Source organism: Patescibacteria group bacterium, assembly GCA_041645165.1.
In the GTDB taxonomy this organism is placed as follows: Bacteria; Patescibacteriota; Patescibacteriia; order 2-02-FULL-49-11; family 2-02-FULL-49-11; genus 2-02-FULL-49-11.
Window position 1 is genome coordinate 1 of the sequence record JBAZQN010000007.1, and the last position, 57671, is coordinate 57671.

Consider the following 57671-nt stretch of genomic DNA (forward strand, 5'->3'; position numbering starts at 1 on the left):
GATATCGATGCCCACATCAAGAGCAGCAAGCGGCGATTCCAGCGGCATCCTAATCTCCTCACCGGATTCCTTAAAGAATCAACCTTATTTGAGAAAGAGCTGTCAACTTAATTGGAAATATTCAATAGAATGAACCGCAATCGAATCCGGAGCTGCACGAGAGCGCAGTTCCAGATTTTGTGCCATCAGGTCGCTAATGGTTCTTTCTCGAGCGACCGCAATCATCAAATCCATCGAATTTTTCGCTGTTGAACCGGCTTGGTTCGTCCCGATGGTTTGATCGTCTTGAGCCATGTTCGCATTGGATGTCGCGATCGGCTCTGCAGTCAGGTTGAAATTCCCATTCAGGGATTCGGGCGGACCGACGCAATCGGCCGCCAGGTTCATGTTGACTCCAATCATCGCACTATTCGAATTCTGATCCCCAAAGGATGGCGGGGACAGTACCAGAATGAACATTACGACGACTAGGAGGGTTATGAAGCGTAACATATTACCTCCATGGATTAGTGTGAGAAACAAAGAGCTCTATTTATTTTTACCCACGTATATCATTCGTTGCTTCCGAAGCAAATGTCTATGCCTTTCTCAAGGGCTGGGGAATTTTGCTTTTTGTTTTTTAGTATATCATGGGCAAGTTAAACGTAGCACAAATTCAGCTTAAATCAAGGGGTTTTATCCACATTTGCTTGCCGCTGACTTACGCTGACTAAACGCGGACAGACGCAGACATGCACGCGGACTCACGCGGAATAATAAAATCAGGCAACAATACAAACCTCTACGAACCTCCCGTCATTCCGGGCTCGACCCGGAATCCAGACAAAAAAACCAATAGAATTGTGTATTTACTGTTTGTTTTATTCTGGATTTCCGACTCCGCCTGCTGGCGGATCGGGAATGACAATAGGGCAATATGAATAAAAATCAAAACAAAAAACCGCCTTTGTGGGCAGTTATAGGGTTTCCGCGTTCTTCTGCGTGATATTCCGCGTGTTTCTGCGGAAAACCTCAGGGTTTTATATACCTCTCCTTCGCGGCGGCGTGTTCGTCGAGGGTTTTAGAAAATACCGTAGTCCCGTCCTCGCGGGACAGGAAAAACCAGTAGTCAGATTCCTGCGGCGAAAGCGCGGCTTTGATGGCTGAAACGCCGGGATTCCCGATCGGCCCGGGCGGAAGGTCCGGATAGAGATACGTGTTATACGGAGAATTGAATTTAAGGTCTGTCAGAGACGCCGCGCGTGCGCTTTTCCCTGTCGCGTAATTCACGGTCGAGTCCGCCTGCAGTGGAACCCCCGCATCAATACGTTTCCAGAAAATACCAGATACAATCGCGCGATCCGCGTCTAAAGGCACTTCCGCCTCGATAATGGATGCCATAGTGATGATTTCATGGCGCGTATGGTTTGAAGTTTCAAAACTGCGCGCAAGCATCTGATCACCTGTCTTCTCGAGAAAATTTTTAAGCATTTTCTCAATTAGATCTTCTGGCTTCGCGTCGAAGTACAGCCGGTACGTGTCGGGAAACAAATATCCCTCAAGTGCGTTTAATTTTTTGGGAATGCTTACGACAAGCGAGCAGACGTTTTCAGAAAACGGGCATGAGGCCGGTATCTTTTTTACCGCCGCCAAAAATATACCCTTGGCAAATACTTTTTCCTTTGCCAAATATGCTTCAATCTCCTCTGCGGTCCACCCTTCGATAATCGTTACCGTGCGCTCCGGTTTCCCCTCTCCTTGCGCGAACAGGCGCGCGATCGCGGCAACGCCGGCATTCTCCGGTATGACATAGGTGCCAGCCTGAAATTTGGATCGCAAACCAGAAATAAAAGAATAAAAAGAAAATGCAAACGAGTTCCTCACCGCGCCTGCCTTCTCCAGTGCCTTTCCCAATTCAATGAAATTCTGCCCCGGCGCCACGGTGAACGTGAGCGGCGCATCTCTCCCCTTAAGCGGCCGCATTCCCTGAAACATAAAAAAAGAACCAACGATAAAAACTGCCAGAATTAGGTAAAGCAACCACCGTGGTTTATTTCGCCTTAATTTCATAAAAGACTTGGTAATTTTCAATTTTCATTTATCAATTTTCAAATAATTTTCAATGAATCAATGTTTCAATGTTTGAAAATTGTGACATTGAGTCATTGATTGAAAATTGTAAATTGAGCATTGAAAATTTGAGACTCGATTCGGTCATAGTTCACTGTTCATTGTTCACTGATATTTACAAATATTTAGTCAATCCTTTCTTCTTCAACATTTCCACGATCTTCTTCACTTCCTGCGAACGCTCCTTATGGCACAGGAGTAGTGCATCTTGCGTCTCCACCATGACAAGATTTTTCACGCCTATCAAGGCCACGAGCTTATCCTTTTCAGGCAGGATCAGGTTGTTCTCCGCATCAATGCTGATCATCTTTCCCCGCGCCACGTTTTTCCGCGTGCGGCCGGACAATATCTCGTGCACCGTGCGATAGCTCCCCACGTCCGCCCAGCCGAATTCGGCAGGGATGACCAAGACGTTCTTTTTCAGTTTCTCGGCAATCCCATAATCAAACGAAATCGAAGGGAGCGTCTGAAACGCGCGCTTCACTGCGGCTGCGGCATTCCTCGTATGCCGCGCGCGGACAATGCGGTCAAGGCCGTGCGAGACCTGTGGCAGATGGGTCCTATAGAGGGACAGTAGATGATCGGCGCGCACGGTGATGACGGTGGGATTCCAAAGATAGCGCCAGCTTGAGAGGTACTGTTTGGCGCGAGCGAGAGACGGTTTTTCCGTGAATGATGTCACGGTGAACGCCTCGAGATTCCCGTATTTCATGACCGGCAAGCCCATTTCTATATAGCCGTAGCCTGTTTCCGGATATGTAGGGTTAATACCCACCAGCACGGCATGGTCCTTGCGTTCTTTAATAATGCGCGCCGCAAACTCAATCGCTTTTAAGAATGCATCCGGATTCCCGATCCACGCATCAGAGTTCACGGTCACGAGCATCGCATCCGGATCGCGGTCAAGTAGCACGGTCGCGGCATACCCCAATGCGGCCGCCGTATTGCGGCGCACCGGCTCGACGATGAGATTGCGCGCGGGCAGCCGGGGAAGCAGTGCGCGGACTGCAGCGGCGGAAGAGATATTCGTGGACACATGCACCGCGCGCCGCGGGAATCCTCGCGCCAAATTTTTATACGCTTGCTCAAGCAAGGTAAAGGAACCGAAAAAAGAATGAAGCTGCTTTGGGCTCTGGGTGCGGGAAAGGGGCCACAGCCGGGTGCCCACGCCGCCCGCGAGGATGACGGGGTAGAGATGTTCCTTTGAATACTCCATAAGGTAGATTAATTTTCAATTTCTCCCGCTTAGGCGGGATCCCACTGACATTTAAAGAAAATGATCAAAGAGCGGGACAATGTTCAATTTTCAAATAATTTTCAATGAACCAATGATACAATGTTTGAATATTGAATAATTGAATCATTGACTGAAAATTGTCTCCCTTCGGGAGATCCCCCGTAGGGGGAGAAATTGAGCATTGCAAATTTATTATTTTATTGTCTTCTGTATTACTTTAATAATTTCCCTTGCGACTATGGCGGCCCCATACCCAAGGATCATGCCCGCGGCCACATCCGCGGGATAGTGCGCGCCGATGTAAATGCGGCCTAATCCTACTAGTAATGCGCTGAACAGGAAAAGCACGCCGTATTTAGGATAATAGAAAAGGAGAGAAAACGCGAGAGCAAATGCCACGGTCGTATGGCCGGAAGGAAACGCATAATCCGCAACGCCGGTGGTGAATAAATTTTTTACTCCCTCGTACAGATACGGTCTCGTCCTACCGAAAATTTGAGCAAGAATCATCCTCACTCCCCCGCCTAACCCGACGCTGAGCGCCGTGGCGGCTATTGCCCACACACCACGCAATACTTTTTTCCCATCTATTATAAAAATAGTACGCGGCGCGCGCGGCGTGCCCGAAGGGAAAAACCATGTCCTGCGGGGAGGCGCTATGATTGCCTCTTCAGGTGCGCGCGAACCGGGAAACAGCAGCAACAGCACTGCCGCGAATCCCATGACCCAAATGAGCGCCTTTGCCGCAAAAATCCCGGCCATATCAAGAAGCGCCGATGTCCCCGCAAGGCCGTTGATGGAGAAGAAGAGAAGGTGGTCGAGGCTTTTTAGTGCGTCAATGAAATCCATATAAAGTGAGAAATCCTAAATCCTAAATTCGAAACCCTAAACAAATCTAAAGTCCAAAATCCCCATACATAAAATATGTTTTGAATTTCGATTGTTTGAAATTTTGTATTTATTTAGGATTTTGTGCTTAGAGTTTAGAATTTTTCAACTGATCGCTCTCCCAATCATCTCCACGGGCTGGGGAAGCTCGAGTAAACTCAATATGGTCGGCGCAACGTCCGCGAGCACCCCTGCAGGTTTCAGCGTGGCAAGATCAGCGAGATTCTTCAATCCCCCATGCTCATGCCCCTTTCCCGCTATAATGCAAGGGACGGGCTCGCTCGAATGCTCTTTGTCTATCTCGCCGGTTTGTGGTTTCAAGAGCCCTTCCGCGTTCCCATGGTCGGCAGTGATCACAGCAACACCGCCGTCTTTCACGATCACATCCACCAGTTCCCCGAGCATGAGGTCTAGAATTTCCACCGACTCGATGGTCGCATTGAGATTGCCGGTGTGCGCCACCATGTCTGCATTTGCGAAATTGAGCATGATGACGTCATAGACGCGCTCGGTGATGGAAGAGATCACCTTGTCCTTGATTTCCGCGGCAGACATGCCCGGCTGCATGTCATAAGAAGGGACTGCGGGTGAGGGGATGAGGATATTCTGCTCCCCCGGATAGGGGTCTTCCTTGCCGCCATTTAAAAAATAAGTGACATGGGCGTATTTTTCTGTCTCGGCAATGTGCAGCTGAGTGAGCCCTTTTTGGGAAATAACCTCTGCCAGGCAATGGGTAATCTCCTGCAGGGGAAATGCGACGAGCACCGGAAGGTGGGCATCATACTGGGTCATGGTGGCGACAAGGAGATTGCGGGGATGCGTGGGGCGTTCGAATTTGGTAAACGCGGGAAGAAAGAGCGCCTGGGTGATTTGACGCGCGCGGTCCGCGCGGAAATTCGTAATGATGACGCCATCGCCTTCTTTGATGGGAGCAACCGGCTTCCCCTCTTTCAGAATCACCGTGGGCGGGAATTCTTCATCAAAAACATGCAACTCGTAAGATTGCTTTATCGCTTCAGCCGCATCGGTTGCCGTATGCGATGACTCGCCCCGCACCATGGCTCGATATACTTCTTCCGTGCGGTCCCAATGGTTGTCGCGGTCCATCGCCCACCACCGCCCCGACACGCTCGCAATCTCCCCTGACCCGCCTTCGCGCAGGCTGCGAGCAAGCGCCTCCACGCTCCCCTTACCGCTCGCGTACGGCGCGTCCCTCCCGTCCAAAAAAACATGGCAGGCGATGCGGTCCACCCCCCCGCGGCGCGCGCACTCCACCACTGCCGTGAAATGCTCTATCGAGGCGTGCACATGGCCGGTGGAGACCAATCCGGCAATATGGAGCGTGCCTTTTTTTTCTTTCACCTCTTCAATCACTTTTCCGAACGCAGGATTGCTGAAAAAAGAGCCGTCCCGTATGGCATTATTAATCCTCTGGATTTCTTGATATACGATGCGGCCTGAACCGATATTCAAATGGCCAATCTCCGAATTTCCCATTTCGCCCCAGAGCGCGCCCACCGCATCGCCTGCGGCCTGCAGCGTCACGCTGCGGTAAGTGCGGACATAGCGGTCAAGGTTGGGAGTTTTTGCAAGCGCAATGGCATTGCCGCGGCTGGGAGGCGCTACCCCCCATCCGTCTAAAATAATGAGCGCGACTGGCCGTGGACGAGACATAATAACATGATACTAATCAACGAATGTATGCGAATGATACTAATACCTGCAAATGTGAGTGATCAATCGAATTAGTATTTATTTGTATCATTAGTATGAATTAGTATATTGGTATCATTTTTTCACGATAAGGCTCTTGCCTGTCATGGCCTCCGGCTGATGAATGGCGAAAAGCTCCAAGATGGTCGGCGCCACATCCGCGAGCTTTCCCCCTTCGCGCAACGCAGGGCGCGCATGGGCAGGAACACGAAAATCGCATAGGACAAATGGCACGGGATTCACCGAATGTTCCGTATCTGGCTGGCCGCTTGATTCGTCGATCACTTCCTCCACATTGCCGTGGTCTGCGGTCACGACCAGCACCCCTTTCTTTTTCTTCACCGTTTTCACAAGCCTTGCGAGGCAACTATCAACCGCCTCAACTGCCTTAATAGAGGCCTGGAGATTCCCGGTATGCGCTACCATGTCGGGGTTCGCGTAATTTATCACAATGACATCGTACACATTATTAATAATGTTCTGCTCCACCACGGTGGTGATTTCGTCAGATGACATTTCCGGAGACTGGTCATACGAGCTTACTTCGGGTGAGCGCACGAGGATCCTGTGCTCCCCCCCCACCGGGCTGGAATAGCCGCCGTTGAAAAAATAGGTAAGGTGCGCGTATTTGTCGGTTTCCGCGATATAGAGCTGGCGCCACTCTTTCAATACCATCGGCAGGGTATCCTGCAAATCGGGCGACGGATATGCGGTGAGTATCCGCCCAAGGTCAGGCCCGAAATCGGTGAGCGCGATAAATTTCAGATTTTTATACACGCGGCATCGCACAAACGCGCCTGGATTCGCATTATTGAACGCCGGCTGCACAAACGCTTTGGTGAGCTGCCGCGCGCGATCTGACCGCGCATTGAAAAATACGACGGCATCATTGTCTTCCACCACTCCAATGGGACGATTATGCGCCACGATGACCGTGGGTTGGATAAACTCATCAGATTCGCCGCGCGCGTACGCGCTGGTCACGGCAGTCGCCGCATCGGGAGACGTGAGTCCGGTGCCGCATGCAATGGCGCTGAATGCGCGCTCGGTCCGCGACCAATCCTTCTTTCTGTCCATGCCCCAGAAACGCCCCATAATGGTGGCCACCTTCTCATGAGGCTCAAGCTCCAGCTGCAGGTCTTTCAAAAACGTGATGCCGGCAAACTGGGGCGTATCGCGGCCGTCGGTAAAAAGGTGCAAGAATACCGGCCCTACCTGGTGAGACCTGAAGAAATGAAGAAGTGCCCTGATATGTTCAGGGTTAGAATGAGCGCTCTGGTCGCTCGAGAGGAGCCCCACCAAGTGGAGGCGGCCTCGCCGCGCTTTGAGGTGCTGGGCCGCTTCTTCAAACGCGGGATTCTTCATGAACGTGCCGTCGCGGATCGCCTGCGTCACGATGACAAGGTCCTGGGGCACCACTCTGCCCGCGCCGATGTTCAAATGTCCGGCTTCAGAATTTCCCTCTTGATGCGGCAAGAGCCCTACCGCCTCGCCGCTCGCCGCGAGCTCGGTGTGGGGAAAATCCTGCCATAAATGCTTCCAGGTCGGGATTTTTGCAAGCGTCACAGCATTTCCCGGCCCGGGGTACCCAACGCCAAAACCATCAATGATGACGAGGACCAAGGGCGAATAAGATTTATCCATTGCCATATTCTATATTCTAGATTCTATCTTCCAGATTCTAATACTTCTTCAATCTCCATCAACCTATTATACTTCGCCACGCGCTCTCCCCGCGAGGGCGCGCCCGCTTTCAAGTATTCAGCGCCAATGGCGACCGCAAAATCCACCAGCGCGTCATCGTTAGTTTCACCGGAACGATGGGATGCGATGCGGGGAAAACCATACCCTTCTGCTTTGCGCGCAAAGGCGAACGATTCGGTGAGCGTGCCGATCTGGTTCGGCTTGACGATCACGGCTGTGCACGAACCCATGACCGCCGCCCGCTCAAGCCTCGTCACATTGGTGGTGAGCAGGTCATCGCCGACCACAAGCGGCCGGAACGCGGGCAGGAACGTTCGATGGCGTAGCACCTTTCCGGATACGCTCCGTTCGGTGAACGCGGCGCATTCATGCGTGAGGCGCGCCCATCCTTCAAAATCGTCTTCCGCAAGCGGGTCCTCAAGAGATATGATAGGGTATTTCCGTATCCATTCATGGTACAGTGAAATCATTTGATCAGCAGTAAAATAGTTCTCATCAATTTTGAAACGATAATGATGATGGCGCTCATCAAAGAATGACATTGAGGCAAGATCAAGGGCAAGCGCCACGTCTTTCCCCGGCCGAAAACGAGCGCGCGCGATCCCCGCCACCACGAGGTCAAATGCCTCCATCACTGAATTTACGTTCGGCGCGTATCCTCCTTCATTCCCCACATCAGTGTCATATCCGCGCTCTTTGAGCACCACCCCGAGCGCATGGAATACTGCAACGCCTACCCGCACTTTCTCCCGCGCGCCTTTTCCGCACAAGGGCACTACCATGATTTCCTGCACATCAAGATTATTGTCCGCATGCGCGCCGCCGTTGAATATATTGAACATCGGCGTCGGCAGCCTGCTGATATTTCGATCATTCTTCACCGGATGCTTCAGGTATAATGCGTGTAAATATGCAAAGAGCTCCATTCCCTGCGCTTGCGCCGCCGCGCGCGCGCAGGCAAAGGACACGCCAATGGTGGCATTGCCTCCTAGGCGCGCCTTTTGGGGCGTGCCGTCAAACACGAGCATAGTCGCGTCAATGCGCTCCTGATCGCGCACATCCATGCCTTTGAGGCGCGCGCCGATCTTTGCGACATTGGCGGATGCACGCAGCACTCCCTTACCCCGGTAGCGCTTCGCATCCCCGTCCCTCAATTCTACCGCCTCGTGCGAGCCTGTGGACGCGCCTGAAGGCACCCCTGCCTTGGCCACAATCCCGCTCTCGAGCGCGACGGAAACCTCAAGAGTCGGGTTGCCGCGGGAATCAAGTATTTCCCGGGCGCATATATTCTTTATAGAAAACTTTTTATGAATCATATCAAATTCTTAATTCTAAATTCTATATTCTTTATTCTCTCAATGGTTTTAGTCCCGGCAATTCCTGTCCTGACAAAAATGCGAGCATCGCTCCTCCGCCCGTTGATACGAACCCAAACTGATCTCTCACTCCCGCCTGATCCACCAGATCCAGCGTGTCTCCACCGCCGATAACGGTAAAAGAAGGCGTTTTGACCAGATTTTTGGCAAGATCGATACTTGAACGGGCGAATAATGGCACTTCAAAATAACCAAGAGGCCCGTTCCATACCGTAAGCTTAGAGCGCGAGGCTGAAGCTACCATCGCTTTCACGGTCTGAGGCCCGATATCGTAAATAAATTCATCATCTCTTACCTCATCAACCGCACAATGGCGCAGTCCTCTTCCTTTGGCATCCTGCGCAACCGTGACATCAACCGGAAGCTGCACTTTTTCCCAACCAGGAAAAGAAAGCACCTCTTCAAATCCCTTCATGGTCATCGAAAGCCCAACGGGTTTTCCTTGGTAGGAGAGGATGGTATTGGCGGCCGCGCCACCGATAAAGAGCGCATCCACGCGCGGCAGCATGTTTTTAATAATCGGCAGTTTCGTTTCAAGTTTCACGCCGCCTAAGATCAAGGTAAAGGGATGCGCGGGATTATCCACGAGCGTACTTAAATGCGCGACCTCGTCTATGAGAAGCGCTCCTGCAAAACTCGGTACCAGTTCGGTGATGGCGGCAACAGATGCGTGCTTCCTGTGGGAAGCGGAAAACTGGTCATTCACAAAATAATCCGCGTGGTGCGTAAGAGAGCGCGCGAACTCCGGATCATTCGCTTCCTCTTCGGGGTGGAAACGCACATTTTCAAGCAGCACGAGGTCGCCCGGCCGCGCGTGGTCTATTACTTCTTCCGTAGCAATACCTGTGCAGTCCGGTGCGCATAAAATGAGCGCCGTGCGCTTACCCTGCACGCGAGAAGGCGGCACGGCGCCACGTTCAAAATTCGTCCATACCACTTCATTGGGAATACCCTGCTGGATAAGCAAGCCGCTCAAACAATGCGCTATGGGGCGCACACGCAGCTCTTCGCGCACCATCCCCTTTGGCCTTCCTACGTGGGTCAAGAGCACCACGACCGCGCCCTGTTCCATGAGGTAGGTAATGGTGGGCAAAGAACGTTTGATCCGCCAGCCGCCGTGCGGATCAACTTCATAACCGCCACTCAAAGGGCGCAACGGCACGTTGAAATCCACGCGGACAAGGACGCGCTTTCCCGCGAGATCTTTGACCGAACGTATGTCACGGAGTTGCATGAATATACTATACCAAAAAAAACCTTTAAGTTCTAGGATGGACTAAATTATAATTCCCATCTTACAATAAATTATGGAAACCGCCCCTCAAAGTCCCCTCCTTACTAAGGAGGGGATGGGGAGGTCTCCTTAGTGAGAGGGATTGAAATTCCGTTACAATCAATTATCACCATTCTTTTCACTTTTACTGCGAGGTTCGTGAGGTAATCACTATTATCTTCTTCTCCCCTTCTTCTATTTTCTCCTTCTCCCCGGGAAAATCGTGAATAGCGTTCCAGATAACCTCATAAGGATAGCGATATCCTTCGCCGCGGCGCGTACCGACGTCATTAGTGATGAATTCCTGTTTCTCATCGTCAAATCCGCGGACCACTATCATATGGTACCAAGGTCCGGGCTGGCGGAAATATGGATTTTTTAAAAGCCGGCCTGCCATTGGCGCGATGACTAAATTCCCTCCTTTCAAAATCTCTTTCACCTCTTCCACCCCCTTAACCTCTTTAACCTCAACTCCGATCCCATACACCTGACGCCCGATCTCCGCGGTGCGTTCGGCATCACTGTCGCGGTAATCGCCATACTGTTCCTTTTGGTACGACACAAGCTTTAAAATTTCATCTCGCATTTCTTCTTGGGTAAGCGTTTCCATATGGTGCGCGAAACGGTTCGCAAGCGCCAAGGCCGCCTCTTCGCACGCTTCTCCCCACGGCTCCCGCCAATCGCCAAACGGCGCCTGAGGCTGAAAAGGAACCGGCAGTACGACGTTATCCGACCTATCCTCCCTCTCAGTCTTATCTATCATATCCGCCGTATCCGACTTATTCGTTCCATCAGCCTTATCCGAATTAATATTTGCCTTATACGACCTATCGGTCTTATCCGTCCTCTTAGTCTCACCTATGATATCTAACCTATCCACTGTATGTGACTTATCCGTCCTATCAATCCTATAAAAAGAATCCTCCGGAATAGGAAGGCTTAATCGATACGCAACCACTATCCCTAATAGAATGCTAAGAGCAATGACCGCGGTCCATTTCATATTCGCAGCACTGACGTATAGATATCATCCCGCGGATGAATCTTCAATTTACCTCTTTCGCCTCTGGTAATAAACGTAACCGGCGCATCCTCGATGACTGCGATTGGCGTGCGCTCGTCTCCCTCGCCCATCGCAAGGACTGCCGCGCTCGCGAGGCAATCCGCGGCTGACACTTTGGTCATCCGCAAGCGCCTCCCCATTAAATCTTTTTTTCCCACGTAATTCTTTTGTCCTTCAAATCCAAAATACCCTAATGCAATGCCTATGACACCGTGCCGCAAAGGCATAGTCCATGAATCAGTAATAAGCACGCCGAGCCGTTTCACTTTGTAACGCTGTTTAAACGCATCGTGCAAACGCTTTGCGCTTTCAAAGGCATTCTTAGGCCAAAGAATAAATCCGCCAAACGCATTGGACTCGTCGATGCCTGCATTGGGAATGAGCATCCCATTCTTTAATGCAAGCCAGCAATGCTCGCTCGGCCACACCTTGTCCGCTTCCTTCCGTACTAATATCTCTAGCTGCTTTTCTCTTTCTCTATCTGCGTGAATCTGCGTTTTAGGCAAGCGTGACGATCTGCGTATATCCGCGTCTTTGGGTATGAATCTCCCTTCGCTTAAACTTACCACTTTTGAAGTAATCGCAATCACACTGCCTTCTTTCACACGGAGAAGCGCGCGATGAATTATCTTAGTGATATCATCACCCGTTTTCACTAACGGTGTTTTTATGGGGGTTATATGCATATCAGCCTGCGTCCTGCATTTTTAAAATCTTTTCAATCACCTGGACTGCGCCATCCTCCTCCACAGGTGGCGCAATATAATCAGCAATTTCTTTCAGAGAGGAAACTGCATTGCCCATCGCTACCTTGTAACCGCATGCCATGAGCAGAGGGAAATCATTCTCATCATTCCCTACTCCCACTATATTCTGCAGCGGCACCCCAGTTACTTTGGAGAGCTCGAACACACCGTGCTGTTTGGTTGCTTGGCTATGGGTAATGTAAATACCGACCATCCCCGCGTTCCTTATTTCTTTATGCGTAGAACGTACGACCGCATACGCAATATCAGAGAATTGATGGAGTATGCGCCGCGCCTCATCAAGCGCCCCTGGCTTCAGATACCATACCAGATAGGTGAACTTCGTATAGTCGAGTGATGAATGTACTGCCGGCGTCAACACTTTTAAAGGAGTGCGCATCCGTGGTATTCGTCCTTGTTCTAATGGCTCTTTCACTAGATTAGCGTATAGCTGCGCATACGCGGAAGAATCAAACATTATCCTGCCTGTATGGGCATAAAAGGCTGCATTCTGCCCGAGCAAGAGAGAGATGAGTTCCTTTGCTTCCGGTGCGTTAAGATAGCAGGTCCACAAATCCTTCCTTTTTTGGGGATCATACAAACGTGCGCCTCCCGCTAATACCACGGGCGCGGTGATGCTAAGCCATTCATTGACGGATTCAAATGCGTGAATCTCCCTTCCGGTTACCACGCTTATAAATATTCCTTTCTCCTGCGCATGTTGCACGGCGTCCCGTACGCATTGCGTAGGAGGAGTACGCGCCCCTGCGATGAGAGTGCCATCAATATCAAATAAAATTGCCTGAATACTTTTTAAACTTTTATGAGAATACATACACGAGCGCTAACGCGCTATGGGTATTATAAACGCCCGATTCGCCCGATACGATCCCTTTCCATATTCTGCAGCGCCGTATTCGAGGGAAAAGGCAAGTTCATAATCGCCGCATGCATCGGTGCACTCTTCCGGCAACGCGCGGAATTGGTATGAATAGTTTTGATTAATATCCGCGGGTATGGGATTTAAAAAAACAGCTGCTCCCTCGCCGCAACTCTCGTCTGATCCGAGAAACCCTTTTTGTGCAGATCCTGCACAGAGCTGCCCGCCGCCATCCTTTCCTAAGGTGACCTGATCACCCGCGGGAAAGGATCCCTGCTGTTTGAAATATTCCTGCAATGCCACGCGAATATCTTTTATATCATCCAATCTTCCCCTATCGCGCGCTTCCGCCTGCTTCGACCTCACCCCCATCACCACCACCGCGCCAATAAAACAAAAAATAAGGACAAGACCAAGGTATTCCAAGAGTCTTTTTCGAGGAAGAATGATTGGCATATTAGACACTTCTTACCAATATCATGATATTTAAACCAAAAATCCAAAATTCAAATGCCAAATGAAGCTCAAAGCACAAATATATAAATTTTGACATTTGGATTTTGATATTCCTTTGAACTTTTGATTTTGAACTTTGACTTTACTCACTGCCTCGCTCTTCCCCCAGCCTTTTCGCGAGCATCCTCTGCTCTTCGAGCGTGTCAATAATGTCGCCTTCGAATCGCCAATGGGTGATCGAGTTTTTGCCGAAAGGGTTTGCATGGATATGCTCGGTCACCGCGGGGATATTGAGTTCCGCACCGCGCAGCAGCTCATGCACGACCGGCTCGCCATCGTTCCCAAACACGGTCACCATGGATTCCCCCTCGATCTGCTTAAGCCGCTCCTCGACCGGGCGATGGTGCCTCTGCATTTCCTTTCCCGGCGGCAGTTCTAAATATCCCTCGCTCTTCGCATGGGTAGCGCTCGCGATATAGACGGTATAACCGCCGAGGTCTAACCGCTCGGCATCTTGCAATTGGGGAATGGGGGTGGACATAATATTTAAAATAATTTTCAATTCTCAATTTTCAATTTCTCCCTCTTCGCGGGATCCCGCGTAGCGGGACAATCAATGTCGCAATGAATCAATTTTCAAACATTGCATCATTGATTCATTGAAAATTAATTGAAAATTGGTATTTGAAAATTGGAAATTACTCACTGGGTTCTCCTACAATCTCCTTCCTCACCTCCTCCAAATACCCCACCACCATTTGTCGGCATAATTCCTGTTCCTCAACGCTTTCAATCGCCGCGCACTCCTCTACATTGCCCGTCACCAAGGCGCGGCAAAGCGCTTGCTGGCGTATGCTTTCAAATGCATTGCATGACTCTGGCTGGCGCGCGTACGCGATGCAGAGGAATTTCAGCTGCGAGCTCTCAGGACTTACAGAATCACAAAAATCTGGGGGCAGCGTGTCACCCGCACTCGCCGCGGCTATTGCCACTTGCGTAAAGCATGAATCGCGCTTGACCCCTTCTTCCTGCGTCTCGCAATAGGCAAGCGATTGGGTAAGCGCTGCGGAGATATTCTCCTCCCCTCCCGCACCCGCAGGCGCGGACGAGTAAGTCACGTCAAGCGCCCCCCACGCCGCGATCCGCACGGCAACCAATACGCACACCGCAACGATGAGCAATCTGCCGCTGCCTTTGTGAAAATCCTCATCTTCCTCTTGCGAAAAAAACCACTTGATTTGGAATAGCCCTATAAGCAGCACCACCAACGCCGTGATGCAGAGCAAAATGCCTGCGACAAACCCTGCGACCCACCACCTCCCCAGTTGTGAAGGCCATGAGGCCGCCGCAAAGCTCGTTCCCACTACGCTGGCCATCATGGCAACAACGACCTGCAGCACCATCAGCCCCCACCCCCACTTCTTGCGCTTCCACAGGCCCACTGCAGTAACAAGCACGAATACGCCTGCCAGAAATAATAACACCTTCAACTGCGGCGCAAGCGCCACGCTCGTGCGAACTCGCGCAAGGCTTATCACTGCCGCAGGCGCGAACGCAACCGCCAGCAGCGCTAATCCCGTCGCCGCGCGCTCGAGTGCCACTACCTTCACGCCCCATGCAATATTTAATTGTTTATGCATATCAGCGTAACACATTAACCATCCAATTCTGCCACCATTTTACCATCCTTCACCCATCCGCGCCACTAAATTAATCAGCCATATCCGTCTTATCCCATCCTATCCGACTTATCCGTTCCTATCCGATCCATTCCGCTTATCCGTCTTATCCCAATATCTCCGACTTATCCGTTCCTATCCGATCCATTCCGCTTATCCGTCTTATCCCACCTATCCGTCTTATCCCAACCTCTCAAATCTAATCAACCTATCAGACCTATTCTGACTTATCCGTCTTATAATCCTATCCGCCACCTCTCGCCCACCTTTCAACTTCCAGCTTCTAACTTCTCCCACTTTCTCCTTGACACAGAGAGATAATACATGGTAAACCAGACTAATTAAATCCATCTTAATAATTCACTAAAATCGTTTCATTAACAAGAAAGGAGGTACGCCATGCGTACCCAAACAATCGTACTAGGGGTCCTGGGGATTTTTATATTCTCAATTTTTTTCATCAGCTGTGGCAAGACTCCCCCACCCCCCGGTTCTGTCCTTGCGTTCTGGGACGGCGTTAGCGGTGGGCTGGAGGATATCCTAAAAGGAGACGTCCAGGTTCTGCTCCCCCAGTCACCAGGCGATTGGGTCCTCCAGGAATCAGAAAAATCCCCGACTGACAAAGGGCTGACCGGCCTTAAGGGGGTCTATTTCTCCGGAGAAGGGGTATCACCGGCAGAATGGGGTCTTTACCTTTGGGATGGGAAAAATTGGCAATGTTCTAATTTAATTATTATGCCATCCCCGCAACTATGGAATACCACGGGGGTCATGGCTCTGGAAACGGGCCATGCCGAATTTAAAGGTTGGTGGTGGAGACTCGTAATGAGGATCCATAGTAAGGAATTGATTTTCCTACCAGAACAGGATCACACCTTCAAGGAGGTGCTGGATTTCCATCCAACATTTTATCGAGTAACAATAAAAGGATTTACACTCGATAAAAAAGGAAATTTTTCTAGGCAAACATTCACATCTGACCTAGAGCCTGGATGGGGTACCGAGTATAATCCTCGCCTATGGCCGGTATCGCTGGCTAATAAAAGCGCCTACGAAGATGTTTTCAGCTTTCTCGAAGCGTTATTCAAAAACCTGGGAGGAGTTTCTCTCCAGAAAGGAGGCGCGCCCCTCGAGCCTTAAGGCTCAACACATGGCTTTATCGCAACGCTGCAAAAATCAAAGCCGCCTTGAATTTATCGGGCGGCTTTTACGTCGTCCAGATTCAATGCGAGAATCCAACCACCGACTTACCCGTTCCTATTTCAACTTATCTCATCCCATCCGATCAATCCAACTTATCCGTTCCTATCCGACCTATTCCACTTATCCAGATCTATTCCAGTCTTTGCAATCCAACCACCAACATATCCATTCCTATCCGTCCTATCCCATCCTATCCGACCTATCCACTCTTATCCGCCTTATAATCCTATCCGCCACCCCCATTCCATCCTCCAACTTCCAGCTTCTATATTCTAACTTCTCCTCTCGCTCCCTTTGACAAATCTCTTCCCACCCTGTATCTTATCAACTCAACACTAAAAATTCCAAAATCGAAAAACAAAAAAGAAAGGAATTTATGCTAGTAAAAATTAATCTTCACGGGCGACTGACAATTAAAGATGCCGTCGCCCAACTCCTTCCACATCGGCATATCTATAAATTAACCTCCCTTGATGAATCAGTCCTAATAATAAGCAGAGGTACTGATGCCGACATAGACACGCTTCGAGCGAAAGGACTGGAAGCGGAAAAAGTGGAAGGAAAATAACCTTAAAAAAGCCGCGACTCTTGTCCGGCTTTTGCTTTTATAAAGCTTCAATTCAAAATCAATTACTCACTTCAATCTTCTAACTCCTATCTTCCATCTTCCAGCTTCTAAATTCTATCTTCAAGATTCCAACTTCCATCTTCCAACTTCCCTTTCCTCCACAACTCATCAACTCAAAAACTCACAAACTAACTAATTGACTGATCAACTGATAAACCGACCAACTGACAAACTGAAAACTACTCCCTCACTCTCGGCACGAGCACGTTCCTCCGCCAGAGCTTGATGCCGCCCCAGCCGAACGCAAACCCGCCGATGTGGGCAAAAAATGCCACGCCGCCGCCCACGATGCCGAGGCTGCCGATGCCGGAGATAAATTGGAAAAAAATCCAGTACAGGAGCATCATGCGCGCGGGCACGGTTTCCCGCGACAGCATGAATCCCCATGTCCAGAGCACGTCAATCCGCTCATGGGGAAATAACACAAGATAGCCTCCCATCACGCCCGCGATCGCGCCCGAGGCGCCGAGCATTGGAATCGTGGAAGCAGGGCCCATGACGATTTGGAGCGCGCTCCCCGCAACACCTGCGGCCAAATAAAATATCAGGTACTTTACATGCCCCAACCGGTCTTCGAGGTTGTCCCCGAAAATGTTTAAAAACAGCATATTGCCGATGATGTGAGCAAATCCTCCGTGGAGAAACAGGGATGTGAAAAGGCTCACTAAATTCACGCCGCGGATAATGTCATAAGGCGTCACCGCATACCTTCCCACAAACGCCTCAAGCCCGCTGCCCAATGAGAGCATATACGCAAACACGGCCACATTCGCGCCGATGATGCCGTAAGTCACGTAAGGGAATTTGCCCGAAGGGGTATGATCGCGGATAGGAATCATACATCAGCAATAAATCCTAAACAGGATTTAGAATTTTTTCACTCACCTTTCTCCAACGAGCGCAATATTCATTTACCGGAATATAGGTGATGCCCAGCTTCGGGTACACATCTTCCGCATCCTGCACACGGTCGTCAATGGCGAAAGAGATACCTTCAGGCAATTTCGCTTTGTATCCCCCTACCACAAGTTCGCCTTCCGGAAACCCGTGCTTTTGAAGCCACTCCTGATACACGCCGCGCTGGTCTTCACCGCGGTGTCCGAGATAGACGAGGCTGAACCGCTCATGCATGACCTTGCAGAATTCAACCGCGCCCTCAACCGGCAAAGATTCTATTAAACGCCGCAGGTAGCCTGAATCGTGTTTGGTGACCTTAAGATAAAGAATGGCCCGATCGTCCAGAATCGTGCCTTCGAGATAAATAAGAAGTTTTGGTTTAATTATCATAATTATGACATGAAGATTCTAGATTATTACCAATCTGTCTTTGCTCTCCCCCTTAAGATAAGGGGGACTTAAAAGGGAGTTATGAAAACTTGCTAAAATTTCTATTACCTCTATCCTACCACATTCCCCGCCACTTAAGCAAAAACACCCTTTGAGGATTTTCGCGATCAATCAACCGCATTGTCATTCCCGCGAAGGCGGGAATCCAGAAATCACCATACTCACGTAATCACTCAACCTACAAGCTTCCTCACCCTCACCTTTGTACTACCATCACTAGGTCTCAAATCTTTCATCTACCTCTCTGTCCTATTCAAAATGACCAAATATCAATTATCAATAATAAAACTTATGCTGGATACAAGGACAATTAATCTCACGATCGTGAAAATAATTGTTCTCTCTTCTCTAAAATAACTGCTTATTGAGTACTACTCTTGCGCAACCCTCTGCACTCAACTCCTTCAGTGAGGTTGCCTGCAAAAAAGTGTCTCGGAGGATTTGCGGGCACGGTCTCCGACCTCACGTCGGAGGAGCAAATCCGAGAGTCAAGTGGCCAACTCCTCGCAGGGGAATTGGACCGCGTCTTTTTCTGCAGGCAATCCGAACGCTAGCCCCCATTGCTCCATTGCCAATTATGAATCGGGACGCACTCCAAAATCCTCCCCCTATGGCTTCGCCATATCTTGATGATAAAAAGAGGGAGGTTAGGTGAGGGTGTCTGTCGCAAATAAGTATATGCCACTTTTCCCATTGCCCACACCATAATTTTCTGTTAAGGTAACTTAATCCAAAAACTTAATAAACAGTGAACTTTTAAAATTTATCCAAAGAAAGGACGGTGTGTGATGACAAGGGTATATGTCGTTAAAAGCGACCACTCATTGGCTCAACTTGTCTTCCCTCCAAGACAAGGGAGAAATAATACCCTGCGGAAACGTGTCAGTGGTATAGTCAAGACCGCAGAGTTCCGCGGGATATTTTCAGGAGGGGAATATGGAGTTTTTCGTCAAAATGATGGGCAGTACATCGGACGGGCTCAACATGACTACGTAAAATTAATCGAATTCTGTACCAAACACAATGGAGGTAAGGCACCGAAAAGTATTTATGTAGTGTAGTAAAACAAATAACCTTTTTAAAAGAAAGGAGGGATCAAATGATCCCACGTTATACGCGGCCAGAAATGGGGGCGATCTGGGACGACATATATAGATTCCGCACATGGCTCAAAGTGGAGCTTGCGGCCTGTGAAGCATGGGCCGAACTTGGCCACATACCCGAAGATGACTTGGAGGAAATCAGGACCAAGGCTCGGTTTGATGTGGAGCGGATTGCGAAAATCGAGAATGAAGTCAAACACGACGTCATCGCTTTCTTGACTAATGTGGCGGAGTATGTCGGCCCTTCGTCCCGATTCATCCATCTTGGTATGACCTCTTCCGATCTGCTGGATACCGCTCTGGCTTTGCAGATGAAAGAGGCTGGAGAAATAATTGAGCAAGACATTCTCACTCTACGGAAGGTGTTGCGTGCGCAAGCGATTGCGCATAAAAACACAATCTGCATCGGGCGCTCTCACGGCATTCATGCAGAACCTACTTCTTTCGGCCTCAAGTTCGTTCTATGGCATGATGAGATGGATCGTAACCTTGATAGGTTACAACGTGCCATCGAAACCATATCCGTTGGGATGATGTCGGGAGCGGTCGGCACGTATGCTTTTTTGGATCCCCGGGTGGAGGAAATAGTCTGCCAGAAGCTTGGACTGAAGCCTGCCCGTATTTCCACCCAAATTATTCAACGTGACGTGCACGCCGAGTTCATGACGACGTTAGCCTTACTCGGCTGCAGCGTAGAAAAGATCGCGGTTGAGATACGCCACCTGCAAAGAACAGAAGTTTTGGAAGCCGAAGAGCCTTTTGCGAAGGGTCAGAAAGGGTCTTCGGCCATGCCGCATAAGCGCAATCCCATTGGCTGCGAAAATATTTCCGGTTTAGCCAGATTGCTGAGAACCAATGCTTTGGCAGCCATGGAAAACGTCGCGCTCTGGCACGAACGGGACATCAGCCATTCTTCGGTGGAGCGAGTCATTCTGCCAGATAGTTGTATTCTGGCAGATTACATGCTGGCACGGATGACCAAGATTCTCGAGAATCTGGTCGTCTACCCGGATAATATGCTGGCAAACTTAAGATTGACGCGAGGCTTGATTTTTTCACAACCTGTTCTCTTGGCTTTGACACAAGCAGGAATGAGTCGTGAGGAGGCGTATCAAATCGTGCAGACACACACAATGGCCTGCTGGCAAGAACGGAGCGATTTCAAGGCGGTCATTTTGGCCGATCGACGCATTACAAAATTGCTAAAGCACGATACAATTGAAGCCTGCTTTGATGAGACCATTGGTCTCAAGCATGTCGATTACATCTATAAAAAGGTCGGCCTTTTATAGGCGCGACTGCATTTAGGGAGGTGATAAGAAAAATAAAAACTCAAAACCCGGGGGATTTTCAAGTCATGACAAGTAACTGGGAGATAGTAAAATGAACCCATTCGAAAAAGATACAATGATAATCGAGGGTAAGACTAAGAAGGTTTATTACGTCAAAGGCAACGAACACCTTGCCATTTTTGAAAATAAACCAGACGTCACAGCCTTCGATGATCCCAAATTCACTAAACAATTCGAAGCAAAGGCCACATACGCCACGACCACAACCTGCCGCGTATTCGAGCTATTGAAAGATGCTGGCATCCCTGTAGCATACAAGCAACGACTATCTGCTTCTGAGTTTCTTGCCTTACGTTGTAATATGATCCCATTAGAAGTGGTTGGCCGTCGACTTGCAGTGGGTAGTTATCTTAAGAGACATCCAGAGCTGGCACTTGATGGCGCCTTACCACCTCATCGTTTCCACCGTCTTGTTGCAGAATTCTTTTTAAAAACTACTGGCGGCAAGTTAATTGGACGAGATGGCGAAATTCTTATTGAAGGATTGGATCCGTCAAAAGGGGAAGAGGATCCGTTTATACCCAATCCGTTCGAACCGGTATGGCAACTCTTCCACTCCAAAAAGCCAACTTGGGACAATTCTGCCAACCTTGAGCGTACCCTAAGATGCGATTCCGTTGCAGGGACGAGCATGATGCAAGAGATGGAAAAAATTCTCCGCCGGGTTTTTTTCGTCCTTGAAGGAGCATGGAATACACTTGGTTATCGTTTAGTTGATCTGAAAATTGAATTCGGTATCACAACTGACGGAAATTGCCTCGTTGTTGCCGATGTAATTGACAACGATAGCTGGCGTCTTCGCGATGCAACCTGGCAAGAGTTAAGCAAACAGCTCTTTAGGGAAGGAGCAGCCTTGGACGAAGTTGAAGAAAAGTATGGCTTTGTAGCGAGCCTGGTTGAACGATTTCGAATTCCTAAACAAGTCATGGTTTTATGGCGTGCCTCAACGAAAGATGATTTCCCAATAACTGGAATCCTACCAGGAGTCGAAGTTCAACAGATAACTTTGTCTGGACACAAATACCCGCAAGTATGCTTAGACAAGTTAGAGGAAATAATGCGTAATTACCCAGACGGTGGAGCTATCGTAGTAAAAGTGGGAATGAGTAATGGACTGGGACCAATGTTGGCCGCACGTACAACCTGGCCAGTTATTACCATTCCCGCATCCACAAAGGATGCCCCAAGCGATGTGTGGAGCTCTTTGCATCTGCCATCACTTGTTCCGATGGCAACCATCCTATCTGATAAAAATGCGTTTGATTTTGCTCTTAATGTACTGTCTGCTAAAAATCCTGCGGTGTATATGCATCGTCAATTCGCAAATGAACAACTCGATAAATAGAAGAAAAAAGGCGGACACGGAGTGAGGAACCTTGTCCGCTTTGCCATTTTTAAGCCCCCATTTCACCCTCTCCAATATCTTCTTTCTTCCCCTCTACCGCTTTCGTCCGCTTTCGTCCGTCTCAACCAGCACTAAAATCTAAACCAACACTAAAAACGAAAGACAATTAATCTCACGATCGTGAGGATAATGTCCCTTCCTGTACATTACCTCTCTCGACAATATCACATTTCCATAAAATTTTCTGTCCATATTCATATGAAGCTCCGCGGGCTTACACCCGCGGTGTCTTCCTCAACAGGAGATCCGGCGGAATCCGCTTTAAGCTGCCTGCCGCCTTCGTCCCGACATGTTGGGACTTCGGCGGGTCCGCAATCCCGCATTCATCCGCGTATCTTACGCCCGCGGTTTTTTGCGGAGGCGGATAAAGTGAAAACATCAATGATTATAAGTATTCAGAAATGAATTTCAATGAATGCCGACGACAATTAAAAATACGATCGTGACAATAATGTCCCCTTGTCTTTCCCCACTTCCCGAATATGCCATCTTCCTACTTCTATTATTGCCTTTTTCAAGAGAGCAATTAATTCTACGATTCAGCCGACTGAAGCCACAAGGCCACTATGGCGAAATTGGCTCACCCGCCTGCCAACGCCTGTCAGCAATGAACGGTGACATTCATCACGTTGTTATTATCCCTGACCAACATAACGTTCCCCGGGAAAGGCAGATGGCGGGCAGGTGACAATAATGTCCCTCCTATTTCCCCTTCATCGCCAGTTCTTTCCATTTCTCGTATCTCACCTCTTCCCTCCACGCCCAATATTCTATACTATAAAGAGCGCAATTATTTTCACGATCGTGAAAATAATGTCCCTTCACCTTTTTCTATTTTCCTTGCGTCGCATTATTACAGCCCAAACATCTTTTCCGCCTGCGCCATACCGTCAAAGTAGTCTGCCCGAATGTAACGGACATACTTCCCCACCTTGTAGTACGCCGTGGTCGCATTAATCTCGTCCTGACATTCATACGGATAAGCCCACACGCTTAAATTCACGTAACGGAATCCGAGATCACGGAGTTTTTTCCGGAATGCATCGCGCGCGCGGCGAAAATCTTCAGGAATATCAAACACGACTATACGCCATTTCCCGTCCCAGTGGGGAGGTTTCATTATGGTAATCGAATCGATCGCTCTTCCTTTCAATACCTCCTTCCCCCTCTGGGTGAGCCGATACTCCCATGCGGTACGTTTACTGCTCACCCGCTCCACATACCCTTGTCGCTCGAATCTCCGCAGCGTGCGGCGCAGCGGTTTGCGCGGAATCGAATAGCGATTCGCACCCATGCCGAAGAGCTGCACTGCATTGGGCGCCATAACAGCCACGGTGAGCATTCCAATGCCCTCAAGAATTTTCCAAATGGTATCAGCGTACGCTTTTCCTTTCTTGGGTCTCATAAAAGTTGTAAATAAGTTACATTTTCATTCCCTAAAAAGAAGCGGCAAGAATAAGAGCGATATGGTAATATTACTACGATATTATTTAAAAGACAATTAATGTCACGAGCCAACTTCGCCATAGTAGCCGATGGCTACGTCGGCTGAATCGTGAAAATAATTGTCTTCTTGCCAGTCTCTCTTTTATGGTATTTATGGTATAGTGAAATCCCAGATTGTAATGATTCTAGCCTTTTTTCGACTACTGATAACGTAAAAAAACATGCCTCCCGAACCAATACCAACTCGCGACAAGGAACTTGAGGAGCGTTTTTTGGCTGCGTATGACGCCCAGGTGAAATCCATTTTCCGCTACATCTACTACCGCACTGGCCAGGAAAAAGAGGAAACGCAAGAGCTCACGCAGGAAGTATTCATGCGCACATGGGCGTACCTGCAAGAAAATAAGCGCCCCATCGACGACATCCGCGCTTTCCTCTTTCAAGTGGCCCGCCATGTCATCGCGGACCGGTGGCGCAAACACAAACCTGCGCTTTCCCTCGAAGAGTTATCTCCTCAAGAAGAGCCTGCCACCCCGCCGCTCCCGCACGCATCCCTCGACCTTCTCATCCTTGAACAGCACCTTTTGAAGCTCCCCGTACGCCACAGGGAAATATTAACGCTGCGCTTTATCAGCGACCTCTCGACTGAAGAAACAGGGCGCGTTCTCGGCATTAGCGCGAATAATGTGGCAGTACTCACCAATAGGGCGATTAAAAAATTAAGAAAATTACTTCCCACTACCATGCATGATGTATTGGATGCATAATTTACCGCATTAAATTATAACAAATTTTCAATTTTCAAATACCAATTTTCCCGCCTGCCAACGCCTGTCAAGGGGGACGGTAACATTCTTAAGGTAAAAATTCTCCCTCATATACGGCACGTTCCCGGGGGAAGGCTGTGGCGGGCAGGCAATTAATTTTCAATATCACAATGTTTGAACATTAGGTCATTGGGATTTATTTGAAAATTGAGAATTGAAAATTGAGAATTGAAAATTACACATTATGGATCCTCTCGAACAACAACTTAAATCCCTGAATTCCTCGCCTGCGAGCGAGCCTGATCCGCAGTGGGTGGCGAGCGCGCGCACGAAACTTGCGTGGACGATGGAATATCCAGTACAAGGAGCGCTACCGCGCGCCACTCCCCTGCCGCGCCTGCGCTTCGGGCTGCGCAGAATATGGATGACGGTTTCAATATCGCTCCTCGTGGTGCTCCTCCTAGGGTCAGGCATCACGTACGCGGCGCAGGGCGTCATGCCGGATAACATCCTCTATCCGGTAAAAATTGCAAGCGAAGAAGTTCTCCTTGGCGTCACCAAAGATCCCGTACAACGCACCAACCTTGAACTGCGGCTTGCCAACCGCCGCGTTGACGAACTCCAAGCACTCTCGCAATCGGAAACATTAGACGCAGACATTGCAGCAGAACTGCACGCGCGTTACCAAAAGCATATCACTGAAGTCCTGCAGGCACTTCCCACCATACCCCAAGACAAAGTGCAAACGGTCACGGAAACGCTTTCCCAAGATACAGAAGAGCACGCGCGCATTACGCAAGAGCTGGATGTGCGCGCCTCATCCGAGATCAAAGGAGAAATCAAAGCATCGGTAAAGGCATCACTTGAGCAGATGCGGCAATTCACCGAAGAAACCTCGCGCGCCGCTCACTACTTGAAAGAAAAGAGCAACCGGCCTACGAAATGGAAGGTGAAGGTTGAGACGAACACGACAGGCGAAGCCCATGTAAAAGTTGAGACCGAAATGGGGAATAATGAAAAAAAGGAAAAACGCGAAATAGAGTTTCGTGCCACGCCGGGAGTGCCGCTCACCGTGACCTCAACCTGGCCCATGATAAAGGAGCGGCGCGAGAAAAAAAATGACGAGGAAACTGAAGATCAAGAGCCCTCACGCGTGCGCGCCACCACAACGATAATATTTGACCTTGACCAAGCGACCACCACCGTGCCTTCAAACACCATTGAACAGCTTGAAAAGATGAAACGTATCCTCAATAAAGGATCCTTCTTCCAGTTCCAGTCCGATATGAGCGCGGAGGGCGGCAGCGTCGAACAGCGCGTGGAAACCGATATTAAAGGACAATCACACATCCGCGTTGATTCACAGGAGGATTCTCAAGAGGACGATGATTGAATTAAAAACCGTTATCATTAATCCAGGTTCAGCACTGTAGCGTGGCAGTTTATCTGCCACAGAGGTGGTCGGAGACAAGCTCCGACGCTACAAAATGATCCAATACAATATAACAACAGCACCCCGCATTTGCGGGGTGCTGCCTGTTTACCGCGGTACCGCGGCTTTCTTTCTTTTCTCACACGGATTCCTCTACTTTCTAGGAATCCCTTGTGGTTAAAGGATATGTTCGCTTCACGCATTGTCCTACTCTCCGAGGATGGAATCTTTTGCCGCTTTCGCGACCCGGAACTTCACCACGGTCTTTGCTTTGATCTGGATCTGCTCGCCGGTCGCGGGATTCCTTCCCATGCGCGCGGGGCGGAATTTCTTCATGAGCTTGCCGACTCCCGGCAGGGTGACCTCTCCGGCCTTCTTCACCTCACCATACATGAGGCCCACGAGCGCGTCTACCACATTAGCTGCCTCTTTCTTGGTGTGCCCTGTCTTCTCCGCGAGCGCTTGAAGAAACTGAGTCTTCGTCATTGATTTACCCATAGTAGTATATGTTAACGATTGGTAATCCCAATCCTATTTTAAGAAGACCTTTGAGGTGCCTTCCGCCTATAACCCCGCAGAAGGGTGGGGATAAAATTATCTCGTACGTGGTTGAGTATAGCCCAAATGACAAATAATGTGAATATAACACAAGACAATTACCCGCTTTCGTGCGTGATAAAGGTCGCGTTTCGTAGCCAATTCCGCTAATATTTTAGTGTACAAAAGCTCCATTTTCTGTTAAAATATACCCCGTTACATCCAATATCCAGGCTTTTAATAGTATACCTAATATGCCGCTTTCTACCCTTTATTATAGAATATTAATAAATTTTAGGTAACGGGGTAAATAAGATTATTTCTCTTAAACAAGCCTAATTTATGCCCAGCTATACAACATCCAAGAGGGAGGAAGATATCTTTGGCTAAAGAATTACTATGATATATAAGAGAACCTATGGAGAACGTTAAGAAACGCTTATTGCCTCCCTCACCGACCGCCACACCAGCACTTAACCTTATTATAAACATTCCATAATAATCGCATTCATTAACCACAAACATGCAACGTCATCCGTGTGTGGCGTTGGATGTTGATATACTGGGTATGAAAAGAAAGGCTAAAATTATAACCACGATAATCATAATTGCGGCAGTCGGAAGCGCGGTAGGCATCTCTCTTGCAAGGCGCAAGAGCGCAGTCCCCTATCTCACCGAAAAGGCATCAAGGGACAGCCTTGCGCAAACCGTATCCGCATCGGGAAAGGTGAAATCATCCACCGATGTGCTGCTTTCATTTTCGCAAAGCGGACGCGTGGCGTCGATCAAAGTAAAAGAGGGAGACAGGGTGGAGGAAGGGCAGCTGCTCCTGGCCTTAGACCCTTCAGAGGCTGAAGCGCGGGTAGACGAGTCCTTAGCGTCAGTGGCCGCCGCACGCGCTGACTATGACAAATTAATGGCAGGCGCATCACTCACCGAACGGTACCTTGCATCTGTCGCCGAAAAAAACACGCGCAACAACCTCGCGCAGGCGCGCATCCGCACGGAGGCGGATATCGCAAAAGCGGCTCAAGCGCTTGAAGAGGCGCGTACTGCCGTGAGCGCGTCAGAGACAAACCTTCAGGAAGACCTTGCGGCGAAACTCACCGATGCGAAAACCGCGGCCGATACTGCGGAAAAAAAGACGCAGGGAGCCATGAACACCCTCGAGGAAATATATGACTCCGGAAATGATTTTAATTCTTACTTCACCATAAATAATACGGAAGCAAAAGAGAACGCGAAAAGCGCGAAAAGCGCTGCAGACAGCGCATGGAGCCGATTCTCCTCTTCCCTTTCTTTGTTCCGCAACGCGCCCACGGAAGTGGCGGTCCACCAGTGGTTCCCCCGCTTAATTGAAGACCTCTCAATAATGCGGATCTCCGTCTCCAAAACAAGTCTGGCGCTCAACGACGCCACGGTGAGCTCAAGCGCGCCAAAAACACTCACCACCTACCGCGCGGATATTGCGAGCGCCTGGACTGACCTCAACGCCTCCATCGCGGACCTCAATGACGCGGACATCGACCTTACCACCGCGCGCTTGAACGGCGAAGCTGCTTTAAAACTCAAAAAAGCGGCAGCCTCCACCGCGGAAGAAACACTTCAAGTGACCAAGGCGCAGGCGCAAACCACCCTTACCCAGGCAGAGGGAGATTTAAGAACTGCGGAAGCACAAAACCAGAAAACCATTGCGCCGCCCACCAAAGAGGAATCTGCGCTCTTAATCGCGCGGCTCGGGGAAGCGCAAGCATCCCTTGCCACGACGCAGGATGCCCTTGAAAAAACGACAATGAAGAGCCCCCTAAAAGGCATTATTACCAATGTGGAAGTAAAAGTAGGCGAAACCGTATCGCCCGCCGTGACGGTCATCCGCCTCCTCACGGAAAACGCCCTTGAAATTTCCGTACAAACGCCGGAGTCGGACATCCCAAAATTGCAGATGAATGATAAGGCCGATATCACCCTTGACGCGTTTGGCAGCGCTACTGTCTTCGCGGGAAAAATCCGCTTTATCAATCCGGCAGAAACCATCATCGAAGGCGTGGTGTACTATGAAGTAACCGTCGCGTTTGATAACGCTGTTCCTGAAATCAAGCCGGGCATGAGCGCAGATGTTATCATGCATACTGATGAACGCAATAATGTCCTCACGGTTCCCTTGCGCGCCGTGAAGGAAAAAGACGGCATAAACTTCGTGGAAATACTCAATGGCGCATCCCTCGAGCAGAGAGAGGTTTCACTCGGCTTGCGCGGCGACGGCGGAAGGGTCGAGATCGCCAGCGGCCTCAAGGAAGGAGAGCTCGTGATCATTGGAACCAAAAAGAAATAACCAAGTGCATAAATCCCAAATCCCAATTTCCAATGACCAATAAAATCCCAATGTTTCAATGATCAAGTTTGGACATTTGGATTTTGAGCTTTATTGGGAATTGGGATTTGGACATTGGGATTTTCTCTTATGCTCATTGATGTCCGTAATCTCTCTAAAACTTACGTGAACGACGAAGTGGAAACTCCCGTCCTCTTCAACCTCTCCTTTTCAATTCAGAACGGAGAGTTTGTGGCTATTATGGGGCCTTCAGGCTCCGGCAAATCCACGCTTATGCACATCCTCGGGTTCCTTGACCGCCCCACCAAGGGCACCTATTCGTTTCTCGGCGAGAATACGGCGCAATTCAGCGACACGGATCTCGCGGCATTGAGGAACAAAAAAATTGGCTTCGTGTTCCAGTCATTCAATCTTCTGCCACGCACCAAGGTGCTTGAGAACGTCATCCTCCCTCTTGAATATACGAACCGCAAGGATAAAATAGAAGCTTCTCAAAACGCCCTCCGCGCAGTCGGGCTCGAGCACCGTATGGGGCACTACTCCAACCAGCTCTCGGGCGGCGAGAAGCAGCGGGTGGCGATCGCGCGGGCCTTGGTCAATGATCCTGACATTATTTTTGCCGACGAGCCGACCGGCAACCTGGATTCAAAATCAGGCCAACAAGTGATGGAAATCCTCCAAAAACTGAATGAACGAGGCAAAACCATCATACTGGTCACCCATGAACAGTACACCGCGGGAATGGCCAAAAGGATCATAAAGATGCACGATGGCGCGATCATCGCCGATGAACAGGTGGAGCAGCGGCTGATGGCGGCAGACGGACTCATCAAATGAGAAATCCCAAACCCCAATGTCCAATTCCCAATAAAATCCCAACTCCAAAAATCCCAATTTGGCATTTGTCATTTAATCATTATTGGTCATTGGTCATTCATTTGACATTGGGATTTTGACATTTGGATTTCTATTTCTATGTTTTTCTCCCCCATTAAATCCTCTATTAAAATCCTCCGAAAGAGCCGCAACCGGACTTTTTTATCCATACTCGGGATTGTCATCGGCATTGCCGCCGTCATTATTATCATGTCCGTGGGCGCGGGCGCGCAAAGCCTCATCTTCAACCAAATCACGTCCGTCGGATCCAATCTCATCGGGGTGCTGCCCGGCTACAGCGACGAAGAAGGGCCGCCCGCGTCAATCATGGGCATCGCGGTGACCACCCTCAAACATGAGGACGCACTGGCGCTAAAAAAAATTACGGGAGTGGAGGCGGTGACGAGCTACGTGCGCGGCATTGAGAGCATCCAGTGGCAGAACCAAACAACGGACGCCACCTACATCGGCACTACTGCCGAATACCCGCAGGTGGAATCGGCTGATATGGAGATAGGCGATTTCTTTGACGCATCAAGCGAAACCGGCATCGCGCGCGTCGCAGTCCTCGGCTGGCAAGTCTGGCAGGAACTCTTCGGCGACCAAAGCCCCGTAGGAGAAACCATACGGATAAAAAGCGAACAGTTTCGCGTCATCGGCGTGATAGAGAAAAAAGGGGTGCAGGGATTTGAAAACAAAGATATGCAAGTGTTTATTCCCCTCGAGACTGCGCAAAAACTCATGCTGGGGATCCGCCATGTCAATATGATTCGCATCAAGGTGGTGAGCGATGAAATGGTGTCCACCGCACTCGACCAGACCAAAGCAATCCTAAGAGAGCGCCACCGCCTCACCGGCACGATGCCTGACGACTTCACGGCGCGCGCGGCAACCCAAGCGCTTGATTCGCTCGGCCAGATCACCAATGCGTTGAAATTTTTCCTGGCGGGGATCGCCGCCATCTCCCTTTTGGTGGGCGGCGTAGGCATAATGAATATCATGCTGATTGCCGTCAATGAGCGGATGAGGGAAATCGGACTTCGCAAAGCAGTAGGCGCCACCAATAGCAACATCCAGACACAATTTTTATCGGAAGCCTTGGTGCTCACGGTAGTGGGTGGTGTCATTGGCATTATCGTGGGCGCCGCGGTGTCCGCGCTCGTGGCGCTCGTGGCAAATTACCTTGGCTACCAATGGCAATATGTGGTCACCCTCTCATCGATTGTGCTTGGTGTTGGCTTTTCCGGCATGGTGGGCATCGTGTTCGGCTGGTATCCTGCCCGACGGGCATCAAAACTCGAACCCGTGGAAGCGCTGAGATATGAATAATTCAAATCCATAATTTTCAAGGTTCAATTTTGCAATTTTTCCCCCGACTTGTCGGGGGATCCCGCTGCGGCGGGACAATCAATGTTACAATGATCCAATTTTCCAATGTTTGAAAATTGTCGCATTGAAAATTATTTGAAAATTGAGCACTGGGAATTGAAAATTATCAAGGTTGGGATTTATTTGGACACTGGACATTGGAATTTGGAAATTGAAATACACTCATTACTTTATGACTCTCCTCTCTCCCCTCTCCATCTCCTACCGCACCTTGAAGGCCCACAAAGTGAGATCGCTGCTCACGGTACTTGGCCTCATGATCGGTGTCATGTCAATCATTCTCGTCATGAACATGGGGCAGGGCATCAAGCATTTCGTATTAAGCGAAGCATCGGCCTTTGGTACCGATTTTATCCAAATTGAAATCAAGGTGCCTTCCACGAAACATACCTCCAGCGAAAACGCCATGGGGCTCGCCCAGGGCATTACCATCACGACGCTGAAGATAAAAGACGCGGAACAGATAGCGAAACACCCTAATATCAAAGGCTATTACGCGAACCAAATGGGTCAGGAGATTGTGAGCACTGACATGGATGATAAAACGGCGATGCTCTGGGGTGTGTCAGCGCAGTTTTTTGGCCTGTATCAAGCGCAGGTGGCAGAAGGCCGCCCTTTTACCGATGAAGAAGACAAATCCCAGGAACAAGTGGCGGTCATCGGCACCGCTTTAAAAAAAACATTATTCAATGATGATGCCGCGCTCGGCAAGAAGATAAAAGTGGGAACGACGAAATTTACCGTCATCGGCGTCATGGAGGAGCAAGGAAGCTACTTTGGGTTCCTTGATATGGATAATATAGTCTTCTTGCCAGTGAGAACCCTGCAGAAAAAAATTATGGGCATTGACCACCTCCAGTCCATCACCGCATATTTGAAAGACCCTAATCTCGCGCATGCCACCGCAGAAGACATAACCGGCATCCTGCGTGAACAGCACGCGATTACTGATCCTAAAAAGGACGACTTTTCGGTCACCACCATGGATGATGCGCTTGCCATGATCAACACCATCAGCGGCGGCATCACGCTCTTGCTTGTCGCGATCGCCGCCATCTCCCTTTTGGTGGGCGGCGTGGGCATCATGAACGTGATGTATGTGTCGGTGTCAGAGCGCACGTATGAAATAGGGCTGCGCAAGGCGGTGGGAGCGACAGAAAAAGCAATCCTTTGGCAATTTTTATGGGAAGCGATTTTCTTGACATTTTCCGGAGGGCTTGTCGGCGTGACCTTAGGCACGCTCCAAAGTTTCGCCGTCACCTATGCGGCAAGGTATGCAGGAATTGACTGGGGCTTCCAATTTTCCTGGGGAGGCGTGGCGCTCGCGGTATGTTTTTCCGTGGTGGTCGGCCTCATCTTCGGCATTTATCCCGCGCGCAAAGCATCCCGCATGCAGCCAGTCGAAGCCCTAAGGCAAGAATAATTTTCAAGGCAAAAATAAAAACCATATCATACCCTGATATGGCATCTTGTTCCGTTAAAACTATTCACCTATTTCCGCCATAGGCGGACAAGCGCGCCTGCCCCGCTCGCCACGTTGCATAACTGTGGCCGCATGGCTGGGGCGAATTAGAGAAGGTAAATGAAATAATTCGTGTTTATTTGGTTTTCTCATCCCTTCCCAGCGATTCCCACAGTGACCAAAATAAGAAACACAAAATTTGCGCAATTGGTACACTCTCAATCACTATCGCTTGTGGTACTTTCTCAAACGAGACCAGGACAATTTTATCACCACAGAGACAGAAGATGGAATTGAACGTAATTGGTTTAGACAAAAAGCGATACTCGCGGAATAACGTGTCGCCTTCCTGAAACCGTTTCTCACTAATCAAATTACGATCGGTAATCGCATAGAGCTTTGACCCACCAATCTGGCGGCGTTTTTTTGTAAATTTTTTAAGGATCTGCGCCAACGTCGTGTGTGCAAGTACTGTATTTCCCGAGTACACAAAAAGAAGATCATGCCGATCATGGAGGAGCTCGCTCCCCAGTTTCCACAGAGACATCACGCCTTCATATATTCTCACGTGCGGCATCGTCGCCGGAGACGCGGCAGCGAGTGCTTGCAATCGCGGCAAAGCTTTCATAAGGCTATTTTCTTTTGCTTCAATTTCAGCCTTCTGCGCGCGGACAAGTTTTAACAATTCTTCCGGATCGACCGCGCTGTAAGCTTTCTTGCCCTTTTTAACGCTCACTTCGATAACCCCAAGCTTAATGAGTCGCTCCAAGCAAAAATACACAGTGGGACGTTTAATACCCGAAATTTGGCTGATTTCCCTAACTTCACTCGCTCCAAGCTTAAGCAAGGTGGTAAAGATACTTGCCTCTTTCTGTGATAATCCCAATTTTTCTAGAATTTTCATATTTCTGTTAGTAACCGCTGACAACATTGATATCTTATTCTTTTGCTTAAATTAGTCAAATTTTCCGTGCCTTGTCCATGTAATGAAAAAATATTTCAGTACCTATTGTTAATAGAGCAGCAATGGAAGAAGCTGATAGTGATAAATTCACAACATTCTGTCATTCCGGACCTGATCCGGAGAATCCAGAAAAACAAATCACGTCAAATGAACCTTAACAAAAGGAGATGAGAAAATGAAAAAGAGAGTATTGTTTTTGCAATTCACGATCGGTACACTAGACCGTGGATATTGGAATCCTCTTGGTTTGGCTCCGCATGATTATTTCTACGCGGAGCCAGGTGTCGCTTGGGTGGCACAAGCGATCGCGGCCGACCACGAAGTCCAAGTGATCGACTGCGACTTCTTGAACGATGAGGAAGTGTTGTCCTCAATCGCCCAATTTGGTCCCAATATCGTCGGATTTTCCTGCTTCACCGCAGGATATCCACGAGCACAGAGGATTACCTGGTTAATTAATTCGGCAATTGTGAAACTTTGGGGCGGTTGGCACGCATCAATGATCTCGGCGCAAGTGCTCGCGGAGAACCCAAATTCTATCGTAGTCAAGGGAAGAGGCGAGGGAGTTATTCGAGATATCGTGAATTCGCCCCGGCACTACACCGGAACAATTATCGATGGGAACGCGATTCCAGCGCCGCGACATTATCCCTTCTCCGTGGTTACGCGGACGCCGTATTTTAAATTCTTCGGCGTTCCACCGGAACAAAAAACAGCTTCTGTCGTTATTTGCGGAGGCTGCACTTTAGGGTGCAGCTATTGCCCATCGGCCAGATCTGGTCTCGGGTTTATGCGATCCCCTGAAGATATCATTCACGAAGTAATACAGCTCGAAGAACGAGGAGTCAACTTTATCTTTGTTCGAGATGAAAATCCCTTCCTCCTCAAGTTTCGACCATGGTTGCTCCGCTTCTGTGATCTCGCCGAACGAACAATTCGTGGACGGGTTCAATTCCATTCATTCGGCGACGCACGCTTTGTCGACACAGAACTCGTTCAAGCACTGGCAGGAGCAGGATGGAGCGGTTTGGATATCGGGATAGAACACATCACCGCTGCGGGTCGCAAACGCTTAGGAAGAAAACAGGACTGGTGGAAAACCGTCGAGGCGTTCGAAATGATGAAGAATAAGGGTTTATTTTTGACCGCAAATTTCATTGTCTGGGCTCCTGGAGATACTCTTAAAACATTTAACCAAACACTACTGGGTCTTAAGGAACTCCGACCTGACGAATTACTGCCGCTATTTTTCACTCCTTTACCAGGATTGGCCGATGGCAAGTTTGACAGTCTTCCAAGGCGAACCCAACGATTGGAGGATTTTCATTTTTTAAAACCAATTCTGGTAAATGACGCACAAGTAACCGATGAGGAGCTCATCGTACAGAGGAAACTCCTCATGCGAAATTATTACTCTTCATCTGAATATATAGCTTTAATGAAATTCCGAAGACGACAATTCGGAGACCAGCGGTTCAAGAATCTCACCGCCATCCGCCGGCAAAGGTTCTTGAAATACGGCATTGATCTATGGAACCTTTAGTAAAAAACGTCCGCATATAGTACGATCGTATTATAGACGGACGTTTCCTAAACAGCAAAGACCGCTACAATATACGCAGCGGTCTTATTTTTTACACTATTCCCCTATTCCCCTATTTCCGCCATAGGCGGACATGCGCGCTCGCCCCGCTCGCCACGTTGCATAACTGTGGCCGAATGGCTGGGGCGAATTAGAGAAGTATGTGATGTATAATTTTCCTATAATCCTTTAAAAAACTATGGTGAGAATCCCGCATCAATGATGCGCTTGGCTTCAGTGAGAAACGCCAGTTCCCGCGCGTGGATGAATATGCCAAAATAATTGTCCACTTTCTCACCGCGTATCACATTGATGGCTTCCTCAAGCCCCATCCACTGGATTTCAAGCCCTTTCTCTTTCTCATCCTGGGTAAGCTGCGGCTCTTGTAGCTCGCCCACCGACCGCGCTATCCAACAATACGAATCCCTCATTTGCCGCGCGCGATCGCGATACTCGATGACGCGCCCCACTTCATGGAGCAGAGTGACTTCACAGCCCACTTCCTCGCGCAACTCCCTCTTCAGCGACGCGGCAATTGATTCGCCGTCTTCCACGCCGCCGCCCGGCAGCTTGTGGTAACCGCGGTTTTTAATGTACACAAGCGCAATCTTTTGCACGGAATTAATCACGACCGCACGCACCGAGAGCTTACGATCATTATATATTCCATGCCGCGTATCAGCGTCTTTCAACAAATCACGATCATGAATCTCTTGCAGTAGCTTCATGAGGATTATGGCATATTTATAATTTTGTATATTTTGTATTCTTCCCCTTTGATTTCTCTATGGGATATTTCGCTTCGTTTTTCCTGATTTTTTTCTGCGCGGCGGTGATCAGGTCAATGCCGAGCTTATCGCTCAACATTAGCAGGTAAACCAGCACATCTGAAAGTTCATCGCTCACTTCGCCCTTCTGGGCATCGAGGTATAGAGCGAGCTCTTCTCCATTTTTCCATTGAAAATGCTCTAGGACTTCAGCAGCCTCCAACACAAGCGAAATGGCAAGATCTTTGGGATTATGGTACTGATCCCAATCCCGGGCATTGGTAAATGCGCGTATTTTATTAAGAAGAGTCTCTATTGAGTCCATAAAATTACCATAAAATTACGATATTGACAGTATAATACTCAGCGCCTTTAGTATCAAATGAGTGTTACACGCACACAGGATATCACGCGTCGTTTATATGAAAAATTTCATGCAAGCACTGCATTACGCGATAAAACATTTACGATGCCGTGATCCGCGTCAACCTCGACCAAATCTCCCTGTTGCAGTATGGAGGTTGCGTTCTGTGTGCCGACAATGCACGGTTTCTTCAATTCCCGGCAAATAATCGCCGCATGGGTGAGTACGCCGCCAAGATCAGTCACTACCGCGATTGCCTGCGTGATGAGGGTGATGTACTCTGGCGTGGTCATAGTGCACACCAACACTTCATTCTCTTTAAATATTCCTTCCTGCACGCGCGCTTCAGGCACGATGCGCACGCGGCCTTGCACGACCCCTCCATGCCCTATGTGGCCCTTGAGTGTAGCTTTAACCCCTACGTCAACATGATGGTGCAGAATCTGGAATTCGCTGTAGAGCGATCCCAACAGCCTATTATAATCAAGAAACCATATCCCGGATTCCTCCACGGTCACGGTTTCAAAATAACCCTGCAAATAATTATTTGAAAATAAAGCTCCCAATTTCTGTTGCAGCACATCCTGGATATGCCTCTCTTCTACCAAAAGGTGCTTCATGATAGCCAGCAAATGCTGCTGCGCCTCCTGATCATCTCCGCTTAATGTCCACTCACGCCAATCAAAAGAGAATGTGAGAGGCACCTGTTCAGCGTAAAACCCCTGCGTGAGCTGATAGTGGCCTCCGCGAATGATTTCTCCGCAAATACCATATGCATTGACGACGAAAATGGTTGACCACAGCGTGGTTTTATGGGAAACAAAATCTGCCCTGTAGTTCACCGGTTCAATCTGCTGCGCATGGAACCATGCCACGGCCTCTTTTACCGTATGCCCCCGCATGCGCAGCTTAGGCAAAGAAGGGTCAAGGGGAATGAGCCTTAACGCGCATAGTTCGTCACCCCGCGCGGCAAAGAATTCCTGAAATAGGGCGCTCTGCGAAGCAATATCCATTGCCGAAAATTGCACAGGCCTGTCAAAGGGAAGCCCGATCACTTCATTGAGCACCTTCATCCGTTCACGCTTTTCATTGTCTTCCTCGCGGAAAGCCCTTGCCTTTTCATGGCCGATTTTCTCCAGCCATTCCGTCAAAGAAATCTGCGTCTGGTAAAGTTTCGTAATATCCATATAGCCTTATGCCTATCTTCTCTAATTCATTTTACCTCCAATGATAAAGTCTTGACAAGAAAATATACAGCCGCTATACTTGTGCTACTGTGCTAATACAGTGAAACACTACTATGGAACAACAGCTCTCGACAAAACAGGCCAATGACCTTTTTGACGCAATATTATCGCTCAAATCAGCCAAAGAATGCAAAGCATTTCTTAGGGATCTCTGCACTCTGTCTGAAATTGAGGCGATGATAGAACGTTTACATGTTGCCAAAATGGTTAAAAGTGACATACCATACCGTGAAATTAGCGCTAAAACCGGTTCAAGTACCGCTACCGTCACCCGTGTGGCCCATTGGTTTCATCATGGGATGGGTGGCTATGGGCTTGTGCTTGACCGCGTGAAATAAACTGCATCAAACACTTGCGTCCAGTCACCCGTTTAAAAAACGGGTTTTTTATTTTATTCACCTAATTTTTGCCTTATGAACAAAATCCAACCAACGATTCTCAAAGGAACCCGCGATGTGCTCCCTCCGCAAATGATACAGCGCAATGCGGTCATGGAAACCATGCGTAAGACTTTTGAAAGTTTCGGATATGCACCGATTGAAACGCCGATAATTTGCCCTGCGGAGACCATTTTGGGCAAATATGGCGAAGAAGGAGACCGGCTCACCTATTCATTCAAAGACCGAGGGGGAAGGCTCATCGCGTTGCCATATGATTTGACGGTGCCCTTCGCGCGTTTTTTCGCGGCAAATTATCAAAAATTGCCTTTTCCTTTCAAGCGCTACCAAATGCAGCGTGTGTGGAGAGCGGAAAAACCGCAAAAAGGTCGCCTGCGCGAATTTTACCAGTGCGATATTGACATCATCGGATCAAAAAGCCTGATCTGTGAAGCAGAAATTGTCAAAATTATCGCGGTAGTATTTGAAAAACTGGGAATTCGAAACATCGTGATCAAGGCGAACTCAAGACGGCTGATGAATGCAATATTGCAGTCTTATGGCATTGATCAAGACAATGCGGTATCAGTCATTCGCATAATCGACAAAATGACAAAAATCGGGAAGGATTCTGTAATATCAGAATTGAAAAAAATGGGGGTAAACGACGCCGAAAAAATAATCAAAACGCTTTCTCCTGAAGATACAAACGCAAACACGCTGAAAAAACTAGCCGCGTACGACAGCTCCTCTTTGGAAGAATTTTTAGCTTACTGTAATACCCTTGGCGTACCTGAAAAATGCCTCCAAATTGATCCGACGCTGGCGAGAGGGCTCGATTACTATACTGGGCTTACCTTTGAGGCGGTGAGCGAGAATACGGATTTCGGATCAATATGCGCCGGCGGCCGTTATGACGATCTCTGCGGCATTTTCTCTGATAAAAACTTTTCCGGAGTCGGCGTCGCGTTCGGTTTTGAACGGATCATGCTATTGCTCGAACAACTGCGGCTTTTACCCAACGGCAGCGCACCGTCGCAAGTTCTCGTGACTATTTTTGATAAAAATTCAATCCAAGAAGCGCTGCAGATTTATAACAGGCTCATTGAAGCCGGCGTCGCGGCGGAAATTTACTTTGAACCTGAAAAGCTGTCAAAACAATTCAAATTCGCGGATAAAAAACAAATTCCGTTTGTGCTTATTCAGGGGCCTGATGAGAGGGGAAAAAGTGAAATTACCGTCAAACGAATGCAAAACGGAAAACAGAAAACTTTGCCGGTAAGCCAATTAATTTCCTATCTAGGAAATTTCTATGAAACGAAATAATATCAGGATCGCAATTCAGAAAGAAGGGCGGCTTAAAAACCCGAGTCTTGAGTTTCTTGAATCTTTAGGCCTTCAATTTTCCAAAGCCAGCGGCAGAACGCTTGTCGTGCCCTGCGAGAACGTTGATGTCGAAATTTTGTATGTGCGACACAGCGATATACCGCAGTATCTCCAGAGCGGAGCGGCTGATTTTGCCGTTGTCGGCGGCAATGTGCTGTATGAAAATAATTTTAACATAAGAGAAATAAAACAACTGGATTTTGGCATATGCAGTTTGGTGATCGCCATACCAATCGACTCTCCCATTCAAAAAACACAGGAGCTTGAAGGAGAACGTATCGCAACGTCTTATCCAAACAGCTTGCGCAAATTTTTACAAAAACAAAAAATCAATGCGTCCATCATTGAAATAACGGGCTCCGTTGAAGTTGCGCCCGCGTTGGGGCTTGCAGATGCGATTTGCGATCTTACACAGACAGGGAATACGCTCAAAGAAAACGCTCTGAAACCGATAGAAACATTATTTGATTCTATGGCTGTATTCATTGCGTCGCCGTTTGAAAGCAGGCAGAAGAGTGGATTTATCAATAAATTTTTAACCCAATAAATATGATTGAACTAATTGGATACACAGCAGCATTTCTTACGGCATCTGTTATGATACCTCAAATTGCTAGATCAATTCGCACGAAAAGCGTTGGAGATATCTCGTTTATGATGTTGGCTTTATACATTACAAATACAGGATTATGGGTAACTTATGGCGTTCTCATAGGGGCTGGACCTGTTGTCGTAGCAGATAGTTTTGCTTGCTGTGCTGGAATTACACAATTAATTATAAAATTAAAATACAATAAATTATGAAAAAATATTACTTCAAGCAACTTGACGACGTCTTATTAAAAAACCTTTGCGAAAGAAAGGCAATCCGTTTTGATGACGTTTTGCCCGTTGTTAAAAACATACTGGATAAAGTAAAAAATAATGGCGATGAAGCTGTGGGTGAATTTACGCAAAAATTCGACAAAGTTCACCTTTCGTCTCTCGCCGTAACTCAACAGGAAATTGATCGGGCTTGCAAGCGCATTCCGACAAACATTCAAAATGCTTTCGCACAAGCGGCGCGTAATATTGAGAAATTTCACAAATCACAATTGGTTAAACGGATAAAAGTGGAAACAGCAGCGGGGGTTACCTGTTTTACAGAGACGAGGCCGATTGAAAAAGTCGGATTATACATTCCGGGCGGCACCGCTTCCCTGCCTTCCACAGTGCTCATGCTTGCAATTCCTGCAAAGCTGGCGGGATGCGGGGAAATCGTGCTGGTGACCCCGCCCGCTAAAGACGGAAACGTCCCCGATGTTATATTATTCGCCGCCACGCTATGCGGAATTGCGCGAATCTATAAAATTGGCGGCGCACAAGCTATTGCGGCGCTTGCGTTCGGCACGGAAAGTATACCAAAGGTGTACAAAATTTTCGGTCCTGGCAATCAGTACGTCACCGCTGCAAAGATGCTTGTTTCCATCGATCCTGAAGGCGCTGCTATTGATATGCCCGCGGGCCCGACGGAGGTGCTGGTGATTGCCGATGAAAGCGCGCGAGCCGATTTTGTGGCAGGCGATCTTTTGGCGCAAGCGGAGCACGGTGCTGATTCGCAGGCGATACTCATTGCCACTTCCGACAAGAAAGCTGACGAGGTTTCAGATGAAGCGTATCGGCAACTACAAACCCTGCCGCGAAAAGAGACTGCTCAAAAATCTTTGAAAAACAGCTTCGCCATCATTGTCAATTCTATGAATGAGGCCCTTGCATTCTCCAACAGATATGCGCCGGAACACCTTATCTTGAATGTGAAAAACGCCTTCAGGTACGTGCCAAAAGTGGAAAGCGCCGGTTCCGTATTTTTAGGTCCGTACTCCTGTGAATCAGCCGGGGATTATGCAAGCGGTGCCAATCACACGTTGCCGACGTATGCGCGAGCCCGCGCCTCCGGAGGCGTCTCGGTAAGTAGTTTTCAAAAACAAATAACCTTTCAAAAAGTGACGAAGCAAGGCGCGAAAAATATAAACCCTCTCGTGTCCACCATGGCCGGTCAAGAATCGCTTGAGGGGCACAAAAGAGCCATGCAATTGCGTTTAGAATGACTGTTATAATATGAGGAATCTCGCACTGGATAGAATCCGAAAGATGAAACCGTATATACCACCATTAGACGGCCGATTTATGTATGGTGGAATGCTGCTGGATTTCAGTGAGAACACATTATCATCCCGAAGTAAGGTCGCTCAAGCACTGAATAAATTTGTGAAGGAGAGAAAACTGCATATCTATCCCGAGTATTATAATTTGGAAGAAATAATCGCAAACTACGCGGGAGTGAATGCAAATCAGATAATGATCACCAACGGTTCCGACCAAGGAATTGACGTTATCTTTCGCACATTCACCGATAAGGGGAGCAAGGTCATCATTCCGCGCCCCAGCTTCGCCATGTTTTACCAATGCGCCCAAGTGGTCGGTAATGAAGTGGTGCGCCCCGCATATCGAGAGGAAGATCTTTCATTTCCGTTGGATGAAGTGCTTAATTCGATTGATGACGAGGTAAGGCTCGTGGTGGTGTGCAATCCCAACAATCCTACGGGTACCGCCGTATCCGTTGCCGACATTGCAAAAATCGCACGTAAGGCGAAGGAGGCGATCATTTACGTCGATGAGGCATATTTTGAATTTTCAAAGATCACCGCTCTGCCACTCATTAATAGATTTCCTAACATCGTCATCACGAGGACTTTTTCGAAAGCATTCGGTCTCGCCTCCATGAGAATCGGCTACGTCATTGCAAGAAAAGAATATATATCCGAAATGCTGAAAGTGCGCGGTCCTTTTGATATCAATATGGCCGCGTACTATACCGCCAGTGCCGCACTTGAGGAGAAACAAAATATGCAACGTTACGTTGATGAAGTCATGCAGCGCGCAAAACCGTTTGTGGAAAAATTCTTTTCCCAAAATGCCATACCATATTTCTCCTCTTGTGCAAATTTTATTCTGTTTCGTCCAGACAATCCCGCCCGCGTCATGACACAACTTCGTAGGGGCGGTGCGCTGGTGAGACCGCAAACTCAAAAAGGGGTGGAAAACACTTTACGGGTAAGCATTGGCACCGCTGATCAAATGCAGAAATTCGTGGAGATTTATAAAAAATTCGTTCTGAGCAACTCTCAACAAAAATATGCATTTCTTGATCGTGACGGCACACTGATATATGAACCACAAACCACGTATCAAATCGACAGTGTAAGGAAACTAAAAATCCTTGACGGCGCGATAAAAGGACTGCAAGAACTGCAAAAAAGGGGTTATTCATTAATAATGATTTCCAACCAGGACGGCTTGGGCACCTCGTCATTCCCTCGTAAGAATTTTAAAGCTCCACAAGAGAAGATGCTGAATATTTTCCGCAAAAAGGGAATAACTTTTGAACGGATATTCATCTGCCCTCACCTGCCGCATGAGGCGTGTACTTGCCGGAAACCAAAAATGGGACTGGTGGATGCGTATTTGAGGAACTCAAATTTTGATAAAAACCTGTCATTGGTGTGCGGAGACAGAAAAAGCGACCGGCAGTTCGCAAAAAATATCGGCCTTACATTCGTCTTTATGGAGACGAACGGCAATTTTTACGAAGCAATTAAATCAGTGCTAACCGAATCTCTATGAAATCAAGAACGGCAACAATCAGGCGCAAGACGATGGAAACGGATATAACTGTAAATGTGAATCTCGACGGTACGGGCAAATACCGGGTGGATACCGGCATCGGCTTCCTGAATCACATGCTGGAGCTTTTTTCCAAGCATTCATTGATAGATCTCACCCTGAAAGCGAAAGGCGATGCGAAGGTGGATGAACACCACACTATTGAGGACGTCGGCATCTGTCTCGGCAAGGCGCTGCGCAAGGCTTTAGGGGATAAGAAAGGCATTGAGCGGTATGGATTTCTGCTGCCGATGGACGAAGCTCTGACCGAAGCCGCAATTGATTTGGGCGGAAGGCCTTATCTTGTGTGGAACGTTTCTTTTAAGCGGGAAATGATCGGAGACATGCCGACAGAGCTTTTCGAGGATTTCTTCAAGGCAGTGGCCGATAACCTTCAAGCGAATATCCACCTCAATGTAAAATACGGCAGGAATGAACACCACATCGCGGAAAGCGTCTTTAAGGCGCTCGCAAGATGCTTGAGGTCTGCAGTGAGCCGCCAAACTCGCACGAAAAAACTATTACCCTCTACCAAAGGAAAACTATGATTGCCATAATCAATTACAAGGCCGGCAATGTCGCGTCAGTGAAAAATGCGCTGGAACGGCTGGGGAGCGCGTGCACCGTCACATCCGATCCGGAGGAAATTCTATCCGCTGATGGCGTGATTTTCCCTGGCCAAGGCAGGGCAGGCGCCGCTCTGTCAGAACTGCAAAAGGCACGCATTGATACCGTTATCCCTCGAATCACCAAGCCGTTTTTAGGCATTTGTTTAGGGATGCAGCTCCTTGGACGCTTTTCCGAAGAAGATAACACAAAATGTCTCGAGGTGTTTCAGGGTATAAGTCGCAAGTTTCCGCCGACGCTCAAAACCCCGCACCTCGGCTGGAATAAAGCAGAACTCACGAAAAAATCCCCCCTCACGGCGGGTATCACGAACGGATCGTACTTTTATTTCGTGCACTCATATTACATGGATGCTACGGAGGATCAAACGGCGGGGACAACGAGTTATGGTTTTGATTTCACTTCAATCATGCAAAAAGACAACTTTTTTGCCGTCCAGTTCCACCCAGAAAAATCCGGCGCGCAGGGCTTGCGATTGCTTACTAATTTTTACGAATTATGCTTGTAATACCAGCCATTGATATTGTCGGCGGCAAATGCGTGCGCCTCACGCAGGGCGATTTTGCCAAAAGCACCCTCTACAGCGCGAATCCGGCTGATGTCGCGAAAGATTTTGAACGTCAGGGTACGCGATTTCTGCATGTCGTGGATTTGGACGGCGCCAGAACAGGTTTTCCGGTGAATTCGGAAACAATTCTTTCCATCGCAAAATCGGTCGGCATTCCGATCCAAATCGGAGGAGGAATCCGCTCCTACGATCAGGCACGCGGGTATCTTGAGGGCGGCGTCTCGAAAATCGTTTTAGGCACCGCGGTTATTGAGAATCCAAAAATGCTAGAGCGCGTGTCCAGGGATTTTGGTAAGTCGCGTGTTACGGTCTCTGTCGACATAAAAGATGGAAACGCTGCCACTTGCGGGTGGCTGAAAAAGAGCACTGAAACCGCTCCTGCACTCATTGCCGCTCTCAAAAAAATAGGTATTGCGTCCGTGATAGTAACCGACACTTCAAAAGACGGCCTGCTCCAGGGTCCGAATTTTGGTTTGACAAAGCTGTTTATTGATGAAGGTTTTGAGACTATCGCGGCCGGAGGCGTGACCTCTTTATCCGATATTAGGGAGTTTACCAAACTTGGCGCGTATGGCGTTATCGTGGGGAAAGCGATCTATGAAAATAAGATTGATATGCGAAACGCGCAGCGCGAAGCGGCGTACAAAAGCAGCTTGGCAAAAAGAATAATCCCGTGTTTGGATGTAAAAAATGGACGCGTGGTAAAGGGCACTTATTTTACGAATCTGCGCGATGCCGGCGATCCCGTTGCATTGGGAAAAAAATATTGCCAGCAAGGAGCCGATGAGCTCATTTTATTGGATATTGCGGCAACGTTAGAAAGCCGCAAAACGTTTTGCGATCTGGTATCGGCAATAGCGCGTGAGATAAGCATACCATTTACCGTAGGCGGCGGGATCACCACCATAGAAGACATTCGTAAACTGCTGAGTGTCGGGGCAGACAAAGTTTCCATCGGGACCGCGGCAGTGAGAAATCCCCGTTTTATCAAAGATGCGGCCGCATATTTTGGTTCGCAATGCATTGTTATTTCAATTGACGCAAAAAGGCAGAATGAAGACTTCATAATTTACATAAAGGGCGGGACGGAAAAAACAGAGATGGACGCCGTGGCTTTTTCCAAACAAATGGCGCAGTATGGCGCCGGCGAGCTTCTGGTAAATAGTTTGGATCGCGACGGGACCCAAAAAGGATTTGATGTTGAGCTGTTAAAAAGAGTTACCGACAGCGTATCCATACCGGTGATTGCTTCAAGCGGCGCAGGCTCAATGAGGGATTTCTTGACGGTCTTTGAAAAAACAAACGTAGATGCGGCTCTTGGCGCGAGCATTTTTCATTCTCAAGAGAAGAGCATCATGGAACTTAAAAGGTTTTTATCCAGCAATAACATACCTATACGCCTATGAATACCGTTAAAAATGCGAAAAAAAACGTACTAAAACCTGTTCAGGTTAATATCTCTCATGGGGTAGATAAACTCAACACCGAACGATTGGATTTCGAGAAACTTAGCGGGATCATACCTGCTATCATTCAAGATGCCGACACCAAGCTCGTGCTTATGCTGGGTTTTATGAATAAAGACGCACTGAACAAAACAATAAAAAACAGAAAGGTGACTTTTTGGAGTAGGACAAAAAAACGGCTATGGGAAAAAGGGAAATCTTCTGGCAATACGCTTAAGGTGCTCTCCATTGCCACAGATTGCGACCACGACACGCTTTTGATTTTAACAAAGCCGCAAGGGCCTGTCTGCCACACCGGTGCCTATTCTTGTTTTGGAGTAAAAAAACAAGAGCGATCTGATTTTTTGAAGGAACTCTATGACCTGATCGCCACAAGGAAAAAAGAATTGCCGATACGTTCTTACACCACCTCTCTTTTTAACCAAGGGCTGGGTAAAATACTGAAAAAGGTTAAGGAAGAATCCGGTGAAGTAATACAGGCTGCGAAAAAAGAGTCAAAAACACGGCTCATCGAAGAAAGTGCCGATCTCGTCTATCACTTATGGGTGCTGTTGGCTGAAAAAAACATCTCAATCTGCGATCTCCTTACTGAACTCAAACGCAGAAGAAAAGGCGGTTAAACCCGTTCCCGCTCCCCTACCACCATATAAAAGAGCGTCGGGATGATAAAGAGCGTGAAAAAGGAATAAAACAAAAATCCTATCTCAAAGGACAGGGTGATTTCAAATATGGAAGCGACGTGGTGGCAGATAAACTGCCACGCTACAGTCGATTGCATTTCTCGCCGTATGCCCGCCTGCCAACCCGCCCACAGATACGCAGTTGCTGGCGGGGGCAGGTAGCTTCGGAACTTGTCTCCGACTTCACGTTCGTAGCGTCAGAGCTAGTCTCTGACTTCGTGTGGCAGGCATCCCAGTCATTCGACGGGACAAGAGCTGCCACACTACATTGTCCGTGTGCGTCAGCGTTTGTGTATCAGGCGGCGCTCATTTTCGCAAATGCGATAAACAAAAGCGTGAACACGGCGGTCATAATAAAGGGCGCAAAATCGGAGAGATAGTCGCGCCGTGCTAATTGAAACCGTTTCAAAAGGAGCGAATTGGTAACGACCGAAACCGAGCTTAATGCCATCGCAAGGCCCGCAAGCTCCGGCTTGAGCGACAAGCCGATCCCTATGAATATCCGCGCCGCAACGGGAATACCGATGACGTTATAAAACAGGGCGAAGAACATGTTCTGTTTTACCTTGCTCATGGTCACGCGGCTTAAACGGATGGCATGCGCCACATCTTGCAGGTCATTCTTGATAATCACGACGCCGCCCGCTTCCATCGCCACATCAGTGCCGCTCCCCATGGCAATGCCCACATCCGCCTGTGCGAGCGCGGGCGAGTCATTGATGCCGTCGCCCACCATGGCGACCCTGCTCGCGCGCACGCGCCCCCGCCGATCCGTCTGGGGCACGAGTTGGAGCTTCTTCACTGCTTCTGCTTTTTCGTGCGGCAATACCTCCGCTAAAATATTCTGTTCGGGAATGCCGAGTTGTTTGCCTATTGCCAAGGCAGTACGGCGATTGTCTCCCGTTATCATATAAATGGAAATCTTTGCATCTTTAAGCATGGACAGTGCGGCAAGCGACGTATCTTTGATCGTATCGGATACCGCAATAATGCCCAGCACTTTGTCTCTGCGCGCGAGCAGCATCGCGGTTTTGCCCGCAGTCTCAAGGCGCTCTACTCTGCGGCTAATTATTTCTAAGTTATGCCCCAACCCTGCCATAAGCGCGCGATTGCCAAAGAAATATTCTTGGCCTGCCACAGACCCTGAAACGCCCTTGCCGGGAATCGCTTTAAAATTCTCGACTTCTTGCATCTGCGCGCGTTCGGCTTCCGCGTAGGCGGTAATGCTCTCTGCAAGCGAGTGTTCAGAGCCTTTTTCAAGGCTGCCGGCAATCCCCAACAGTTCGTCTTCCCCTATCTCGCTTACTGAGACAAGGTCAGTTACTTCAGGAGTTCCTTTCGTGAGCGTGCCTGTTTTATCAAAGAGCACCGCATCAATTTTTGAAAGCGCTTCCAAGGGCTCCCCTCCTTTAATCAGTATGCCGAACTCCGCGCCCTTGCCGGTCCCCACCATCACCGCCGTCGGCGTGCCAAGGCCGAGCGCGCAGGGACACGCAATCACAATCACTGACACGAAGGTAAGGAGCGCGAACGTGAGAGAGGCACCTAGGGCAAAATACCATACCAGGAAAGAGAGGAGCGCCAAACCGATCACCGCAGGGACAAACCATGCGGAAATCCGGTCTGCATACGCCTGGATCGGCGCCTTTGACCCTTGCGCGTCTTCAATAAGCTGGATGATGTGTGAAAGAACCGTATCCGCGCCCACTTTCGAAGCGCGAAATTCAAAACTGCCGAGCTTGTTCATGGTCGCGCCGATGACCGTATCGCCCTCTTTCTTTTCCACCGGCATGCTTTCGCCCGTGAGCATGGACTCGTCAACGGCAGAATACCCTTTGGTGATCACGCCATCGACAGGAATCTTCTCGCCCGGGCGCACCACCACCGTATCGCCTGCCACGACCTCTTCCACGGGAATGTCCATAGCGGTTCCTTGGCGCAATACCCGGGCGGTTTTCGCCTGTAATCCCATGAGTTTCTTGATCGCATCGCTGGTGCGGCCTTTCGCGCGCGCTTCCAGCCACTTCCCCATGAGCACGAAGGTAATGAGCAACACGCCGATTTCGAAATAGAGATTAGGAATCTTCTCGCCCAAAAGCGCCCACACAGAACCCGTGGCGAGCCAAAAGCGGACAAACTCGTAAAGGCTGTAGAAAAATGCGGTGCTCGTGCCGATCGCGATGAGGCTGTCCATGTTAAACGTGCCCATGCGCAGGCTAGACCACATGCCGCGGTAAAAACCCGCGCCGAGGATGAATTGCGCCGGCAGCGCCAGCATGAGAGAAATGGCGCCAATGGCAGGAAGGATCTGCTCACGGAAGGGAAGGCGGGAAGAAAAATCAAGCGCCATGAAATAGACGAGCGGCACGCTCAATATCACGCCAAAGATAAACTTGTCACGGTACGCGCGAATTTCCTTCTCGCGCTTTTTCCTATCAAATTCCTGGTCTTTGGGATTGCTTATCTCCGCCTTATATCCCGCGGCCTTCACCGCATCCTTTATCTTCTCCTCATTGAGCTTCCCCGCATCAAACACCACGCGCGCTTTTTCGGCGCCATAATTCACATGCGCCTCCCTGACCCCGGGAACTTTCCTTAATTTGCGCTCAATAAGATTCGCGCAGCTTGTGCAGTGCATGCCATAGATATTGAAACTTGCGCGCCTCTCTCCCTGTGCTCCTGCTGCCTGCGGCGCAGCCTGTGCGGGCTCTCCTTGCTCGCCTTCGCCTAAAGGCTTCGGCGAAGCAGGCCCGCCTTGCGGCAGGCCCGGCGAAGCAGGCTCATACGCGCTTAATCGTTCCAAAAGGGAGCTCATGGGCCGCAGCGTCTTCTGCAAAAATGAAGCAAATTCCTCTGCGTCCTGCTTGCCTTCCGGAAACTCTATGGAACCATTTTTTTGCACCTCAATTTTCCCCACGAACTGGGGCGACTGGTCCTCTGAATGCCGTAAATTCCCTTCAGCGTGAATCGTGCTCTCAATGTGGAGCTTGAACGCGTGCGGGTCTTTTTGCGGCTTTAAATCCATGGGATGAGCCGCGCCATTTGAGGTATCCATATATTTATTATGATAAAACGCCTTCGAGCGTATACGCGCCGAGCGATTCAATCTCTTTCTTTAAACGCTGCCAATCCAGATTCTCTTCGTGTTCAACCACCGTCTTCCCGGTGATAAAATCCACGGTGCACGCGCGCACCCCCGGCACGTCGCGGCAGGCATCTTCGATGAGCGCTTTGCACGATGCGCAATGTGTCCCTTTGATGGTAATGGTCGAGGTAGCCATACTTGATTTATTAAAGTTGCTAAATAAATTATGTTAAGTCTCTCATTTTATAAGCCATACAATAAGCAAAAGGCCAGAAATAATCATGGAGAGCGCCATGATGAGCTTCACCGACGAAAAGGTGCGGGTATGCAGCTGTTGGCAGTACTGGAAAACAGCCTTGTTGCTCACCGAAACAAACAGCACGACGAGCGGAAGGACAAACATGAAATTATACACAAGCAAATACCCCACTCCGCGCCAAAACGTCTCCTTGATGCTCAACAGGCTCACCGTGGCCAGATACACGCCGCCAGAACAGGGAAATTCACAGATACCCACCAACACCCCCAAGGTGATCGCTGACATGATGGTAATCTCCGGTTTCCATTTTGGAATTCGGCAGCGATTGAAGAACGAGGAGAGAAACGGTATCCGCACACGCGGCCATACATACTCCTTAAGGTGGAAAATCCCCAACGCGAGTATGAGGATCGCGGCTGCCCAGCCGAAGAAATCATGAACGCCGAAGAGGTGCGCTACTTTCAGGATCCCCAGCCCTATGAGGAAATAGGTGACATAGGTGGCGGCGATATAGAAGAGGCCGAAACTTATAAAAAGCCTTTTCTCCAGCTTCAAGGAAAGCATCATCGCCAAATAGAACAGGAGCACGCCCACTGCGCAGGGATTGAATGAATCTATAAGGCCATTTATTAAAACAAGAGGAAGCATACATTAAGATAAGCATTTCGTGGCGTATACTGGCGTTATGCTGGCGTAAACTGGCTTCTATACCCCATAGATGCGGAAGAACGCAGATAATTACGCAGAATAACGCAGAAATTAAAAACTCCGGTACGATAAATTATTCGACATCTGCGGTGAATTTCAGGTTCACCAAGGGTCTCAAAGGGTCATTCGTCCTGAAAACCACCTCCCGCGTGACACGACCTTTTACCGGCATGATCGAAGGCTGATAGGTGACTCTTACCACTGCTTCGCCGCGAGGCGATATTTCCCCGCGCCATTGCGGGTTGCGATGCATGGAAAACCGAGGGCTTTCCCTCCCGCCGATGATAAACTGCGCAAACGTGCAATCGCATGAGGTGATCACATCATTGATGACGAGCGGCTTCTCGCCCCGATTTGTTAATCGTATCTCTTTGACTTTTGTTTCTTCCAATTTCATGGTACCAAAATCAAATACGGTTTCATCTATGAGCAAGCGGGGAGCGGGGCTCTCTTGGGTTGTGTACTGGGGAATAGGGGCTCCCCGCTGGCTGAGCGCTGCAGCGAGCACGCCGCCCATGACCATAATAATCAATATGATAATGCCGGCCATGATAGGATCAATCTTCTTCATATCACTCTTTCTTAAGCAGGCCATCAATAATTTGCTGGAACGCCTCATAGGGAAGGGCGCCGCTTACCAGCTGGCCGTTCACAAACGTCGCGGGAGTGCCGTTCACCCCTTTGCGCTGCCCTTCATCAAAATCACTCTGGACCTTTGATGCGTATTTTCCCGCATCGAGACAGCTATTAAATTGCGCTGCGTTAAGCCCCGTATCTTGCGCCCATTTCTTAAATTTATCCAGGCTGTAACCGCTTGGCTGGTTTTCGAAAAGGATGTCGTGATACTCCCAAAATTTCCCTTGCTCGTCGGCGCACTCTGACGCTTCAGCGGCCTTCTGCGCATTGGGATGGAAACTTAAGGGAAAGTGCTTATATACAAGCCTTACTTTTCCCGCATAATCGCTTAATATCTTTTTCAGGGTGGGATAATGCCGCTCGCAAAAAGGGCATTCAAAATCAGAAAACTCAACAAACGTAATAGGCGCGTCGAACTCTCCCCGCACATGATTATCCTCTGCGACCTCAAACGTCTGCAGGGGAAGCGGATTATTCGCGGGCGCGGGGGCAGGCGGAAGGATGGCGCCTGCCGCTTGCTTATTTTGCGCCTGTACGGCTTTTTGTCCCTGCGCTGTGTCATTTGTCCGCGATGCGCGGAGAAGCTTTACTCCCAATACCACATTGAGAGACAGAGAAAGCAGAGAGACGCCCGTGAGAAAACCAAGGAGGAATGGCGCTTTCCCATTACGCGCGGGGATAAACACGCGCTGCGAGGGCGCAGATTTTGTCTCTTTCATTTCTTCCTTCACTTCCCTTATCATCTCCACCGCATAATCCCCCGCTCCCCTTACCGTTTTTTCAATATCCTGTTCGCTGATTTTGCTCTCGTCATACACCACCGCAAGCTTCTGGGATTCGTGGTTCGCTTTCGCTCTTACGACCCCTTCCTTTTTCCCTAAAAGATCCTCGAGAGCGTCAGCGTTCGCGCTCCCGCGCATGCCTGCCTGTGCAGACAGGCCTTTGATATGGAATGTTGCTTTTTTCATAGGTGGAATATAAACATGATAATTGTATTCATTCGCGAGGGCGTGTCACAGTTCGCCGTGAGGATTGTCTGAGGCAGTCCCGATAAGCTATTGACTGATGAGGATTGGAGGCTTATCGGGACGGTCTCCCGACCGCGTCGGGAGAGCCGAGTTCCGCAACAAGAACTGGGGTGCGCTCGAGCAGAATAGTACCAATTCATAGTGTAAAATTAATATTAATCTTCTATTGAGGGACCCCGCAGCTGCCGCTTCCCCCGCCTCCGCAGCCGCATCCGCTCGCGCCTGAAGGCACCGGGGAATTATCGCTCAAAGCCGCGCCAGAAAGAGTGGGGGCGTCCGCGCGGTCAGCGCTCACCGCTTCGATAACGCCAGAAATCATGCCCATCCAGCAGCTGAATTTATATTTCCCGGCTTTGGGCACCGTGAATTCCTTAACCGATGTCGTGCCGGGAGTAAGGTCTATCTGCCCGCTAAACAAGCCGCGCGCGAGCACCGCATTGGTGCAGCCGCTGGTGCCCGTATCAGTAATCTCCCACCTCACGGGCACGCCTGCCCTCACCTTGAAATAGTTAGGCTTATACCCTTGCGAGGACGCTTCCATCTTGATAACCTGCACGCCGTTTACCATGGCGGGAAGGTCTTTATCGTCTGTCTTCGCGGCGCCGTTCGTAGCGGAAGTGGCCGCTTTAAGCGAGAAATTACTTAATGAGGGAGCTCCCAGCGCGTTTAACTGCGAATTAATATTGAAGAGAGCGAAAAAGAGCACCACCACTCCCGCGACCTTAAGGAAGGAGCTCGACAGATGCGGCCTTGAAGCAAATGTGACGCTCGAGAGGCCAATCATGAGGAGAGGCAGTGCGGTGCCCAAGGCAAACGAGAACATGATAAGCCCGCCTTGAAGAGCGCTGCCGGAGAGGAGCGCCAATCCCTGCGCGGTGATGGTAAATCCGCAGGGAAGGAAAAAAGTAAACGCGCCCATCAAGGATGGGAGGAAACGCCCTTTAAATTTCGATTCGTCCGCAATGCGCCGGGTAATGGATTTTGGCAAAGTAAACTGGAATTTCTGAAATGCCTTGACTCCCAGCATTTGGAGGCCCAAAAGCAGCATGAATCCTGAAACGCCAATCACGAGCAAGGAGCTAAAGGTTAAGGAAATTCTCAACTGGCTCCCCACGGCCCCGAGCACCGCGCCGAAAAAGGCGTAGGAAGCCATCCGTCCCGCGTTGAAAAGGAGATGCGGCTGGAGTTTAGAGATGAGCGTTGCCTCGCGCGCGTAAAGCTCATGCCACTGTTTCGACATTGACAGGATGATGCCGCCTACCAAGGCCGCGCAGGTGGAAAGGCCCGCAAGCAACCCGAGGAGAAAAAAAGAAGGCAGGGATGAACGCGCGCTCACATTGACGAGGGCGCCGATACCTAACTTATTAAACAGTATGAAAACGGCAATAATGGCAAGAGAAATGCCGATAACCGCACCCGCATTGCTCTTCTTTTGAACCTCGGCTTCGCGGGTTGGATGGTTAAAAAACCGATATCCATCTTGCTTAAATAATTGATCCAACTCTGCGATATTTGGTTTTTTGTCTCGGTATTCTATTACTACCTCTCCCTTATTGGTTGAGGCTTCGACTGATCGTATGCCATCCAATTTAAGCAGCTTTTTTTCTATAAGCACTTCGCAGCTCGCGCAGTGCATGCCTTTAACATAATAGGTGTGCTCTTGCGTTAGTTGAGCGCTCTGCGCAGGGTCTGCTATGACGCGGTAGCCAAGGCTCCTCAAAGCCTGAATAATTTCATCCTGCGCGATACTCTCTTTGTCAAATTCGACAGACGCCTCTCCTGTCTGCTCATTGACGAGTACGCTCTGCACGCCTGCCAGCACCTCAATTTCTGTTTCAATGCGTATTTTATCATCAATGGATTCCACGCCCTCAAGATGAACCTTTATAGTATGGAACATAAGATTATGGTATCCCGCGCGATATGCGCGGGTGCAGTTTATTTGTTAAACAACTTGGTCACCTTTAATATTTCCTGGGTCATCTCCTGCTTCCTCTTCTCGTTTTTTGTCACCATCGCGGTCTTAAAACAAGAGTTGAGATGATTCTCCATCAGCATCTGGTGGGCGGACTTTAAAAGCCCCACCACCGCTAAATTCTGCTGCATGACGTCGATGCAGTAATGGTTGCCCTCGACCATCTGGATGATCTTTGATAAAAGGCTGTGGGCTTTTTTGAAATTAATCAGGGTCTTCTCTTTGTGGCTTTTCATAGGTGTAGCGATTACGTGGGTATATAGAGTATTAAAAGGCAAATGCTATACCTATACCCCAGGTATAGGTCTATCCCACAGGATAGCAAATCACCGTAGTGCTGTCAATAACCCACAAAGGAGAACACGAGATTAATGGCAACAGCCGGAATCGCCTTTCCCCTCGCTGCCTGATTTCGGCCTTTCGTCCTCTTTGCGCGTGCCATGCGCGCCATGCCTCCGCATCCTGCCGAGATGGAAGGCGATGAGAACAATCGCGGGAATGAACCATACCCAGCTTCTCTCTCCGCCGGACGTGTTGATCCGGCCGCTAAAGAGCACGAGGAACATGGGCAGGAGAATGCACCCTGCCATCATCCACCACATGTGTTTTGAATCATGGTTATTGTGATCGGAGTGCGACATACACATAAATAAAAAGATAAATTTTATCTACTGCTAAATAGAGAACTTTTTAGTTCTGGTTTCCGTTGGGGAACCCATGCGGGCGTTGTTCGCGCGTAGGTTCCCCACGCTTCGCCGAACGTCAATCGTGCTTCTTCCTCTTCCTTTTTCGCCAAGCGCACATACCTCCAGGTCAGGATGGGAAACATGATCAACGTAAGAATCGTCGGCCATTGCAGGAGGAATCCCACCATAATCAAAATGAATGCGGTATATTGAGGATGGCGTATGCGCGCGTACGGACCGGTCATTGCCAGCGCGTGTTCACGCTGCGCCTGATAGAGCACCTTCCACGCATCCGAGAGAAGACCGAAACCGATGAAGATGAGTATAATACTCACGATATGGAATGGTCCTATGTGAGGATTCGCGCGCCAGCCGAAGAGCGTTTCCAGGAGATGGCCTGAGTCGTGGGAAAAGAAGTTGACGCCAGGGAACCTGCTCGTGAGCCACCCTGAGAACAAGTAGATCGTGAGAGGAAAGCCGTACATCTCCGTAAACAGCGCGACGATGAATGCCGCGAATCCTCCCAAGGTGCGCCAGTCTCGCGAAGTTTTCGGTTTCACGAAACTCGCCGCGAAGGCAATCAGCAGGACGGAGGCGATGATAACGAGCGGCCATCTGCCATAGTCCTCGAATAGTGTATTCATGTGGGTTGAGATTATGTGTGTGGTTGCCGCGATAATGTCGACTCGCATCGCCGCATAAATTCAGTGTTGATTTTTTAACTCAACGTCTACGAATAGAGATATTTGTACAAGAGCTGTGCTTGGTCAACGATTGCCTGAAATACGCTTACTTCATCTCCCAGATCAGAATTCATCGTCTTCGGGAACACCAGATATCCTTGCACCGGCATCTCCTGATCGGTGGTGGGGATTACGCAGAGTTCGCCAATCTCGCGAACGTTCTTTTTTTGTTCTCTTGTCTGGATAAGTTCCCGATTGGAGACGCTTGTTTTGAGGAGCAGAAAATGTCGCGACGTATACACGAATTCTTTCACGGTTTGCTCGTGCGCGCTCTCCACAAACCTGAACATCCCCCACTCGGCCTTAGCGACCGACGTGACAGCTACGGCGAGCAACCGCTGAAACATGTCTTTTCGAGCCTTCTCGCTCCCTTTCTCGGTCGCAAGGAGATCGCTCGTGAGTTTCTTGAGAAGCGGCAGTCTGCGGTTCACCACGCCGATGTACTCAAACGCGTCAATGAGCTTTTCTTGGGTGATACGCCCCTCGTGCTCGATCTGCCGCACATGTTCTTCTTTTCGTTTCACATCGCGCCGATGGAGCACATATACTCCATAGGCGAGACCGAATGCCAGCAAGGACACGACTGACTCTGCGTATTCTTCTGGAAGGGCAAACACATGGCCGGTAATCACATGCGGCTCTCCCAAAATCACCAGAAACAATATGAAAAATGCCATTTTCATGGTAAGAGTCATGGCCGTCAATATTAAAGAGCGTCAATCACACCCTTGAGGATCGTCTCAACTTCTTGGGCAAGCGGCTCCAGCGATACATTGTTAATAACGCTAAACGCAATAGTCGGACGCTGTGCAGATACGACCACTGAACCATCATCCCGTTCATAGACGATCACGTTGCAGGGCAGGAGCAGTCCGATTTCTTCTTCCCTCTGCAGCGCCTTATATGCCCTAGGCGGATTGCATGCGCCCAAGATGCGATAGCGCCTAAACTCAACGCCAAGTTTTTCCTTTAAGGTCTTCTGCACGTCAATGTCCGTGAGTATGCCGAATCCTTGCGCCTTGAGCGCCGTGACTGTTTTCTCAACCGCTTCCTCAAAAGGAATGGTAAGGTGCTTTGAGTATCCGTAAGTAGACATAGGATTATTAGTTAATCTCTTTCTTTATTTTCTCGAATTCCTCTCTTGTGATTTCTCCCTTTGCATACCGCTCTTTCAGAATATCAAGCGCTGGTTTCCCTTGCGGCTGACCCCTTCCGCTCATCTCACGGATAAGCCAGGCAATCAGGAGAACCACCCCTCCCCAGAAGAGGAGCATCATGACGCCGCCCATAAACCACCCAAACATATTACCGGCTGCATAGTTCCACATAAGAAATTGAATAAATTAAATAAAACAAAAATACGCCTCTATAACTGCGAGGGCAAAGCCTTTCTATAAACTTATAGAAAGGTTGCCTCTATATGGAAGCGTATACGCGGGGATTGAGCACCCCGCCGGCATAAGCGCGCACGAGATACGAATACCACTTGGAGTCTCTCACGAAACGTTCATAGAGCAAGAACCGCCTACTAGGAGGGCTCTCCGCAACCATCGGCGTAAGGTGCCACACGACGATTGCGATGAACATGGTGAGGCTCATCAAGAGCAGGGTCACCCACAGAGGGGCGCTCGCGAATAACGCGCGCCACTCCATGAGGTGGCTGCCCACATTCATGGGACAGAAAGATGACTTATGCTGCGGCGCAAAGGGGCACCCTGACATGCCCTGCTCGTCCATGCGCATGGTGAGATTTGCTCCTACGGAAACCAACACAAGCGCCAGCGCCGCTCCCGCAACCAACAGGCGAAATGCACTGTGTTTTTGAACCGATAATTTCATAATCCTCATTGTGTAACAATTTGGCAGTTTAACAGTTTAGCAGTTTAAACAACTTAGGGCGCTTAAAAAAATAACATTTCTATTAACTACAAGGTTTGGCCTTGTTTTCCGGAACTATAATGTCAATAGGTTGGATATGTTATTTTTTTACGGCGCCTTAGCCATTTAACCATTAATATTAAACAACAATTAAAGTGCAGAAATTATAGCACAGTTCTCTTTTTCTTGCCAACACCCATGCGCGTAAGCATAGCGCGGTAACCACCCATCCCACTTTTTAGCCAGTGCGCCACGCGCACCACCGTGGAGGTAGACAGTCCTGTCTTTTTCGCCACCTCGCGGTAGGTCTCCCCTTCTGCCAGCAGATTCACCGCCTGCCAGCGCTTGCTGAATTCCCTGATTTCTTCAAGGGTCAGAAGGTCCCTGAAAAAACGTTCGGCTTCGCTCAAGTCTTTGAGCTTCAGCACTGCCCTGCACAGGGATCTGGTATGTTCATTCGTCCATGGATACGGAGCCATAAAACAGCTAACTATAGAATATATGTCGTTTGAAAATCAATCAAATGTAGCCAGAACTTGA

At 49.1% G+C, this 57671-nt stretch carries 59 protein-coding genes (1 of these 59 running past the window's edge); 21 read left to right on the forward strand and 38 right to left on the reverse strand.

From position 1 onward, the window contains the following. Window positions 1-102 precede the first annotated feature (102 nt). The 14 genes from WC659_03360 to WC659_03425 form a co-directional block, all read right to left on the reverse strand. Window positions 103-492 carry a hypothetical protein gene (locus WC659_03360; GenBank protein ID MFA4872944.1) on the reverse strand — a complete coding sequence of 130 codons (390 nt, stop codon included), beginning with the start codon at window positions 490-492 and terminating at the stop codon, window positions 103-105. A 519-nt stretch (window positions 493-1011) separates the two neighbouring features. Then, a complete protein-coding gene (gene mltG, locus WC659_03365) occupies window positions 1012-2049 on the reverse strand; it encodes an endolytic transglycosylase MltG (GenBank protein MFA4872945.1) in 1038 nt (345 codons plus the stop codon). 175 nt (window positions 2050-2224) lie between these two features. Then, window positions 2225-3325 (reverse strand): mannose-1-phosphate guanylyltransferase, encoded by a 1101-nt coding sequence (locus WC659_03370; protein MFA4872946.1) that lies wholly within the window; start codon window positions 3323-3325, stop codon window positions 2225-2227. A gap of 213 nt (window positions 3326-3538) precedes the next feature. Next, window positions 3539-4195 carry a phosphatase PAP2 family protein gene (locus WC659_03375; GenBank protein ID MFA4872947.1) on the reverse strand — a complete coding sequence of 219 codons (657 nt, stop codon included), beginning with the start codon at window positions 4193-4195 and terminating at the stop codon, window positions 3539-3541. Window positions 4196-4339: 144 nt separating this feature from the next. Beyond that, window positions 4340-5908 carry a 2,3-bisphosphoglycerate-independent phosphoglycerate mutase gene (gene gpmI / locus WC659_03380; GenBank protein MFA4872948.1) on the reverse strand — a complete coding sequence of 523 codons (1569 nt, stop codon included), beginning with the start codon at window positions 5906-5908 and terminating at the stop codon, window positions 4340-4342. A gap of 114 nt (window positions 5909-6022) precedes the next feature. Next, window positions 6023-7597, reverse strand: coding sequence for a 2,3-bisphosphoglycerate-independent phosphoglycerate mutase (gene gpmI / locus WC659_03385; protein ID MFA4872949.1), 1575 nt, complete (start codon window positions 7595-7597; stop codon window positions 6023-6025). A gap of 17 nt (window positions 7598-7614) precedes the next feature. Next, entirely contained in the window at window positions 7615-8967 is a 1353-nt protein-coding gene (locus tag WC659_03390; protein MFA4872950.1) for a phosphopyruvate hydratase, read from the reverse strand. Between the two features lie 31 nt (window positions 8968-8998). Further along, window positions 8999-10261, reverse strand: a complete 1263-nt coding sequence (locus tag WC659_03395; GenBank protein ID MFA4872951.1) for a phosphoglycerate kinase — start codon at window positions 10259-10261, stop codon at window positions 8999-9001. Window positions 10262-10445: 184 nt separating this feature from the next. Further along, window positions 10446-11303: a C39 family peptidase gene (locus tag WC659_03400; GenBank protein ID MFA4872952.1), complete on the reverse strand. Its 858-nt coding sequence runs from the start codon at window positions 11301-11303 to the stop codon at window positions 10446-10448. Then, complete coding sequence (locus WC659_03405; protein ID MFA4872953.1) at window positions 11300-12049, reverse strand: coenzyme F420-0:L-glutamate ligase; 750 nt, start codon at window positions 12047-12049, stop codon at window positions 11300-11302. The genes WC659_03400 and WC659_03405 overlap by 4 nt, the downstream gene beginning before the upstream one ends. Window position 12050: 1 nt before the next feature. After that, window positions 12051-12944, reverse strand: a complete 894-nt coding sequence (locus WC659_03410) for an HAD family hydrolase (protein ID MFA4872954.1) — start codon at window positions 12942-12944, stop codon at window positions 12051-12053. Between the two features lie 9 nt (window positions 12945-12953). Beyond that, window positions 12954-13445, reverse strand: a complete 492-nt coding sequence (locus WC659_03415) for a hypothetical protein (protein MFA4872955.1) — start codon at window positions 13443-13445, stop codon at window positions 12954-12956. Window positions 13446-13587: 142 nt separating this feature from the next. Further along, a complete protein-coding gene (locus WC659_03420) occupies window positions 13588-13986 on the reverse strand; it encodes a hypothetical protein (protein MFA4872956.1) in 399 nt (132 codons plus the stop codon). A gap of 157 nt (window positions 13987-14143) precedes the next feature. After that, entirely contained in the window at window positions 14144-15085 is a 942-nt protein-coding gene (locus tag WC659_03425; protein MFA4872957.1) for a hypothetical protein, read from the reverse strand. Between the two features lie 438 nt (window positions 15086-15523). On the opposite strand from WC659_03425, the gene WC659_03430 reads away from it, so the two are divergent. Then, the gene (locus WC659_03430; GenBank protein ID MFA4872958.1) at window positions 15524-16264 is read left to right on the forward strand and encodes a hypothetical protein; all 741 of its coding nucleotides are present in this window, start codon (window positions 15524-15526) and stop codon (window positions 16262-16264) included. Window positions 16265-16703: 439 nt separating this feature from the next. Then, the gene (locus WC659_03435) at window positions 16704-16895 is read left to right on the forward strand and encodes a hypothetical protein (protein MFA4872959.1); all 192 of its coding nucleotides are present in this window, start codon (window positions 16704-16706) and stop codon (window positions 16893-16895) included. A gap of 239 nt (window positions 16896-17134) precedes the next feature. On the opposite strand, the gene WC659_03440 is transcribed toward WC659_03435, so the two are convergent. Together WC659_03440 and WC659_03445 are read right to left on the reverse strand one after the other, a co-directional pair. Further along, window positions 17135-17794 carry a rhomboid family intramembrane serine protease gene (locus tag WC659_03440; GenBank protein MFA4872960.1) on the reverse strand — a complete coding sequence of 220 codons (660 nt, stop codon included), beginning with the start codon at window positions 17792-17794 and terminating at the stop codon, window positions 17135-17137. 16 nt (window positions 17795-17810) lie between these two features. Then, the gene (locus WC659_03445; GenBank protein MFA4872961.1) at window positions 17811-18242 is read right to left on the reverse strand and encodes a hypothetical protein; all 432 of its coding nucleotides are present in this window, start codon (window positions 18240-18242) and stop codon (window positions 17811-17813) included. A 1159-nt stretch (window positions 18243-19401) separates the two neighbouring features. On the opposite strand from WC659_03445, the gene purB reads away from it, so the two are divergent. After that, the gene (purB, locus tag WC659_03450) at window positions 19402-20697 is read left to right on the forward strand and encodes an adenylosuccinate lyase (GenBank protein MFA4872962.1); all 1296 of its coding nucleotides are present in this window, start codon (window positions 19402-19404) and stop codon (window positions 20695-20697) included. Between the two features lie 91 nt (window positions 20698-20788). After that, the gene (locus WC659_03455; protein ID MFA4872963.1) at window positions 20789-22102 is read left to right on the forward strand and encodes a phosphoribosylaminoimidazolesuccinocarboxamide synthase; all 1314 of its coding nucleotides are present in this window, start codon (window positions 20789-20791) and stop codon (window positions 22100-22102) included. 913 nt (window positions 22103-23015) lie between these two features. Here the strand turns inward: WC659_03455 and WC659_03460 are convergent. Then, window positions 23016-23567, reverse strand: a complete 552-nt coding sequence (locus tag WC659_03460) for a hypothetical protein (protein ID MFA4872964.1) — start codon at window positions 23565-23567, stop codon at window positions 23016-23018. 262 nt (window positions 23568-23829) lie between these two features. Between WC659_03460 and WC659_03465 the strand changes: the two genes are divergently transcribed. Then, window positions 23830-24375: an RNA polymerase sigma factor gene (locus WC659_03465; GenBank protein MFA4872965.1), complete on the forward strand. Its 546-nt coding sequence runs from the start codon at window positions 23830-23832 to the stop codon at window positions 24373-24375. A 244-nt stretch (window positions 24376-24619) separates the two neighbouring features. After that, window positions 24620-25768 (forward strand): DUF5667 domain-containing protein, encoded by a 1149-nt coding sequence (locus WC659_03470; GenBank protein MFA4872966.1) that lies wholly within the window; start codon window positions 24620-24622, stop codon window positions 25766-25768. 246 nt (window positions 25769-26014) lie between these two features. Here WC659_03470 and WC659_03475 read toward each other — a convergent pair whose 3' ends face one another. Continuing rightward, entirely contained in the window at window positions 26015-26305 is a 291-nt protein-coding gene (locus tag WC659_03475; protein MFA4872967.1) for an HU family DNA-binding protein, read from the reverse strand. Between the two features lie 607 nt (window positions 26306-26912). On the opposite strand from WC659_03475, the gene WC659_03480 reads away from it, so the two are divergent. The 4 genes from WC659_03480 to WC659_03495 all read left to right on the forward strand — a co-directional run bounded on the left by WC659_03480 (window position 26913) and on the right by WC659_03495 (window position 32364). Next, a complete protein-coding gene (locus WC659_03480; GenBank protein ID MFA4872968.1) occupies window positions 26913-28676 on the forward strand; it encodes an efflux RND transporter periplasmic adaptor subunit in 1764 nt (587 codons plus the stop codon). Between the two features lie 129 nt (window positions 28677-28805). Continuing rightward, window positions 28806-29513 (forward strand): ABC transporter ATP-binding protein, encoded by a 708-nt coding sequence (locus tag WC659_03485; GenBank protein ID MFA4872969.1) that lies wholly within the window; start codon window positions 28806-28808, stop codon window positions 29511-29513. Window positions 29514-29651: 138 nt separating this feature from the next. Next, window positions 29652-30881 (forward strand): ABC transporter permease, encoded by a 1230-nt coding sequence (locus WC659_03490; GenBank protein MFA4872970.1) that lies wholly within the window; start codon window positions 29652-29654, stop codon window positions 30879-30881. 232 nt (window positions 30882-31113) lie between these two features. Continuing rightward, the gene (locus WC659_03495; protein MFA4872971.1) at window positions 31114-32364 is read left to right on the forward strand and encodes an ABC transporter permease; all 1251 of its coding nucleotides are present in this window, start codon (window positions 31114-31116) and stop codon (window positions 32362-32364) included. A gap of 175 nt (window positions 32365-32539) precedes the next feature. Here the strand turns inward: WC659_03495 and WC659_03500 are convergent, their stop codons facing one another. Continuing rightward, window positions 32540-33307: a helix-turn-helix domain-containing protein gene (locus WC659_03500; protein ID MFA4872972.1), complete on the reverse strand. Its 768-nt coding sequence runs from the start codon at window positions 33305-33307 to the stop codon at window positions 32540-32542. A 235-nt stretch (window positions 33308-33542) separates the two neighbouring features. Between WC659_03500 and WC659_03505 the strand changes: the two genes are divergently transcribed. Continuing rightward, complete coding sequence (locus WC659_03505; GenBank protein ID MFA4872973.1) at window positions 33543-34910, forward strand: radical SAM protein; 1368 nt, start codon at window positions 33543-33545, stop codon at window positions 34908-34910. Window positions 34911-35146: 236 nt separating this feature from the next. Here WC659_03505 and WC659_03510 read toward each other — a convergent pair whose 3' ends face one another. From WC659_03510 to WC659_03520, 3 genes are all read right to left on the reverse strand, one after another. Then, window positions 35147-35677, reverse strand: coding sequence for an NUDIX domain-containing protein (locus WC659_03510; GenBank protein ID MFA4872974.1), 531 nt, complete (start codon window positions 35675-35677; stop codon window positions 35147-35149). Window positions 35678-35693: 16 nt separating this feature from the next. Beyond that, the gene (locus WC659_03515; GenBank protein MFA4872975.1) at window positions 35694-36041 is read right to left on the reverse strand and encodes a nucleotide pyrophosphohydrolase; all 348 of its coding nucleotides are present in this window, start codon (window positions 36039-36041) and stop codon (window positions 35694-35696) included. A gap of 107 nt (window positions 36042-36148) precedes the next feature. Next, window positions 36149-37267: a PEP-utilizing enzyme gene (locus WC659_03520; GenBank protein MFA4872976.1), complete on the reverse strand. Its 1119-nt coding sequence runs from the start codon at window positions 37265-37267 to the stop codon at window positions 36149-36151. 113 nt (window positions 37268-37380) lie between these two features. On the opposite strand from WC659_03520, the gene WC659_03525 reads away from it, so the two are divergent. From WC659_03525 to hisIE, 10 genes are all read left to right on the forward strand, one after another. Beyond that, window positions 37381-37665 carry a YerC/YecD family TrpR-related protein gene (locus WC659_03525; protein MFA4872977.1) on the forward strand — a complete coding sequence of 95 codons (285 nt, stop codon included), beginning with the start codon at window positions 37381-37383 and terminating at the stop codon, window positions 37663-37665. 75 nt (window positions 37666-37740) lie between these two features. After that, window positions 37741-39030, forward strand: coding sequence for a histidine--tRNA ligase (gene hisS, locus WC659_03530; protein MFA4872978.1), 1290 nt, complete (start codon window positions 37741-37743; stop codon window positions 39028-39030). Then, a complete protein-coding gene (gene hisG / locus WC659_03535) occupies window positions 39017-39637 on the forward strand; it encodes an ATP phosphoribosyltransferase (protein ID MFA4872979.1) in 621 nt (206 codons plus the stop codon). Before hisS ends, hisG begins: the two co-directional genes overlap by 14 nt. A 2-nt stretch (window positions 39638-39639) precedes the next feature. Then, a complete protein-coding gene (locus WC659_03540; GenBank protein ID MFA4872980.1) occupies window positions 39640-39894 on the forward strand; it encodes a SemiSWEET family transporter in 255 nt (84 codons plus the stop codon). Continuing rightward, entirely contained in the window at window positions 39891-41177 is a 1287-nt protein-coding gene (gene hisD / locus WC659_03545; GenBank protein ID MFA4872981.1) for a histidinol dehydrogenase, read from the forward strand. Before WC659_03540 ends, hisD begins: the two co-directional genes overlap by 4 nt. A 10-nt stretch (window positions 41178-41187) precedes the next feature. Continuing rightward, window positions 41188-42753, forward strand: a complete 1566-nt coding sequence (hisC, locus tag WC659_03550; GenBank protein ID MFA4872982.1) for a histidinol-phosphate transaminase — start codon at window positions 41188-41190, stop codon at window positions 42751-42753. After that, a complete protein-coding gene (hisB, locus tag WC659_03555) occupies window positions 42750-43340 on the forward strand; it encodes an imidazoleglycerol-phosphate dehydratase HisB (GenBank protein ID MFA4872983.1) in 591 nt (196 codons plus the stop codon). The genes hisC and hisB overlap by 4 nt, the downstream gene beginning before the upstream one ends. Further along, window positions 43337-43927, forward strand: a complete 591-nt coding sequence (gene hisH, locus WC659_03560) for an imidazole glycerol phosphate synthase subunit HisH (protein MFA4872984.1) — start codon at window positions 43337-43339, stop codon at window positions 43925-43927. Before hisB ends, hisH begins: the two co-directional genes overlap by 4 nt. Next, the gene (gene hisF / locus WC659_03565) at window positions 43918-45393 is read left to right on the forward strand and encodes an imidazole glycerol phosphate synthase subunit HisF (GenBank protein MFA4872985.1); all 1476 of its coding nucleotides are present in this window, start codon (window positions 43918-43920) and stop codon (window positions 45391-45393) included. The genes hisH and hisF overlap by 10 nt, the downstream gene beginning before the upstream one ends. Continuing rightward, entirely contained in the window at window positions 45390-46073 is a 684-nt protein-coding gene (gene hisIE, locus WC659_03570; GenBank protein ID MFA4872986.1) for a bifunctional phosphoribosyl-AMP cyclohydrolase/phosphoribosyl-ATP diphosphatase HisIE, read from the forward strand. Before hisF ends, hisIE begins: the two co-directional genes overlap by 4 nt. Here the strand turns inward: hisIE and WC659_03575 are convergent. The 16 genes from WC659_03575 to WC659_03650 all read right to left on the reverse strand — a co-directional run. Beyond that, window positions 46070-46231 carry a hypothetical protein gene (locus tag WC659_03575; protein MFA4872987.1) on the reverse strand — a complete coding sequence of 54 codons (162 nt, stop codon included), beginning with the start codon at window positions 46229-46231 and terminating at the stop codon, window positions 46070-46072. The genes hisIE and WC659_03575 overlap by 4 nt on opposite strands. A gap of 197 nt (window positions 46232-46428) precedes the next feature. After that, window positions 46429-49188, reverse strand: coding sequence for a heavy metal translocating P-type ATPase (locus tag WC659_03580; protein ID MFA4872988.1), 2760 nt, complete (start codon window positions 49186-49188; stop codon window positions 46429-46431). Window positions 49189-49195: 7 nt separating this feature from the next. Continuing rightward, window positions 49196-49414: a heavy metal-associated domain-containing protein gene (locus tag WC659_03585; GenBank protein ID MFA4872989.1), complete on the reverse strand. Its 219-nt coding sequence runs from the start codon at window positions 49412-49414 to the stop codon at window positions 49196-49198. A 42-nt stretch (window positions 49415-49456) separates the two neighbouring features. Further along, window positions 49457-50125 (reverse strand): cytochrome c biogenesis protein CcdA, encoded by a 669-nt coding sequence (locus tag WC659_03590; protein ID MFA4872990.1) that lies wholly within the window; start codon window positions 50123-50125, stop codon window positions 49457-49459. Window positions 50126-50258: 133 nt separating this feature from the next. After that, complete coding sequence (locus tag WC659_03595; GenBank protein MFA4872991.1) at window positions 50259-50756, reverse strand: DUF1573 domain-containing protein; 498 nt, start codon at window positions 50754-50756, stop codon at window positions 50259-50261. A gap of 1 nt (window position 50757) precedes the next feature. Beyond that, window positions 50758-51789 (reverse strand): thioredoxin domain-containing protein, encoded by a 1032-nt coding sequence (locus WC659_03600; protein MFA4872992.1) that lies wholly within the window; start codon window positions 51787-51789, stop codon window positions 50758-50760. A 223-nt stretch (window positions 51790-52012) separates the two neighbouring features. Then, complete coding sequence (locus WC659_03605; protein ID MFA4872993.1) at window positions 52013-53749, reverse strand: sulfite exporter TauE/SafE family protein; 1737 nt, start codon at window positions 53747-53749, stop codon at window positions 52013-52015. A 38-nt stretch (window positions 53750-53787) separates the two neighbouring features. Next, window positions 53788-54060 carry a metal-sensing transcriptional repressor gene (locus WC659_03610; protein MFA4872994.1) on the reverse strand — a complete coding sequence of 91 codons (273 nt, stop codon included), beginning with the start codon at window positions 54058-54060 and terminating at the stop codon, window positions 53788-53790. Window positions 54061-54192: 132 nt separating this feature from the next. Continuing rightward, the gene (locus WC659_03615) at window positions 54193-54465 is read right to left on the reverse strand and encodes a hypothetical protein (GenBank protein MFA4872995.1); all 273 of its coding nucleotides are present in this window, start codon (window positions 54463-54465) and stop codon (window positions 54193-54195) included. 23 nt (window positions 54466-54488) lie between these two features. Further along, entirely contained in the window at window positions 54489-55154 is a 666-nt protein-coding gene (locus WC659_03620; protein ID MFA4872996.1) for an isoprenylcysteine carboxylmethyltransferase family protein, read from the reverse strand. 86 nt (window positions 55155-55240) lie between these two features. Beyond that, on the reverse strand, window positions 55241-55936 hold the full coding sequence (locus WC659_03625) for a hypothetical protein (GenBank protein ID MFA4872997.1): 696 nt from the start codon (window positions 55934-55936) through the stop codon (window positions 55241-55243). Window positions 55937-55959: 23 nt separating this feature from the next. Further along, complete coding sequence (locus WC659_03630; protein MFA4872998.1) at window positions 55960-56349, reverse strand: DUF302 domain-containing protein; 390 nt, start codon at window positions 56347-56349, stop codon at window positions 55960-55962. 7 nt (window positions 56350-56356) lie between these two features. Beyond that, window positions 56357-56581: an SHOCT domain-containing protein gene (locus WC659_03635; GenBank protein ID MFA4872999.1), complete on the reverse strand. Its 225-nt coding sequence runs from the start codon at window positions 56579-56581 to the stop codon at window positions 56357-56359. Window positions 56582-56669: 88 nt separating this feature from the next. Then, window positions 56670-57092, reverse strand: a complete 423-nt coding sequence (locus WC659_03640; GenBank protein ID MFA4873000.1) for a hypothetical protein — start codon at window positions 57090-57092, stop codon at window positions 56670-56672. 203 nt (window positions 57093-57295) lie between these two features. Beyond that, the gene (locus tag WC659_03645; GenBank protein MFA4873001.1) at window positions 57296-57610 is read right to left on the reverse strand and encodes a YerC/YecD family TrpR-related protein; all 315 of its coding nucleotides are present in this window, start codon (window positions 57608-57610) and stop codon (window positions 57296-57298) included. Between the two features lie 36 nt (window positions 57611-57646). After that, window positions 57647-57671: the final stretch of an ATP-binding protein gene (locus tag WC659_03650; GenBank protein MFA4873002.1), read on the reverse strand. 1151 nt of this gene lie beyond the right edge of the window; the window shows 25 of its 1176 coding nt (coding positions 1152-1176); its start codon lies off the right edge, out of view; it ends in the stop codon at window positions 57647-57649.

What these genes read in the sequence shown, in the direction of transcription:
- WC659_03360 (MFA4872944.1), bottom strand. Translation starts at nt 492, where the DNA reads ATGTTACGCTTCATAACCCTCCTAGTCGTCGTAATGTTCATTCTGGTA.
- mltG (MFA4872945.1), bottom strand. Translation starts at nt 2,049, where the DNA reads ATGAAATTAAGGCGAAATAAACCACGGTGGTTGCTTTACCTAATTCTG.
- WC659_03370 (MFA4872946.1), bottom strand. Translation starts at nt 3,325, where the DNA reads ATGGAGTATTCAAAGGAACATCTCTACCCCGTCATCCTCGCGGGCGGC.
- WC659_03375 (MFA4872947.1), bottom strand. Translation starts at nt 4,195, where the DNA reads ATGGATTTCATTGACGCACTAAAAAGCCTCGACCACCTTCTCTTCTTC.
- gpmI (MFA4872948.1), bottom strand. Translation starts at nt 5,908, where the DNA reads ATGTCTCGTCCACGGCCAGTCGCGCTCATTATTTTAGACGGATGGGGG.
- gpmI (MFA4872949.1), bottom strand. Translation starts at nt 7,597, where the DNA reads ATGGCAATGGATAAATCTTATTCGCCCTTGGTCCTCGTCATCATTGAT.
- WC659_03390 (MFA4872950.1), bottom strand. Translation starts at nt 8,967, where the DNA reads ATGATTCATAAAAAGTTTTCTATAAAGAATATATGCGCCCGGGAAATA.
- WC659_03395 (MFA4872951.1), bottom strand. Translation starts at nt 10,261, where the DNA reads ATGCAACTCCGTGACATACGTTCGGTCAAAGATCTCGCGGGAAAGCGC.
- WC659_03400 (MFA4872952.1), bottom strand. Translation starts at nt 11,303, where the DNA reads ATGAAATGGACCGCGGTCATTGCTCTTAGCATTCTATTAGGGATAGTG.
- WC659_03405 (MFA4872953.1), bottom strand. Translation starts at nt 12,049, where the DNA reads ATGCATATAACCCCCATAAAAACACCGTTAGTGAAAACGGGTGATGAT.
- WC659_03410 (MFA4872954.1), bottom strand. Translation starts at nt 12,944, where the DNA reads ATGTATTCTCATAAAAGTTTAAAAAGTATTCAGGCAATTTTATTTGAT.
- WC659_03415 (MFA4872955.1), bottom strand. Translation starts at nt 13,445, where the DNA reads ATGCCAATCATTCTTCCTCGAAAAAGACTCTTGGAATACCTTGGTCTT.
- WC659_03420 (MFA4872956.1), bottom strand. Translation starts at nt 13,986, where the DNA reads ATGTCCACCCCCATTCCCCAATTGCAAGATGCCGAGCGGTTAGACCTC.
- WC659_03425 (MFA4872957.1), bottom strand. Translation starts at nt 15,085, where the DNA reads ATGCATAAACAATTAAATATTGCATGGGGCGTGAAGGTAGTGGCACTC.
- WC659_03430 (MFA4872958.1), top strand. Translation starts at nt 15,524, where the DNA reads ATGCGTACCCAAACAATCGTACTAGGGGTCCTGGGGATTTTTATATTC.
- WC659_03435 (MFA4872959.1), top strand. Translation starts at nt 16,704, where the DNA reads ATGCTAGTAAAAATTAATCTTCACGGGCGACTGACAATTAAAGATGCC.
- WC659_03440 (MFA4872960.1), bottom strand. Translation starts at nt 17,794, where the DNA reads ATGATTCCTATCCGCGATCATACCCCTTCGGGCAAATTCCCTTACGTG.
- WC659_03445 (MFA4872961.1), bottom strand. Translation starts at nt 18,242, where the DNA reads ATGATAATTAAACCAAAACTTCTTATTTATCTCGAAGGCACGATTCTG.
- purB (MFA4872962.1), top strand. Translation starts at nt 19,402, where the DNA reads ATGATCCCACGTTATACGCGGCCAGAAATGGGGGCGATCTGGGACGAC.
- WC659_03455 (MFA4872963.1), top strand. Translation starts at nt 20,789, where the DNA reads ATGAACCCATTCGAAAAAGATACAATGATAATCGAGGGTAAGACTAAG.
- WC659_03460 (MFA4872964.1), bottom strand. Translation starts at nt 23,567, where the DNA reads ATGAGACCCAAGAAAGGAAAAGCGTACGCTGATACCATTTGGAAAATT.
- WC659_03465 (MFA4872965.1), top strand. Translation starts at nt 23,830, where the DNA reads ATGCCTCCCGAACCAATACCAACTCGCGACAAGGAACTTGAGGAGCGT.
- WC659_03470 (MFA4872966.1), top strand. Translation starts at nt 24,620, where the DNA reads ATGGATCCTCTCGAACAACAACTTAAATCCCTGAATTCCTCGCCTGCG.
- WC659_03475 (MFA4872967.1), bottom strand. Translation starts at nt 26,305, where the DNA reads ATGGGTAAATCAATGACGAAGACTCAGTTTCTTCAAGCGCTCGCGGAG.
- WC659_03480 (MFA4872968.1), top strand. Translation starts at nt 26,913, where the DNA reads ATGAAAAGAAAGGCTAAAATTATAACCACGATAATCATAATTGCGGCA.
- WC659_03485 (MFA4872969.1), top strand. Translation starts at nt 28,806, where the DNA reads ATGCTCATTGATGTCCGTAATCTCTCTAAAACTTACGTGAACGACGAA.
- WC659_03490 (MFA4872970.1), top strand. Translation starts at nt 29,652, where the DNA reads ATGTTTTTCTCCCCCATTAAATCCTCTATTAAAATCCTCCGAAAGAGC.
- WC659_03495 (MFA4872971.1), top strand. Translation starts at nt 31,114, where the DNA reads ATGACTCTCCTCTCTCCCCTCTCCATCTCCTACCGCACCTTGAAGGCC.
- WC659_03500 (MFA4872972.1), bottom strand. Translation starts at nt 33,307, where the DNA reads ATGAAAATTCTAGAAAAATTGGGATTATCACAGAAAGAGGCAAGTATC.
- WC659_03505 (MFA4872973.1), top strand. Translation starts at nt 33,543, where the DNA reads ATGAAAAAGAGAGTATTGTTTTTGCAATTCACGATCGGTACACTAGAC.
- WC659_03510 (MFA4872974.1), bottom strand. Translation starts at nt 35,677, where the DNA reads ATGAAGCTACTGCAAGAGATTCATGATCGTGATTTGTTGAAAGACGCT.
- WC659_03515 (MFA4872975.1), bottom strand. Translation starts at nt 36,041, where the DNA reads ATGGACTCAATAGAGACTCTTCTTAATAAAATACGCGCATTTACCAAT.
- WC659_03520 (MFA4872976.1), bottom strand. Translation starts at nt 37,267, where the DNA reads ATGGATATTACGAAACTTTACCAGACGCAGATTTCTTTGACGGAATGG.
- WC659_03525 (MFA4872977.1), top strand. Translation starts at nt 37,381, where the DNA reads ATGGAACAACAGCTCTCGACAAAACAGGCCAATGACCTTTTTGACGCA.
- hisS (MFA4872978.1), top strand. Translation starts at nt 37,741, where the DNA reads ATGAACAAAATCCAACCAACGATTCTCAAAGGAACCCGCGATGTGCTC.
- hisG (MFA4872979.1), top strand. Translation starts at nt 39,017, where the DNA reads ATGAAACGAAATAATATCAGGATCGCAATTCAGAAAGAAGGGCGGCTT.
- WC659_03540 (MFA4872980.1), top strand. Translation starts at nt 39,640, where the DNA reads ATGATTGAACTAATTGGATACACAGCAGCATTTCTTACGGCATCTGTT.
- hisD (MFA4872981.1), top strand. Translation starts at nt 39,891, where the DNA reads ATGAAAAAATATTACTTCAAGCAACTTGACGACGTCTTATTAAAAAAC.
- hisC (MFA4872982.1), top strand. Translation starts at nt 41,188, where the DNA reads ATGAGGAATCTCGCACTGGATAGAATCCGAAAGATGAAACCGTATATA.
- hisB (MFA4872983.1), top strand. Translation starts at nt 42,750, where the DNA reads ATGAAATCAAGAACGGCAACAATCAGGCGCAAGACGATGGAAACGGAT.
- hisH (MFA4872984.1), top strand. Translation starts at nt 43,337, where the DNA reads ATGATTGCCATAATCAATTACAAGGCCGGCAATGTCGCGTCAGTGAAA.
- hisF (MFA4872985.1), top strand. Translation starts at nt 43,918, where the DNA reads ATGCTTGTAATACCAGCCATTGATATTGTCGGCGGCAAATGCGTGCGC.
- hisIE (MFA4872986.1), top strand. Translation starts at nt 45,390, where the DNA reads ATGAATACCGTTAAAAATGCGAAAAAAAACGTACTAAAACCTGTTCAG.
- WC659_03575 (MFA4872987.1), bottom strand. Translation starts at nt 46,231, where the DNA reads ATGCAATCGACTGTAGCGTGGCAGTTTATCTGCCACCACGTCGCTTCC.
- WC659_03580 (MFA4872988.1), bottom strand. Translation starts at nt 49,188, where the DNA reads ATGGATACCTCAAATGGCGCGGCTCATCCCATGGATTTAAAGCCGCAA.
- WC659_03585 (MFA4872989.1), bottom strand. Translation starts at nt 49,414, where the DNA reads ATGGCTACCTCGACCATTACCATCAAAGGGACACATTGCGCATCGTGC.
- WC659_03590 (MFA4872990.1), bottom strand. Translation starts at nt 50,125, where the DNA reads ATGCTTCCTCTTGTTTTAATAAATGGCCTTATAGATTCATTCAATCCC.
- WC659_03595 (MFA4872991.1), bottom strand. Translation starts at nt 50,756, where the DNA reads ATGAAGAAGATTGATCCTATCATGGCCGGCATTATCATATTGATTATT.
- WC659_03600 (MFA4872992.1), bottom strand. Translation starts at nt 51,789, where the DNA reads ATGAAAAAAGCAACATTCCATATCAAAGGCCTGTCTGCACAGGCAGGC.
- WC659_03605 (MFA4872993.1), bottom strand. Translation starts at nt 53,749, where the DNA reads ATGTTCCATACTATAAAGGTTCATCTTGAGGGCGTGGAATCCATTGAT.
- WC659_03610 (MFA4872994.1), bottom strand. Translation starts at nt 54,060, where the DNA reads ATGAAAAGCCACAAAGAGAAGACCCTGATTAATTTCAAAAAAGCCCAC.
- WC659_03615 (MFA4872995.1), bottom strand. Translation starts at nt 54,465, where the DNA reads ATGTCGCACTCCGATCACAATAACCATGATTCAAAACACATGTGGTGG.
- WC659_03620 (MFA4872996.1), bottom strand. Translation starts at nt 55,154, where the DNA reads ATGAATACACTATTCGAGGACTATGGCAGATGGCCGCTCGTTATCATC.
- WC659_03625 (MFA4872997.1), bottom strand. Translation starts at nt 55,936, where the DNA reads ATGAAAATGGCATTTTTCATATTGTTTCTGGTGATTTTGGGAGAGCCG.
- WC659_03630 (MFA4872998.1), bottom strand. Translation starts at nt 56,349, where the DNA reads ATGTCTACTTACGGATACTCAAAGCACCTTACCATTCCTTTTGAGGAA.
- WC659_03635 (MFA4872999.1), bottom strand. Translation starts at nt 56,581, where the DNA reads ATGTGGAACTATGCAGCCGGTAATATGTTTGGGTGGTTTATGGGCGGC.
- WC659_03640 (MFA4873000.1), bottom strand. Translation starts at nt 57,092, where the DNA reads ATGAAATTATCGGTTCAAAAACACAGTGCATTTCGCCTGTTGGTTGCG.
- WC659_03645 (MFA4873001.1), bottom strand. Translation starts at nt 57,610, where the DNA reads ATGGCTCCGTATCCATGGACGAATGAACATACCAGATCCCTGTGCAGG.